The following is a 57,671-nucleotide window of genomic DNA, read 5'->3' as shown; positions in this document are numbered from 1 at the left end:
AAGTGGTGAATGGCGAGAAGCAAGTGGTCTCCGTCTTCCGCTTGGAACAAGCCTGCTTTTAACAAGCCGCCTTCCTGCAAGTCGATGCTGCTTTGCAAACGCTCCGCTTCTCTCTCTATACGGTCTTCGTAATCTGCAGCTTGGCCCTCAATCTGGATGACCTCCAATTGAGCGGAAGCAGCTTCAAGACCTCTGTTGTATTGAATGACGTCTTCCTGTCCCTCACGGTAGACCATACGGAGCGCGTCATGATGCTCGATCAGCGCCTGCAATGTTTTCTCCACCCGTTCAGGATCAAAGCCCTTTTTGGCGTGAAGCATCACAGATTGGTTCCAGTGGTGCTTGTTCGTGAAGTTCTTTTCAAAGAACCAGCGCTGGATCGGCGTCAGGATGACTTCGCCCTCCACCGGGCCTTGGTCTGCCTGTTTGCCTTCGGCACGCTCTACATATTGGGTAAGCTCTTCGATCGTCGGATGCTGGAAGAGATCTTTCATTTCCAGCCTCCAGCCGTGCTGATTCAAGCGGCTCGCCATTTGAATTCCTTTGATGGAATCTCCGCCAAGCGAGAAGAAATTGTCGGTGACACCGACTTCAGACATTCCAAGCACGTCCTGCCAGATGCCGGCAAGCAGCTCTTCCATGTCGGTCGTCGGCGCTTTGTATTCTCCGCTTCCCGCTTCGATGTCCGGGTCAGGCAAGGCTTTGCGGTCCACTTTGCCGTTTGCCGTAACCGGAAGCTCGTTCAGCGTCACCCAGAACGCCGGGATCATGTAATCCGGCAGGGTTTCCTTTAGTGCTGATTTTAGTGCTTCTATGTCAGCTGTTTCCGGTGTGACATACGCCGCGATTGCTGTATTGCCGCCTTTATCCTTGACAGCTGTCACCGCCGCATCCTGCACCTCAGAAAGCTGGGCGAGCTGGACTTCAATTTCTGAAAGCTCGATCCGGTAGCCGCGGACCTTGACCTGCTGGTCGATCCGGCCGATGTATTCGATGCCGCCGCCCGTCCATTTCACCAAATCGCCGGTGCGGTACATGCGCTCACCCGGCACAAACGGATCAGCGACAAACCGCTTCGCGGTTTCGTCTTCTCGATTCAGATAGCCGCGTGCCAGTCCGCGCCCCGCCACGCAAAGCTCTCCGGCTACGCCTTCCGGCTGCACCTGATTGCCCTCGCCGAGAATGTATACTCTCGTATTGGCAATGGCCCTTCCGATGGAAAGCGAGCCTTCCTCCGGATGGATTTCTGCGCTTGTGGCAACGACCGTATTCTCTGTCGGCCCGTAGTTGTTGACGAGTGTGTACGGCTTTTTCACTGCGCGCTTCAGCTTGTCTCCTCCAGTAAGCAATACGCGAAGTGATGTGTTCTCAAGCTCCATGAACTGTTCCGCAAGCTGTGTCGGCAGGAACGTGATCGTTATGCCGTTCGTTTCAAAATAATCGTTCAGGCGGACGATATCGAGGCGGATCGCTTCATCAATGACGTGAAGCTCGGCACCGATCGTCCAGGTCGGGAACATCTCCCAAATGGAAGCGTCGAACCCAAAGCCCGCGTACTTCGCACTGCGGTCCTCCGCTGTCATGCTGAACGCGTCATGGTGCCAGAAGCACAGGTTCACAAGCGCATGGTGCTCGACCATGACACCCTTCGGCTGTCCGGTCGTTCCAGACGTGTAAATCATGTACGCCAAGTTCTCCGCGGTTACAGCGGTTTCTGGATTTCCCTCGTCGTTTTCATCAAGCGGCAGGCTTAGAATCGTGCGGCTTCCGTCGAGAAGAATGACATCTCCCGTAAAGCTGTCCGGCACTGAAATGCCTTCCTGTTTCAAGAGAAGCTTCGCGCCGCTGTCCTGTAAAATATACTCAATCCGCTGATCCGGGTAGTCAGGATCAATCGGCACAAACGCCGCTCCGGCTTTCAAGACGCCGAGCACCGCGGCGGACATTTCAAGCGACGGCTTCGTGAGAATGCCGACGCGGTCATCCGGACTGATGCCGCAGTCCATCAGAATCCGCGCGAGACGATTCGCCTTCGCATTCAGCTCGCCGTACGTCCAAGACTGGCCGTTGTATGTGACAGCCGGGCGGTCTTTGTGGCGCTGGACAGTCTCTTCGAATAGCTGATGAACCGTTTTGTCTGTCGGCACAGGCAGCGCTTTACCCTTCCATGCCTCAAGAAGCGCTTGCTTTTCTGTCTCGGTGACCAGTGACAGGCTGGAAAGCGGCTGGTTCGGGTTCCCAGTAACTGCATCTAAAAGCTCCATCCAATATTGCTTCCATCGTTCAATCGTTTCCTGCTTAAACAGAGCTGTATTGTATTCGAGTACGAATGTAAGCCCTCCGTCGGTTTCGTCAGCCGTCAGCGTGAGGTCAAACTTGGCTGTTTTCCGTTCAAACGGATGCGGCTCAAGCTGAATCCCTTTCATTGTTAAATCCTTTATATTCGCATTTTGCATTGAAAAAACTGCATCGAATAACGGATTTCTGCTTGTGTCACGCTGAACCTGAACATTTCCGATCAAATCCTCAAGCGGGTAATCCTGCGCATCAAAAGCGCTGAGTGCCGTTTCTTTCACTTCGTTAAGATAGTCAGCAAACGTCTTTTCACCCTTCGGATACGTGCGCAACGCTAATGTATTGACGAACATTCCGATGACGCGGCTGACGTCCGCTTGAGATCGTCCGGCCACAGGTGAACCGACGATGATATCGTCTTGCCCGCTCAGTTTTGATAAAAACGCACTGTATGAAGCCAGAAGCACCATGTAAAGCGTGGAATCCATTTCTTTTGCAAGCCTGCGCAGAGCATCAGCTTTGCCTGCTTCTAATGAAAATGCAATGCGGTCTCCCTCAAATGTTTGAACGGCAGGCCGACTGTAATCAGTCGGAAGCGTCAGCACCGGCAGCTCTCCGTCCAGCTCCTTCAGCCAATGCTCTTCTTGCTTCTTGTAAAGCTCAGACTGAATGAACTGCTTCTGCCACACGGCATAATCCTTATATTGAATACGGAGCGGCTCAAGGTTTTCTCCGTCGTACAGCTTTGAAAGCTCCTCAATCAGCACACCGACAGATGCACCGTCAGAAATAATATGATGCATATCGAACAGCAGCACATGCTCAGTGTCTGAATGCTTGATAAGCCCTATTCTGAACAGTGGAAGTTGGTCGATTTTGAAAGGCTTAATAAACTCAGAAACGATCCGCTCTGTCTCTTCTTCCGGGGCTTCGAAATAGGCTATCTCACACTCAGCCTTTTCCCAGATCCGCTGCACCGTTTCTCCATCTTTTATTTCAAACGTGGTTCTCAAGGCTTCATGACGCTGCATTAACTGCTGCATGACGCTGTTAAGCCTTTCAACATCAAGCTCACCTGTCAGGCGCAGAACCGCCGGCATGTTATAGCTCGTTTGCGCATCCTCAAGCTGCTGAAGCACGTACATCCGTTTTTGCGGTGAAGAAACAGGATACGTATCTTGTTTCTCTGCCGGGCTGATACTTGCGGCTGTCCCTTTTTCAGCAGAGGCAATCACCTGTGCCAAGCCCTCAACCGTCGGTGACTGGAAGAGATCCTTGAGTGACAGCTCAACGCCCAGTTCCTGATGAACCAAGGCAAGCATCTTCATGCCTGCTAATGAATGTCCGCCAATGTCAAAGAAGTGGTCATAAGCGCCGACTTGTTCAGCCTGAAGCACATGTGCCCAAATGTCCGTGACTTTTTGTTCCGTTCCATTGCGTGGCGCAACATATGAAACACCTCTTGAAACGTTGGCATCAGGAATCGGCAGCGCTCTCCGGTCAATTTTTCCGTTCCCTGTCAGCGGCAGCTCGTCCATTTGGATAAACACCGCAGGAACCATATATGCCGGCAAGTCCTTCGCAGCATGCTCTCTCATCTCTTGTGATGAGATGTCTCCTTCTCCGACATAGTAAGCACACAACAGTTTATCTCCCGCTCCTTGATCAACGGCAAGCACAACACTTTCCTGAACACGATCATGGGTTTGCAGCTGATGTTCGATTTCTCCAAGCTCGATGCGCTGTCCGCGAATCTTCACCTGATGGTCGATTCGCCCGATAAATTCGATGTCGCCATTCGGCAGCCATCTCGCAAGGTCTCCCGTTTTATACATGCGTTCGCCGGATGTAAACGGATGGGGAACAAATTTCTCCTCAGTCAGTTCTGGACGGTTGTAATAGCCTTTCACGAGTCCTTCGCCGCTGACGCAAAGCTCTCCGGCAATCCCGGCAGGCTGCACGTGTCCCGTACGGTCAAGAATGTATACTTCCGTATTGCTAACCGGTTTTCCAATCGGAACAGACAGCGTGTGCTCCTCCAATTCATCAACCGGATGATACGTCGCGAAAACCGTGCTTTCAGACGGTCCATACATGTGAAGAAGCTTGCCCTTTCCAACCGTTTGCAAAGCTTTTCTGACATGCTCAACCGAAGCCCGTTCCCCGCCAAACATAATCTTGCGAAGCGTTGACAAGCATGCCGGATTCAAGTCCACAAGCAAGTGGAACAAAGCGGTTGTAATCATGAGAATGCTGATATTCTCCCGTTCAATGACGCGGGACAGACGAGCCATGTCCAAAACGGTTTCCTTCGGTATCAGCACCAGCTTGGCTCCGTTTAACAAAGAGCCGAACATATCGAACATAAACGCGTCAAACACGTAATTGGAAAGACCGAGAATCGTATCCTGTTCTGTAATGCTGAGATAATTCGTTTCCTTCACCGTGCGGAGAATATTGGCATGTGTCACGATATTCCCCTTAGGTGTTCCAGTCGTTCCAGAGGTATACGTCAGGTTGGCCATTGCTTCAGAATCAAGAGGCAGTGCGAGATTGCGCGCATCGGCATGATAGCTCTCTTCCTCATCGGCTAGCACGATAACGCCCTTAAATTCCGCTTCTTCCGCTAAAGCCTTTAATTTTCTCTGAGTGAGAAGCACCTTTGCTCCGCTGTCACGGAAGAAATGCTGCATCCGCTGCATCGGATGTTCCGGATCAATCGGAACATAAGCCGAACCTGATTTTAATACTGCCAAGATCGACACAATCATATCCATTGACCGCTCACATAAGACAGCCGCTGTCCTGCCTTCGCCAGCTCCAAGAGAAAGAATGCCGCGGGCTAAACGATTGGCCCGTTCATTCAGCTCACGATAAGTGAGTGATTCGCCTTCATATTGAAGCGCAGTGTGGTCTGGCGTATTCGCCGCTTGCTCCTCAAACAGCTGAACAATTGTTTTATCTTTCGGATAAGGTGTTCTGCCCGGGTTAAACTGCTGAATTTGCGAAGCGGCCTCCTCTTCAGAAAGAAGCTTATACTCAGAAATCGGCTTCTCTGGATCAGCCGCAGCATCTTCAAGCAAACGCGCAAAATGCGTAAGCAGCCTGTTTGCCGTGCTTTGTTTAAACAGCTTTGTGCTGTAATCCAAATCAAGCTCAATGCCTTCATCGGTTTCTCTCGCCTGCACGGTCAAATCAAATTTGGCAATCTTGAAATTGGTCTCATGAACAGACAAGGACAGATCGCCGACAGCCGGAATACCTGCTGTCGCGTTTTGAAGGCTGAACATCGTGTCAAACAGCGGATGCCTGCTAACATCACGCGGGATGTTCAAACCTTCAACAAGCCACTCAAACGGATAGTCCTGATGAGAAAAGGCATTCAGCACCCGTTTGCGGACACGCGAGATCAATTGGGTAAACGTCTCCTCCTGCTTCACCTCACTGCGAATCGCAAGCGTATTGACAAACATCCCGATAATGCCCTCTGTATCGGAGTGATTTCTGCCCGCTGACGGTGTCCCGACAATGATGTCATCCTGCCCCGTATACTTTGACAAAAGCGTATAGTAAGCGGACAGCATCACCATATATAAAGTGGCGCCGTTTTGTTCAGCCAAACGATTGAGGCGATCCTTTACCCCCGCATCCAGCTTGATTGACACCCGATCCCCTTCAAAGCTTTGAACAGGCGGTCTTGGGTAATCGGACAGAAGCTGAAGCACCGGGAGCTCGCCTGCAAAGACTTCCTTCCAATAAGCCTGGTCCTTCTTGTACCCTTCAGCAGCCTGTCTGCTTTGCCATACAGCGTAGTCCTTATACTGGAGACGAAGCTCAGGAAGCTGTTCGCCTTTATAAATGCGTGCTAACTCCTCCAGCATAATGCCAATGGATACACCGTCAGAAATCAAATGGTGCATATCAAACAGCAGCATATGACGGTTCTCTTCAAGCCCCAGCAAACCGATTCTGAACAGCGGAGCTTTCGCCAAATCAAATGTCCGAACGAATGAAGCCATAATTGCCTCATCTGAGCGGCCGCCTCTTTCAATCATTTCGATGTTGAAATCAACGCTATCGTGAATTTTCTGTCTCGGCGTGCTGTTTTCAAGAACAAATGATGTTCTCAATGACTCGTGGCGTCGGATTAACCCCTGAAATGCGCGCTCCAGCTTTTGAATATCTAAAGGCCCTTCCAGAATTGCTGCTGCCGGCATGTTGTAGCCGACTCCCGCATCCTCGAACTGGCTGACGATATATGTTCGCTGCTGTGCCAGGGAAAGCGGGTAATGCTCCTGTTTTTCAGCAGGTTCAATCACCGAAAATGCCCGGCTTTCTCTGTGATCAGCCTCCTCTGCAAGAGCCGCAATCGTCGGATGCTCAAACAAATATTGAAGCGGAATCTCGACGCCTGTTTGCTTATGAATCTTTGTTAAAAGGGTCATGGCTTTCAATGAATGCCCGCCCGTTTCAAAGAAATTGTCAAAGATCCCCGCCTTCTCAACATTCAGTACGTCCTGCCAAATGGCTGCGATTGCTTTTTCAGTCTCATTTCGCGGCGCTGTATAGGCAGTGCCGCTGACAGCCTTCACCTCTAGTGCAAACAGCTTACGGCGGTCGACTTTGCCGCTTGGCGTAAGCGGAATTTCTGTCACTTCTGTAAAGTAAGCCGGCACCATATAGTCAGGAAGCTGTCTGGCCGCATGCTCCCTCAAGCCGGCTGGCGCAAATTCGCTTCCAGACTTTTGCACAACATATGCGCAAACCTCAAGATTTCCCTGTTCGTCAGGGCGTGCCAAAACAACGGCTTTTGCAACGTCTGGCGCCTGCTGAATCACGGCTTCAATTTCCCCAAGCTCAATCCGGTATCCGCGGACTTTGACCTGGTCATCCTCTCTGCCTAAATATTCGATTGTTCCATCTGGAAGCCAGCGCACCACATCCCCGGTCCGGTACATGCGATCGCCCGGCACGAATGGATCTTGTAAAAACTTCTCTTCCGTTAATTCAGGCAAATGCAAATAGCCTCGGCCCACACCGTCTCCCGCGATATAAAGCTCACCCGCCACGCCTTCAGGCTGCAGCCGGCCTTTTTGATCCAAAATATATAAGCGGTTATTCCCCAGCGCTTTCCCGATCGGCACATACGCTGATTGAACTGCATTCTCAGGGATAACCGGATGAACAGACGCGTCAACGCACGTTTCAGTCGGCCCGTACACATTAGTCAAACGCGGCGCTGTGCCGGCTTCTTTAAACAGCTTCAGCAGCTTGTCCGCAACAACAGATGACAGGCCTTCTCCTCCGATCAGCATGTGCTTCAGTTTTAGGCCTTCAAAATCGCCCGCTGCTGCCAGCATTTGCAAATGAGCCGGTGTTCCATCCGTCGCCTCAATGCTGTTTCTCCGATAATATGCAGTAAGGGCGGTCCCGTTCGTCACTGTTTTCTTCGGTACGATATAAAGGGTTTGTCCCAAAAGAAGCGACGCGAAGATCTGCTTCACTGACGCATCAAAGTGGAACGGCGCAAGCAATGCCATCCGCAGGGTTTGGCTGCCGCTTTGGTAAATCGTCTGCTGCAGAGATTCAACCAAATGATGAACCTGGCGATGCTCGATCATAACGCCTTTCGGACGTCCGGTTGTTCCCGATGTGTAAATAATGTAGGCAAGATTCCGCGCGTTTACATCAGCCTCCGTCATATCGTCTGCACCTTCCGCAATTGCCTGATCTAAGTCAATCAGCTCAGCATCGGCTTCAGGCGCTGCAACCTTCGATTCAGTCAGGATGAAGTCCGCCCCGCAGTCCTCCAAAATATATTGAATCCGCTCTGCAGGAAAACCCGGATCAATCGGCACATAGGCTCCGCCGGCTTTTAAAATTCCCATGATAGCTGTAATCATCCGTTCAGAACGTTCAATCAAAACCGCGACAGGACTGTCCGGGCCAACCCCTTTCTGTTTCAGCACATTGGCGATGCGTGCGGATTGTTCATGTAACGTTCGATAGGACAATGTACGATCTTCGAATACAACCGCTGGATGATCTGAAAGCTGCTCAGCCTTTTCTTGGAACAGTTCCGGGATCGTCATGTCCTTACGGTAGCTCACAGATTTACCGCCGGCCCTCGCAAGCAGCTTCTCTTTCTCCGCATCAGAAATCATCGTTAATTCATCAATGGTATGCTCTGGATGCGTTAACGCGTTCTCCAGCATGGTAATCATGCGCTCACAAATCATGTTGATTTCTTCACGAGAAAATAAATCAGTGCGGTAATCAAAATCTATGGTGAGTTTCCCAGTATCCCATCGATCCTTTACATGAATTGAGACATCATTTAATCCGCTGCCGCTGAAAATCGGCTCAGTCAAAAAGGCAAGATCCTCTTCTTTCTGCCACTGCATCACTTGATATTCAAGAGAAACAGTAAACAGCTTGGTCAGAGAGCTCTTTGTTTCACGCAAATCGTTGATCAGGAGATTATACGGGTACTTTTGGTGGCGGAGTGTCTTCATGAGATCCTTCATCCGGTCTTTGACAAATTCTAAAAACGCCTGCCCGCCGTCAATGTTTGTCCGAAGCGGAACCGTAGAAACAAACATGCCAAGCATCTGCTTCTCTTTCGCATTTGTCCGGTTGCCCATAAAGGTTCCCGTCACAACATCATTCTGGCCGCTGACCCTGTACAAGTAGGCGGCGAGCAACGATTGAAATACCGAAAGAACACTGACTTTATTCGCCTCACAAAACGACAGAATCTGCTGATGAAGCGCTTCAGGCACATCTTTAGAGAACCTCTCAGCATCTAAACTTCCTCCTGCGGAAGCATTCCGTTTCAGGGAAACAAGTTCAGGCACCGATTCAAATTGCTTGTTCCAAAACGCCTTGTCCTTTTCAAACCGCTTCGATTGAGCATATTCCTGTTCAGATAAAACATGATCGATAAATGAATGCGAGATTCCTTCTTTTGTCTCTGAGCCGCTGGCTAATTCTAAATAAATGTGCATGATCGCATTCCCGAGAATATTCATGGAGATACCATCAGAAATCACGTGATGAACATTTGCGTAAAACCACACTTCATTTTCCTTTATGGTGAACAAGGAAAAACGGAACAAATCACAATCGTACAGCGGCAAAGGTTTTTTCGTTTCCTCCCGGCTCAATTGTGAAATAGACTCTATCGCATTCGGATCTCCAGTAGTGTCAGTATGTTTTATATCAACAGGCCGATACTCGCTAATATATTGAACAGGCTCTCCGTTTTCATCTAACCGCAACCGAAGGCGCATGGCGTCATTTCTGCGAATAAACTCTTGAATCGCCTGCTCAACAAGCACATAATCAATCGCATCAGCTGAAACCAGCTTGCCAATCCCTGCAAGATTTGAAATGCTCGTGTGAGGATAAAATTTTTCTGTGTACCAAATTCGTTTTTGTGCATCCGTTAAAGGGTAAAAAGTTATTTCCATATTGTCATACCTCCCCTAATCTTTATAAGCAGTGAACATGTGCAACGCATTTTCTCTTTCTTATCCATATCAGCTTTTAATTCTTATGAACTAACAGCCGAAATAGCCCAAAGTACTACACTTAAAAAGCAGTGCTTCCAATCAAAAAACAGATGGCCGCTATTAAAGCAGGCTGCCGTCAGTCAGCATTGCGGCGTTTAACATAAGCGGATAAAGACCGCAAGACCCCACCCTAATAAGAAACCAATTTTGGCTATTTATTCATTGTTTTCAATATTTTTTATCTTTCTACCGTTCACTTTAAATGAAAAAAATGTTTTTATCACCGAAAAATGGGTGAAAAGTTTCATGCGGGATGCCGAAAGATTCCAGTTTATTTACAGGGATATTTTTGCGGGATGCCGCAATCATTTCCACTAAACATTATTTACAGAAAAATAAAAATTTTTAAACCAAACTGCTGCGTTCAATCTTTTTTTATTGCTGAATGCAATTTACAATCTTTACATGACTATGTGTACCGCGCAAAAACCGAAAAACAGGCAAAAAAAGACACCCTTGCGAAGAGCGTCTTACAACGATTCTTTCATGACATTTTTGTCGATATCAATCAATTCCATATAGCCTTTCCCCCACTCATACATGGCTTCAAGAATAGGCATGAGGCTTTCTCCGTGCGGGGTCAGAGAATATTCAACCTTCGGCGGGACAACCGGATACACTTCCCTGTGAACAATCATATCCTGCTCAAGCTCTCTCAGCTGATTCACGAGGATCTTCTGCGTAATATCAGGAATCAATGTTTTTAATTCATTGAACCGTTTTGTGCCTTCTTTTCCTAAATGCCATAAAATGAGCATTTTCCATTTACCGCCAATCACTGCAAGCGTTAATTCCTTCTCACAATTAAACCTTTTGTCGTCCATCCGGCTCAATAGAATCCCCCCTTAGTAACCTTTTTGTATGTTAGATACGTATCATCACTTACTTACTTTTTTGCAGACTCTTTTTTCATTATACTCACTCATAAAATCAAGCGAAAGAAATCTGATTGCCTCTCCTCACAGTATCCTCCAAGTAACTTGTTGACTTCAAAGTGCCTACTTCTCAACAAAAGAGGGAACCTATAGAATGAACAATAATTCGAAAAAGGGAGTGGATCAACAATGGAATTACAGCTTGCATTAGACCTCGTCAACATTCCAGAAGCCATTGAGCTTGTCAAAGAGGTAGAACAATACATCGACGTAGTTGAAATCGGAACACCGGTCGTCATTAATGAAGGCCTAAGAGCCGTTAAAGAAATAAAAGAAGCATTTCCTCAATTGAAGGTTCTTGCAGACCTGAAAATCATGGATGCCGGAGGCTACGAAATTATGAAAGCGTCGGAAGCAGGCGCTGACATCATCACCGTTTTAGGAGCTACAGACGACGCAACGATTAAAGGCGCAGTAGAAGAAGCCAAAAAACAAAAGAAGAAAATCTTAGTGGACATGATTAACGTGAAAGATATCGAGTCCCGTGCGCAAGAAATTGACGCACTCGGTGTTGACTACATCTGCGTCCACACTGGCTATGATCTTCAAGCAGAGGGCAAGAACTCTTTCGAAGAATTAACGACAATCAAAAACACCGTAAAAAACGCAAAAACCGCAATCGCGGGCGGCATCAAACTTGATACACTACCAGAAGTGATCCAGCAAAAGCCTGACCTTGTCATTGTCGGAGGCGGAATTACAAGCGCAGCTGATAAGGCGGAAACAGCTTCAAAAATGAAGCAGCTGATTGTCCAAGGATAACTCCGATGAAAACGACTGAATACGTAGCGGAAATTCTCAATGAGTTACACCGTTCAGCAGCTTATATTTCTAATGAAGAGGCTGACCAGCTTGCCGATCACATTCTTTCATCCCACCAAATTTTCACTGCGGGTGCGGGGCGGTCTGGCCTGATGGCAAAATCCTTCGCGATGAGATTGATGCACATGGGCTTCAACGCCCATATAGTAGGTGAGATTCTCACTCCGCCGCTCGGCGAAGGAGATCTAGTTATTATCGGCTCAGGATCAGGCGAGACAAAGAGCTTGATTGATACCGCAGCAAAAGCAAAAAGCTTACACGGAATTGTTGCCGCTTTAACCATCAATCCGGAATCAAGCATCGGAAAACAAGCGGACCTCATCATCAGAATGCCTGGTTCTCCTAAAGACCAGTCAAACGGAAGCTATAAAACCATTCAGCCAATGGGATCATTATTTGAACAAACTTTGCTGCTCTTCTATGATGCAGTGATTTTAAAACTCATGGAGAAAAAAGGTCTCGATTCTGAAACTATGTTCACTCACCACGCAAACCTTGAATAGCATCACACAACCGGCCTGAAGATCAGGCCGGTTTTATTTTTTCTAAAATAAAACTTTAAACCCAAAAACCCGATAAGTAATATGACCTGCAAATCGTAAAGGGAGGAATTATGTTGATAAAACGATTTAAGATGAAGCTAGGAACTAAAATTCTTTGCCTCGTTTTCGTGGTGATTCTTTTGTTTTCGGCATCAGTTGGCACTGTGATGCTTAAGGAAATTACAGAAAGCTTGAAACAAATGGCAACTGAAAAAGCGAAAGGTGATCTCGCTTTAAGCAGCACTTATATTGATGATGTCATGTCAGGCGACTGGCAGGTGAAAAACAATAAGCTCTATAAAGGGCAAACACAAATCAATGGAAATGAAGATATTGTTGATCTGCTTGGTGAAAAGACAGGTGATACCATTACCATTTTCCAAGGCGATACTCGTGTTGCAACCAATGTCATGAAGAATGGCGAAAGAGCCGTCGGCACCCAGGCTTCTTCTGAAGTTATTGCCGCAGTTTTAAAGAAAGGAAAGCGTTTTTACGGACAAGCAGATGTAGCAGGTTCTTCTTATCAGACTGCATACATGCCGTTAAAAGATCAAAATGGGAACATCATCGGCATGCTGTATACCGGGGCTAATCAAAGTATTTTAGCATCACTTACACAATCACTTTTCACTCAATTCGCTATCGTTCTTGTTATCGTCATTATGGTATCTGTCATCCTTGTCTTGGTTTTCACCAGAAAAATCAACAAGCGGCTGAACGCTTTAAAAAGTGCCTTTGAAAGTGCCGGAAACGGAGATATGACAATAGAGGTGTCAGACAAAACCGGTGACGAGCTATCAGAACTAAGCGTCTATTATAATAAGATGAGAATGAAGCTGAACGATACCATACAAACCGTACAACAATCAGCCCTTCAGCTTGCGTCAGCCTCTCAGCAGCTCTCAGCCGGAGCAGAGGAAACAAATCAAGCTTCAGAAAAAATCACAGAAGCTGTACAGCAGATTGCAAATGGAGCCCAAGATCAGATCACCCGAATTGAAAATAGTGAAAGCTCATTAAAACAAGCTTCAGCAGACATCCGGGATATTTCTGCAAATACTGCCGCTATCGCTGACAAAGGGCAGCTCGCTCAATCAAAAGCAGACATTGGACAAAAGGAAATTGCAAATGTACAGGCGCAAATGGATGCGATTCACCAGTCAATTCAGAAAAGCGGAGAAATCATACACCAGTTAGGCGGCCGCTCTAAACAAATTGAGCAAATTTTATCGGTCATCACCCAAATTGCCGATCAGACAAACCTGCTTGCGCTGAATGCAGCGATTGAAGCTGCCAGAGCCGGTGAACAAGGAAAAGGCTTTGCTGTTGTTGCTGATGAAGTACGGAAATTAGCGGAAGAGTCTCAACAGTCTGCGGGGCAGATTTCAAAACTGATCATAGAAATACAAAAGGATATGAACCGGTCTGCAAGATCTGTTGAGTATGTGAAAACAGAAGCTGCAGAAGGAGTCACCATGATCCAGCGCACCAGAGATGCATTTAAGGAAATTGCAGCTGCAACAGGTGAAATCAGCGCCGAGATTAGTGATTTATCAGCATCTGTAACAAACATTTCAGCCAGTGCACATCATATAAATGATTCCTTTGCAGCCAATACGGCCGACATTAAAGAATCTACTAAAAATACCCGGCAAGCGGCTGCATTAACAGAGGAGCAATTTGCTGCAATGGAGGAGATTACCGCAGCTTCTGAAACACTTTCTCAATTAGCTGAGGAGCTTACCGGTATCATAAGCCAATTTAAAATGATTAATCAAGCCGAAAACGGCTGATGACTTACTATCATTATTGTAAATTGGCAATCGTATTTTGCTGAAAACAAATATTTCGATCTGCTAAAATTACGATTTCTGCAATAAACTGAGCGTAAAACATAAAATTTAAACCTTTACACCAAATGCTTTCTGGATTACTCTTGTGTCAGTTTTAAAAGCGGGAGGTGAACATCACGACGGACATCATAAAAACGATACTTCTCGTCATCGTCATCATAGCAGCTGCAGCTGTCGGTCTGATAAAAGGAGACTTTTTTTCAACTGATCAAAAAACGTCTCAAACGAAAGAATATGATGAAACAATCGCCTTCCCATCTGACCGGTATCCCGAAACTGCCAAGCATATTAAGGATGCGATAAATGAGGGACACTCAGAGGTGTGCACTATTGACAGAGACGGAGCTGAGGAACGCCGCGAGCAATCATTAAAGGACGTACCTTCCAAAAAGGGGTATGACAGAGATGAATGGCCAATGGCCATGTGCAAAGAAGGCGGTGAGGGAGCTTCTGTAGAATACATTTCTCCCGCTGACAACCGCGGAGCAGGCTCTTGGGTCGGGCATCAGCTTACCGATTACCCAGACGGCACAAAGGTTTTATTCACAATTCAGTAAACAGTACATAGAGGAGGAACAGCACATTGATCAAATCATGGAAGCCGCAAGAACTTTCGATTTCATATCATCAATTTACTGTATTTCAAAAGGATTCTACACCTCCTGTAATGGATTGGACTGACGAAGCGATTGAAAAAGGATATGCTGCGGCAGACGGAGCCATTTCCTTTGAGGCACAGCGAAATACAAAGGCCTTTATTCTTTTGCGCCTGAACAGTTCAGAAACAGTAAGCTCCTACGAAAAAAAAGTGACTGTTCCTTTTCATGTCACAGAAAGCGGAATTCATATTGAAAGCATCATGTCTAAAAGACTGTCCTTTGATCTGCCTAAAGGAGACTATCAATTGACATGCTGGACTGTGCCGGCTGAAATGTCAGATTTGCACGCCGACACTTATATTATTGATGCTGTTTCTGTGTAATGAAAAACCCCTGAGAGAATAACTCTCAGGGACTCTTTATAAACTTTCTCCGTTTGTCTTGATGACATCTTGATACCAATAAAAGCTTTTTTTCTTCAAGCGTTTTAAATCGGATGTGCTTTCTTCATCACGATTGACATATACAAATCCGTATCTTTTTTGGTAGCCGTTCAGCCAACTTAACAGATCAGTAAACGACCAGCTGCAATAGCCGATTAAATCGACACCGTCACTGATGGCTTGTCTGCATTGCTCAAGATGCGAACGCAAATAATCAATTCGATAATCATCCTGTACAGTGCCGTCCTCAACTTTATCAAATTCACCCAAACCGTTCTCTGTTATAAACACTGGAAGCTGATAGCGGCTTGTAATTCGGCGAAGACCGATACGCAGCCCAATTGGGTCAATTGTCCAATCCCAGTTGCTCGTTGTCAGATGCGGATTTTTTTTCGTTTTGAACACTCCGGGTATCCCCGTCTCCTGATTGGTTCCCTTTTGGCCTGTCGTATTCATTTTCCCTTCTGACACACCATCAAGCGGATTTCGTTCATAGGTGATCGTCTGATAATAATTGACACCTACAAAATCAGGCTTCCCTTTGGCGAGCAGGTCCATATCTCCTGCTTCAATTGTCGGCGCCCATCCCTGTTTTTCCAAGTAGCGGAATGGAATTTGCGGGTAGGTTCCCCAGCAATACATGTCAAGCCACCAATTGTTCGTAAATTCTTCGGCGTTTTCAAATGCCAGTATATCCTCTGGATGGCTTGATAAAGGGTAAGCCGGAGAATAAGCAAAGCTAGGACCTATTTTGCCTTCAGGCACATATTCTCTAAATGATTCGATGGCTTTTGCATTAGCCAGAAACGCAATATGGTTTGCTTCGTAAAATCGTTTTCTGTCTTTCACTCCAGGCGGATGCATGGCTGTAATAAATCCGTGATTAAAATTGTAGTTCTGTTCGTTTAACGTAACCCAATATTTCACCCTGTCTCCAAAACGTTTATAAAGAGTAATACAGTAGTGATTAAAATCCTCTATGATGTTTCTGGATTCAAACCCGCCGTAATCGTCCATAAGCGCTTGAGGCAAATCCCAGTGATATAAAGTCAGAACCGGCTCGATGTTATGACAAAGCAATTCATCAATCAGACTATCGTAAAACGCTAGACCTGCTTCATTGATCTCTCCTTTTCCTTTTGGAAAAATCCGTGGCCAGCTGACGGAAAATCGATACGCTTTTAACCCCATCTCAGCCATCAGAGCGACATCTTCTTTAAATCGGTGATAATGGTCAACCGCAATGTCGCCATTGGTTCCTTTAAACGTTTTGCCCGGTATTTTCGTAAACACATCCCAAACAGAAGGGCCTTTGCCATCTTCATTCCAAGCGCCTTCAATCTGGTACGCTGCAGAAGCAGAGCCCCACAAAAAATGTTTCGGAAAAGATTCTGGATGCTGGTGGATCATAGTGTTTATCACTCCTGAATTATTTGATAAACCTATCATAGGCTATGAAACGCGTTTCAGATCAACTCGATGTTAGTCGCGGAACAGCTCAGCTAATATTTTTTCTCTTTGTCCAAGAAAATATCGTGTTAATTGAACATGCTCTGTATTCTCATATTCAATATGATGTATTCTTCCACCATCAAAGCTTAAAATATTAGCCATTGGGATAGCCCAGTAGGATTGGGGAGTGAGTCGCAATGATCATCTGTACATTTCCGCCCTTCACCAAATCATGTATAACTCTCAAAAAAAGCTAATTGTCTAGCTGGAGAAAGTGCTGCTTCTGGCTCATCTAAAAGGTAAATCGCTTTCTCTTTAAAATGATGACGGAATAGAGACATAAAGGACTCTCCATGTGATTGATTGTGTAGCGGCCTCCCTCCATAGGAACGGTATAGCTGAGGAGCATCTAGTTCCATCTCATCCAGATGAAGAGAAAGATGATAAAACGATTCAGCCCTTAAGAAGAAGCCATTTGTTACCTTTGGAAGCCAAGATAAACGTATGTAATCTCCTAAATGGGAATCTGACTCCCGTAATTCATAGACATTATTTCGGCTTCCGCCCGCTGTATTGAATTCACACTTATCTGCTATCGCTTCAAGCAAAGTAGATTTTCCAGATCCATTTTCCCCCACAAAAAAAGTCACTTGGCTAGTAAATAAGATGTCATTTAATTGACTTATAGCCGGGATAGTAAAAGGAAATCTGTCAAAGTCCAAAATCTTATCTCGAAGAAGAGTAACCTTTTTTAAAAACATAGCATCTCCTTTCTATACTCAGTTAAATAATATATTGAGAAAGATCTTCTGCATCCATAAAAACATAGCCCATCCTAGTATTCCAACACATAATGCAAACCAAAACGGCACATGAATTTTCAGCAAAAAAGCCAAAATAGCTAGTAAACAAACTGTAGCTGGGATTCCTGTAAGCACACCAGATGCAAATTGACTTAATTGAGCTGTTTTTTCACCTTGTATTTGCATCCAAAAAAGGCTTAATAAGCTGACCAAGGGCAAAGCAGCAATGATGCCGCCATAGGTCGGATGTCTTTTTGATATTTCAGTAACAAAACCGATAATCAACGCAGAGATGATTACTTTACTTAAAACTGCCATTGTTTAGCTTCCCTACTTAAAAGTTCAAATGCCTGTTCAAGTAATTCCTTTTCTGATGTGCTCATTCGTTCAATTATTTCTTTTAATTTCTCTTTATCTAGCTGTGTATGCTGTTCAAGAACAGATCTTCCTTCTTGTGTTAAGAAAACTAAAACTTTTCGTTCATCCTGTTGGCTTCGCCGTTTAGCTATAAATCCCTTTTGAATCAAACGTTTAGTATGCTCTGACGCTGTATTGTGAGAGACAGACAAGTATTCAGCCAAAGCTCCTATTGTTGCCTCACCTTGCTTTTCAATATGCTGCATAATCCGTATTGCCTGGTGAGAAATATTATCTTTATGTTGATAATGTAATAAATAATAAATATCTGTCCACTGCTGATTAAGTTTAGAGATTAAATCCATTTCCATCATTATACACCCCGTTTATATCTTATTATAAGATATAATCAACAAAAGCGATATATTTTTCCATAAAATTCATTCAGTAACTTTTAACAATAAAAAAGCACCCAATTCCAATTGGATGCTTACCATTTTAATGTCTTTTTTCAAATTTATGCGGATGAGGATGGTGCTTTGGAACAAAGCCGTTTTGTTTCATCATTTCAAAGTGTTTGTCCAAGTGATTTTTGATGTGTTCTCCTCTTTCTTTAGGCAGGATACCGTATTGTACATACTTTGAGATCACGTCTTTGCGCTTTTTAAGAATCTCTGCTTCCAGTTGTTCAATCTCTTTCTTTTGCTGATCTGTCAGTGTAACATTTGCGGGAGGCTGCTGCTGTTTTTCAGCGGCCTCAGCTGTACCGGTCAGAAAAATGACAGCCGCTGCAATGAACATTGTGATGATGTTGATGGTTATTCGTTTCATCCAGTTTATTCCTCCAATCCTATTTTTCATATGTTTTGCTGCCTTGTATTTTTTATGCATAAAAATAAAAAGAGCGAACCATTATTCGCTCTTTCTAATCTCTTCGTCAGCATTAAGTTCCTCTTCACCTGGTGTCGCATAAGTGACATATGTTCCCGCGATTAAATCATGCAGGGTCCGTTTGTCTTCTCGTACGGCAATCAGAATCAGGCTGGCGATCAAGCCGAGTCCGAAGGTTATACAGTAAACCAGGCCGGCTACAATAACCCGTAAAAACATTGTTAACAGACTGACCTGTGATCCGTCTTTTTTTACGATTCTGATTCCGCAGATCCTTTTTCCGATAAGATAACCGCGCCAAAACACCGGCAGCAAAATAGAGTACAGCAGTACAATCCGGCTGGTTTGTAAATATTCATTTGACTCCCCATTATGGTTTAAATGTTTCCATTTTCTTTCTCATCGAATATATCATGTGCCTTAGGGGCATCAGCAAGACTTAAATTTATTCTGAAGATCGGTTTCATGCTTCTTGACCATTTCTTACGGTATTGGCATAGATGAATGACGGATCTGCTGCACCTTCACTTCACAAACTCCTATCCATGCACGTCTGGCATTCATCCTTGGACAACTCCTTTTTTCATCACCTCTTCCCTTCATAGACGCTTTTAAACACCCATCCATGCCTTTTGTATACACAATTCGAACTTTTTGAAAACGCGATCAACATATTGCAACCCCTTATGTTCAATGCTATCTTTTTAGTTGATTAACAGATTGGGGGAACTATAGGTGAAATCATTCATGCATTCCAAAGCCGTTATATTCAGTTTCACAATGGCTTTCTTTCTTATATTGGCAGCCTGTTCCGGCAAAAATGAAGCCGATTCCAAGGATACAGGCTGGGAGCAAATCAAGGACAAAGGGAAAATCGTAGTCGCTACATCAGGTACGCTCTATCCCACTTCTTATCACGATACCGACTCTGGCTCCGATAAGCTGACAGGCTACGAGGTTGAAGTCGTTCGTGAAGCGGCAAAACGCCTGGGATTGAAGGTTGAGTTCAAGGAGATGGGCATTGACGGGATGCTGACAGCGGTGAACAGCGGACAGGTTGACGCAGCCGCGAATGACATCGATGTGACGAAGGACCGCGAGAAGAAGTTCGCATTTTCTACTCCATATAAATATTCATACGGCACGGCAATCGTCCGTAAAGACGATTTATCCGGGATTAAAACGCTTAAGGATTTAAAAGGGAAGAAAGCGGCTGGCGCGGCTACAACCGTCTACATGGAGGTCGCGAGAAAATACGGCGCCAAAGAAGTGATTTATGATAATGCGACGAATGAGCAATATTTAAAAGATGTTGCCAACGGACGCACTGACGTCATTTTAAACGACTATTACCTGCAGACACTTGCGCTCGCGGCATTCCCGGATCTCAACATTACAATTCATCCTGACATCAAGTACATGCCGAACAAACAGGCCCTTGTCATGAAAAAAAGCAATGCGGCACTTCAGAAAAAGATGAACGAAGCATTGAAAGAGATGGGCAAGGATGGTTCTTTGACTAAACTGTCGAAACAATTCTTCAATAAAGCAGATGTATCAAAAAAAATTGATGCCGACGTTCAGGACGTTGATTTGTAATCGGACGCCATGATCAATAGCATTCAATGGGAATATATTTTCAACACAAAGCTGGCTATTGAATCGTTCCCTTATGTCATAAAAGGCATTGGGTATACACTGCTCATCTCTTTTGTAAGCATGTTTGCGGGAACTGTGATCGGCCTGTTCATATCACTCGCCAGAATGTCTAAGCTTGCTTTGTTAAGATGGCCGGCGAAGCTCTATATCTCATTTATGCGGGGCGTTCCGATTTTGGTGATTTTGTTTATCCTTTATTTCGGGTTTCCTTATATCGGCATTGAATTTTCCGCTGTCACGGCTGCTTTAATCGGCTTTAGCCTAAACAGCGCCGCCTACATTGCGGAAATTAACCGTTCAGCCATTTCATCCGTCGAAAAAGGACAGTGGGAAGCCGCATCCTCGCTGGGTCTTTCCTATTGGCAGACGATGAGGGGCATCATTTTGCCGCAATCGATACGTATTGCGCTGCCTCCGCTTGCCAATGTATTGCTCGACTTAATCAAGGCGTCCTCTCTCGCTGCGATGATTACAGTGCCGGAATTGCTCCAGCATGCGAAAATCATCGGGGGCAGAGAGTTTGATTATATGACCATGTATATTCTGACCGCTCTCATTTATTGGGCCATCTGCTCCATTGCCGCGGTCTTTCAGAATATCCTTGAGAAAAAATACGCTCATTATGTTTAAACAAACGTTTCATTAAAAAAAGCCGCTCCCCAGGGGACGGCTTTTTTTCTATTGATTCAGCTTCCATTTAAACGGGTCCTCAAACAGCGACCAGTCGGAATCAAATTCATATTCAGTCAGCAGGCATTGATCAAGCTCTTTCGTAATCGTTTCTTCATCCAGGTCAGTTCCGATAAAAACTAGCTGCGTTAGGCGATCGCCGAACTCCGGGTCCCACTCCTCCAGGATTTCCGGCTCCTGCTGTTTGACTTGCTCCTGCTCAAGCTTCGGCAGCGCCGCCACCCAATAAGATACAGGCTCAATCGTAACCGACGGACCTGCTTGCGACATCAGCAAAGCAAGGTTGTTATGAGATGCGCACCAGACGATTCCTTTGGCACGTACCACGTTCTTTGGCATTTGATCCAACCAACGGTAAAATCGTGTAGAATGAAACGGCAAACGTCTCTTATATACAAATGAAGAGATACCGTATTCTTCTGTTTCCGGGATGTGTTCCGCATGGCCTGCCGTCAGCTCTTGAATCCAGCCGGCCGATCCGCTCGCTTCCTCGAAGTTAAATAACCCTGTATGCAAAATCTCCTGCGGTTTTACATTTCCTTTGACGGAACGAATGAACCTGGCTCTTGGCTGCAGTTTACGAAGAACGTTTTCAAGCTGTTCGAGCTCTTGCTCGCTGACCAAATCACATTTATTTAAGATCAGTACATCGCAAAACTCAATTTGATCGATCAAGAGGTCGGCGATTTCTCTTTCATCCTCTTCCCCCAATGCTTCTTTGCGGTCCAGAAGGCTTTCACCTGACTGATAATCATGCCAAAAACGGTTGGCATCAACCACTGTCACCATCGTATCCAGCTGACAAAATTTTGTAAGATCGATTCCCATCTCTTCATCGATATAAGAGAAAGTCTGGGCCACCGGGATCGGTTCGCTGATTCCTGTTGATTCGATGACGATATAATCAAACCGTCCGTCTTTTGCCAGCTTCTCAACTTCAATTAATAAGTCTTCGCGAAGCGTGCAGCAAATGCAGCCGTTTGACATTTCCACAAGCTTTTCATCTGTTCTGGAAAGGCCCCCTTCCTGCTTGACCAAGCCCGCGTCAATGTTCACCTCGCTCATATCGTTTACGATAACCGCTATTTTCAAGCCTTCGCGATTTTGCAGAATGCTGTTCAGCAATGTTGTTTTTCCCGCACCTAGATAACCGCTCAGTACGGTAACCGGAATTTTTTTCATAACAGTGCCTCCATTAAAATAGAATGATTACGATTTAAATTGAATACTTCGCCGTATGTACAATGGTGTAGAGCAGCTTTTCGCGCTCATTTCTCGCTGCCGCCCGATTTCTAAATCAGTAAAGGCTCCAACCGCGTTTAATCCTTTTCCCCATCGCAAATCCTTGCCGACATTCGGAAAACCGCAGCTTGCATAAAGCAATTGCTCCACTTGCGTTGCTGAACCGATGGAAAGCGCAAACATCTCATCAGAAAGTAGCTTGGGTTTCGTTTCAAGTTTTCAAGAGACGCTTCATGGGGATCAATGACAGCAAGATCCTTAGCCTTTCCGCTTTTCACAGATACAGCCAATGATAAGCCATTTACCACAAAACGTAATTATTACGATTTAAATTGTATGGTCTTTTTTCCTTTTTGTCAACGGTTTTCAATTCAGCTGATCACCACTTTTGTATGTTCAGGGATATTTTCATATACCCATTTCGCATCTGGAATGGTCAGCCTGATACATCCGTGAGATGCTTTCGTTCCTAGTTTTTCTGCTTCCGTTTTGATGACTTTTTGATCCTTAGTCATTGGCACACTATGAAATAAAAATTCACCGTGATTTTTCCATGATACCCAGTATTCTGCGCCTTCCTGGTATCCTTCGGAGAAAAACCATTCTCCCCGTTCAGGCTCTACATAAAAGGTGCCCTTTGGCGTAGCATCATCTTTTGTTTGATCAAGACCAGAAGAGATCATCATTGTATAGATGGTGTTGCTTCCTTCCTTGATGTAAGCCTTCTGCTCCTTCACATTCACATCAATCCAGACATGCTTCTGTTTAATATCCGGGTATTCTCCGCCCGAAGGCTTTGTCCAATCAATGCTTGTTTTTTCTGGTTTTCGGGCGGCCGTCATGTGCTCGTCCGTTTTCTTCGTATTTAAACTTGCGTGTTCTTCCGTATGATAAGAACACGCTGACAGCAGGCTGGCCGGCACAAGAACTGCAATAATGAATAATGAGCGTTTCATATTTTATCCACTTCCTTCGAAAAACACAGCTTCGCATAGGCATCGTGGAGATGGATCGATTCTTCATTGCGGCATTCAATCTCAAAGGCCGACACCCATTCAAGCTCAAACAAATCAGCAGCAATCAGCCGGACGAGATCCTCAACAAATCTCGGGTTTTCATAGGCCGTTTCTGTCACGGCTTTTTCATCAGGCCGCTTCAATACCGGGTGCAGTCTCGCAGAAGCATTTGATTCTGCGGCGTGAAGCAAATCAGCTTTAACATCACTTGGCAGCGATGCGGCCGGGTGAACATCCGCCCAAATGCTGACCGTTCCCCTCTGATTATGGGCACTGTATTCGCTGATTTCCTTGGAGCAAGGGCACAGAGTCGTTACTTTTGCTGAGATGCCGGCACGCTGTTTAAACGGCTGATCTTTGCGATAGGTGACAGACATGAATATATCAGCATGCATCAAACCCGCTTTCTCAAGCTTCGGGCTTTTCCGTTCGAAAAACCACGGAAACCTCACTTCAACTGTGGCAGATGATGTGTCCATGTTTTCTGCAAGCTCTTTCGTAAATTGCTGAAGAGAGGAAAATGAGAGAACCCAGCCGTTTTGATGATAGACTTGCAGCAGCTCTGTTAACCGGCTCATGTTAATCCCCTTCTGATTTCTCGGCAAATTACAAGTCATTGTAAAGTTCGCAGCCGTTGTTTGCTCGGCAGGCATCATGGCAGAAGTGATTGTGACTGGATGGGACACATTAGCTACACCTACATGCTGAATGTCAAAAAAATAATCCTTCCTGATATTTTGCAGGTCCTTCATTTTCTCTTTTTCCACTGGTTTCTCGCCTTTGATCGGACTGACCGATCCAAAGTATTGAAGACGCTCCGTTTTTTTCGGGAGCAGCGTATGTTGATTCATTCAGAAAACTCCTCTCACTAACAAATCGTAATAATTACTATTTATTTTGATCGGTTCACTGTTGAAAATCAAGAGAAAATAAAAAAGACACGCACAAACGCGTGTCCGTCAAAATCCTAAACATCCGCCGGGCTGCTTTCCGCGCTCCAGCTTTTCCGCCAGTAATAGCCTGCGGCAAGCACAAGTGCAAACGCCAGCAGCGCGATACAGGAAAACGTGATAAAACCGATAGCATATGTGCCTGTCATCTGTTTGAGAGATCCTAAGATGTTCGGCAGGAAAAACCCTCCGATTCCTCCGGCCGCACCGACGATTCCCGTCACCATGCCGATTTCTTTGCGGAAACGCTGCGGCACGAGCTGGAATACTGCGCCGTTTCCCATTCCGAGCCCCATCATTCCGACAAACAATAGAACAATAACCATTGAAAGAGATGGCAGGCTGCTGACTCCGGCCATACACAGTGCCACGATGACAAACAATACAGAAAGAACTTTCGTGCCGCCGACACGATCCGAAATCAAGCCCCCGACAGGCCGGAAAAAGCTCCCCGCCGCCACACATAATGTAACGAAGTCGCCCGCGTGAATTTTTGACAGCTGGTATTGATCAACAAAGAAAATAGATAAAAAGCTTGAGAGCCCGACAAATCCGCCAAATGTGACGCTGTACAGCAGGCAGAAAAACCATGTTTCCTTTTGCCCGAACACATGCAGATAGCTTTTGAGCGGCTGCGGAGCCGGCTGTGCAGGAGAATCCTTTGCCATGGATACAAAAAGAATAAAGACGATCAATAATGGAATTAGCGCAATTCCCATGACAATGTGCCAGCCGAACTGCTCTGCCAGACGAGGGCCAAACAGGGTTGCAAACAACGTGCCGCTGTTCCCCGCTCCGGCAATCCCCATCGCAAGTCCCTGCAAATGAGGCGGATACCAGCGGCTGGCCATAGGCAGCGCTACAGCAAAGCTTGCCCCCGCCACGCCAAGCAGAATCCCGATGGCATACAGCTCAGTCAGGGAACGGCCGCCGAATGTCCCCCAAAGCAGCGGAATCATCGTCATCAGCATCCCGATCACTGCCGTTTTTTTCGGTCCGATTCTGTCCGTTAAAATACCAAGAATGATACGAAACACAGATCCAGATAAAATCGGCACAGCTACGACAAGCCCTTTCTCAAAAGGAGACAGGCCAAAATCCTGAGAAATATAAACACCCAGCGCCCCAAGCATAACCCATATCATAAAACTGACATCAAAGTATAAAAAGGAACAGAGCAAAGTGAGTGGATGACCGCTAGTTTTCAGTTCCGACAGCTTCATAAGATTCCCCTTTCTAGACCCTCATTATTTTACATTTTCTGAATCAAGGATATAGGACCATTATTTTCTGGAAAAGACATGTGTAAGTTTTTGTGACACGTTTAATGCGTTAACAATGCATTGTGACATAATTTTTAATAGGAGAAAACTTACGAGCTTCGCCAAAGGAGGTCTGATACATGAAGAAACAAAGATTGGTGTTAGCGGGAAACGGCATGGCCGGAATCCGCTGTATTGAAGAAGTATTAAAGCTGAATCGCCACATGTTTGAGATTGTCATTTTCGGAAGCGAGCCGCATCCCAATTACAATCGCATTCTCTTATCCTCTGTATTGCAGGGTGAAGCGTCACTCGATGATATTACACTGAACAGCAAGGATTGGTACGACAAGCACGGGATCACGCTTTACACAGGCGAAACGGTTATTCAGATTGATACAGATCAGCAGCAGGTCATCACAGATCGGAAACGCACTCTGTCGTATGACAAATTAATAGTGGCAACAGGCTCCTCCCCTCATATTCTCCCTATCCCCGGGGCAGACAAAAAAGGTGTCTATGGATTTCGGACAATAGAAGACTGCCAAGCACTGATGAAGATGGCCCAGCACTTTCAAAAGGCTGCGGTAATCGGAGCCGGCTTATTAGGACTGGAAGCTGCAGTCGGTTTACAGCATCTCGGTATGAATGTCAGCGTCATTCACCACTCCGCCGGCATTATGCAAAAACAGCTCGATCAAACAGCGGCGCGGCTGCTGCAAACAGAGCTGGAACAAAAAGGCCTAACCTTTCTTTTGGAGAAAGACACCGTCTCCATTTCCGGCGCCACGAAGGCAGACCGAATCCATTTTAAAGATGGCTCTTCATTAAAAGCAGACTTGATTGTGATGGCGGCCGGCGTCAAACCGAATATTGAATTGGCTGTATCCGCTGGAATCAAAGTGAACCGCGGGATCATCGTGAATGACTTCATGCAGACAAGCGAACCGAATATCTACGCCGTTGGTGAATGCGCTGAGCATAACGGAACGGTGTACGGATTGGTGGCTCCGCTTTATGAGCAGGGAAAAGCGCTCGCCAGTCATATTTGCGGCGTTCCATGTGAGGAATATCAAGGCTCAGCACCATCTGCGGCGTTAAAAATAGCTGGAATCGATGTGTGGTCAGCAGGAAAGATCCAAGAGGATGAACGCACGACGAGCATCAAAATCTACGACGAACAAGCAGGCGTTTATAAAAAAGCGCTTTTTGTAGATGACAAACTGGCCGGCGTTATTTTATTCGGAGACACCCGTGACAAGCAGCGGCTTCTCGACAGCCTGCTTAAACAACGAGACATCTCCATTGTCAAAAAGCAGATCATCGAACCGGAGACAAGCGGCCCTTTATTTGAATCCATGCCTTCCAGTGAAACGATTTGCCAATGCAACACAGTGACGAAAGGCGCGATTGAAGACGCGGTGCACACGAATAGCTTAACAACTGTTGAGGAAGTCAAGCACTGCACCAAAGCCACTGGGTCCTGCGGAGGATGCAAACCGCTCGTTGAAGACCTTTTGAGATACATGACCAACAGCGAATATACGAAGCCCGCCAGCACACCTTCGTTTTGCAGCTGTACTGATTTTACAGAAGACGACATCATCGCTGAGCTTCAGCGCAGGCCATTCACTAATCCGGCAGAAGTGATGAACCAGCTTGACTGGAAAACAAAAAACGGATGCAGTACTTGTGTTCCTGCGATTCAATACTATCTGGAAATGCTGTACCCTGGGTTTGTCCAGCCTGAGCCAGCCACTGAAGAGACATGCATCCTGATTCCGCAAATGTACGGCGGGCGGACAAACGCGGAGCAGCTAAGAACCATCGCCAACATCATTGAGGCATACAGCATTCCCGACGTATCCATCACTCACGGCCAAAGGCTGAAGCTTTCCGGGATCAAGCCTGCGGATCTCCCGAACATGAAAAAAGACCTGAAGATGCCCGTTTACACTAATGAACACCGACACGCGCTGCAAAGCATCAAAGCATGTACATGCGGGCAAAATCGATCGATTCAGCAGCTGGCAGCCCAAATCGAAAGACAACTTGAGATGCTTCCCTTACCCGCTCCCATTTCTATCAGCTTATCATGTGAAACAGACTGCACCGAGGCCGCCCTGCAAGATGTCGGCGCAATTCGGACACAAGCTGGCTGGGACATTCACATCGGCGGCGTCCGGGGAACTCATGCCCGTTCAGGAGCTTTGTTTTGCGTGACTGAGAACGAAGACAGCACTGCCGGCATGATCAAAGGACTGATCCAGTATTATCGGGAAACGGCTCATTACTTAGAAGGTGTTCATCAGTGGATAGACCGTCTCGGGATCGTTCATATCAGAGAAGTGCTATTCGAAGAAGACCTAAGGGCACAGCTGCTGGAAAGCCTCCAAACAGATCTGTCACTGATTCAAAACCCGACTGTAGAGACGGGCGCATATAAGAAAGGATGAGGCATTTTGACTGAACGACTGCTTAGATATTTCCGTGATAAACAGCAAGACGTCCAATCAGAAAAAACATATGACACTCAATGCCCGTTTTGCAGCATGCAGTGCAAAATGCAGCTCGTGGAACAAACCATCGTCACGCGCAAAAAGTACACTGCGATCGGGATTGATAATCCTACGACACAGGGTCGGCTATGCATGAAGGGCATGAATGCCCACCAGCATGCCTTGAACTCCTCTCGCATCACCCGCCCTCTGCTGAAGAAAAACGGCGAGTTTATCCCTGTTTCCTGGGAAGAAGCATTGAATTACATTAAAGACCAAGTGACAATGATCCAAGCAGAACACGGCCATGACGCCATGGCGGTATACGGAAGCGCCTCGATTACAAATGAAGAGGCGTATTTGTTAGGGAAATTCGCACGGGTGGGCTTACAGACAAAATACATCGACTATAACGGGAGGCTTTGTATGTCCGCCGCAGCAACCGCAGCCAACCAAACATTCGGCGCAGACAGAGGCTTAACGAATCCCTTATCAGACATTCCCCACACCCGTGTGATCATTCTGGCCGGCACCAATATCGCGGAGTGCCAGCCTACGATTATGCCATATTTTGAAAAAGCGAAAGAAAACGGAGCTTACATCATTGCCATTGATCCGCGTGAAACAGCGACAACAAAAATCGCCGATCTTCATTTGAAAATCAAACCCGGCACAGACGCCGCCCTTGCCAACGGTCTCGTCAAAATCATCATCGACGAACAGCTTATAAACGAGGATTTCATTCAATCACGAACAAATGGATTCGAAGAGCTGAAGCAGCATACTGACTCGTTGGACCTGAATGACATCGCCGAACAGACGAGTGTCCCGCTGGCGGATATAAGAAAAGCGGCTGTAAAGTTTGCCAAGGAAACGTCCGGCATGCTGTTTACAGCCCGCGGGATTGAACAGCAAACCGATGGAACAGCGGCTGTGAAAGGCTTCTTAAACATGGTGCTGATCACAGGAAAAATCGGCAAGCCTTACTCAGGTTACGGGGCGATCACCGGACAAGGCAACGGGCAAGGTGCAAGAGAGCATGGCCAAAAAGCCGATCAGCTTCCGGGCTATCGATCTATTGAAAACGAACAACACCGGGCACATGTTGCGCAAGTGTGGGGAATCCATCAGGATGATCTGCCGCGAAAAGGTGTCTCAGCCTATGAAATGATGGAAAAAATCAATGACGGCGACATCAAGGGATTGTTCCTCATGTGCTCCAATCCTGCTGTCTCCAGTCCAAATGCGAATCTCGTAAAAAAGGCTTTACGTAAACTGACATTCTTTGTTGCAATCGATTTGTTTATTTCTGAGACTGCGAAATACGCAGATGTGATTTTACCCGCCTCCTCTTACTTAGAAGATGAAGGCACCATGACAAATGTAGAAGGACGCGTGACATTAAGAGAAGCAAGCCGGCCATGTCCCGGCGAAGCAAAGCATGATTGGCAGATCATTTGTGATCTCGCATCCGCTCTCGGCAAGGGCCGCTACTTTTCTTATACGTCAGCGGAGGATATTTTTAATGAATTGAGAGAAGCGAGCCGAGGCGGGATTGCCGATTATTCAGGCATCTCATACGGCAGGCTCAGACGTGAAGGCGGCATTCATTGGCCGTGTCCGGAATCTGATCATCCCGGAACTGGGCGCTTGTTTACAGAATCATTTGCTCATCCGGATCAAAAAGCGGCATTAAGTGTGATTCCAAACGAACCACCTGTTCCAAAAGAGAAGCCGACAGCCGATTATCCGCTTTATTTAACGACAGGCAGAGTCATGTCTCACTACTTAACAGGCGTCCAAACAAGAAAAAGCGCCGCCCTTGCCGCGAGACATTTTGAATCGTTTATGGAGATCCATCCGCAAACAGCAGCGACCTACAATATCGAGGACCGTGTACTGGTAAAAATAGAATCGCCGCGGGGAAGCATCACCGTCCGCAGCAAATTATCAGAACAAATCAGAAAAGATACTGTTTTTGTTCCCATCCATTGGGCAGACGCTCAAAATGTGAATGATTTAATCGGAGAAGCCTTAGATCCAGTCTGTAAAATGCCCGGTTTTAAGGTATGCGCCGTCCGAATCAGACCTATTTAAATTTTTCATAAAATTTTTAGAACTTTTCGTATATTTTGTTACATTTTATAACATGTATCTTAAATATTCCTTTTTGCTGTGCTACGCTGGAAAAAACATTGATAAGGAGCGGATCATCTGATGGGAAAAAAACAGCTAGTTCTTGTTGGTAATGGAATGGCCGGGGTAAGGGCCATTGAAGAGATACTGAGTGTTGCTAAAGACGAGTTTCAGATCACAATTTTCGGTGCCGAACCGCATCCCAATTACAACCGAATCCTTTTGTCAAAAGTGCTTCAAGGCGATACAGATATTAAAGATATTACGTTAAACGATTGGGACTGGTACGAAGAAAACAACATTCAATTGTATACAAATGAAACAGTCATCAAAGTGGACACGGAAAACAAAACAGTCATCACAGATGCAGACAGAATCCAGCCTTACGATGAATTGATCCTGGCGACAGGCTCGGTCCCTTTTATCCTTCCGATTCCGGGCGCAGACAAAAAAGGCGTCACAGCTTTCCGGGACATAAAAGATACAGACACAATGCTCGCCGCGTCAAAACAATATAAAAAAGCTGCCGTCATCGGCGGAGGACTTCTTGGTTTGGAAGCAGCTCGCGGACTGCTGAATCTTGGCATGGATGTGTCCGTCATCCACCTTGCCCCATTCCTGATGGAGCGCCAGCTTGATGCAACGGCAGGACGCCTGCTGCAAAACGAGTTAGAAAAACAAGGTATGACCTTTTTACTTGAAAAGCAAACAGAAGAAATTGTCGGTGACGACCGTGTCGAAGGCCTCCGATTCAAGGATGGCACAAGCATTGAAGCTGATTTAGTCGTCATGGCTGTCGGCATCCGCCCAAATACAACGCTCGGGGCCGAGAGCGGCATTCCGGTTAACCGCGGCATCATCGTCAACGATTATATGCAGACTGAAATCCCGCACATTTACGCGGTCGGCGAATGTGCCGAGCACCGAGGAATCGCCTACGGGCTTGTGGCGCCGCTGTATGAACAGGCAAAAGTGCTGGCAAAGCATATGTGCGGCATCGAAACAAAACCGTATGAGGGCTCCGTTCTCTCCACACAGTTAAAGGTATCAGGCGTCGAGGTCTTCTCTGCCGGTGACTTTAACGAATCAGAGGAGAAAAAAGCGATTAAAGTCTTCGATGAGCAGGACGGCATCTATAAAAAAATCGTCCTGAGAGGCAATCAAATTGTCGGTGCTGTTTTATTCGGCGACAGCAGCGAAGGCAATCGCCTGTTTTCTATGATTCAAAAAGAAGCCGATATCTCTGAAACCTCTAAAATATCAATCTTACAGCCCCTCAGCCAGGAAGCAGGCACAAGCATAACCGCAGCGATGAGCGACGATGAAATCATCTGCGGCTGTAACGGCGTGTCAAAAGGTGCGATTATTCAAGCCATACAGGAAAAGGGCTGCTCGTCAACGGACGAAATCAAAGCATGCACCGGCGCATCCCGCTCATGCGGAGGCTGTAAGCCACTCGTAGAAGAAATCCTCCAGCATACGCTCGGATCAGACTTTGATGCGTCAGCGCAAAAAGAAGCCATTTGCGGCTGTACCACATTGTCGAGAGATGAAGTCGTAGAAGAAATCAAAGCCAAAGGGCTGTCACATACAAGAGAAGTCATGAATGTGCTCGGCTGGAAAACGCCAGAAGGCTGTTCCAAATGCCGCCCGGCTCTGAACTACTACTTAGGCATGATCAATCCAACCAAATACGAGGATGACCGGACATCCCGCTTTGTTAATGAACGAATGCACGCCAATATTCAAAAAGACGGAACATACTCAGTCGTTCCTCGGATGTACGGCGGCGTGACCAACTCCACAGATTTGCGCAAGATCGCCGATGTCGTTGACAAATATGAGATCCCGCTCGTGAAAATGACAGGCGGCCAGCGAATTGATCTTATCGGCGTGAAAAAAGAAGACCTTCCGAAGGTATGGGAAGATCTTGATATGCCATCGGGCTACGCGTACGGAAAAACGCTCCGCACAGTGAAAACGTGTGTAGGCGAGCAATTCTGCCGCTTCGGCACACAAGACTCCATGGCACTGGGCATTGCGCTTGAGAAAAAATTCGAAGGGCTGAACACGCCTCACAAAGTCAAAATGGCCGTGTCTGCCTGCCCGCGAAACTGTGCGGAATCCGGCATTAAGGACCTTGGCGTTGTCGGCATCGACGGAGGCTGGGAGCTTTATGTCGGCGGAAACGGCGGAACCCATTTGCGTGCCGGCGATTTGCTGATGAAGGTGAAAACAAATGAAGAAGTCTTAGAATACGCAGGCGCTTACCTGCAATATTACAGGGAAACCGCAAACTATCTGGAGCGTACGTCCGCATGGCTTGAGCGCGTCGGTTTATCCCATGTCCAATCCGTGTTAAACGATCCGGAAAAGCGGCAGGAGCTGAACGGCCGAATGAATGAAACACTCTCTGTCCACAAGGATCCGTGGAAAGACTTTTTAGAGGATAAACAAACCTCTAAAGAATTATTTGAAAATGTCGTGACCACATCATAATGACAAAAACAATCATTGAGGAGGAATGGACATGGTAAACAAAGACGTAACAAAAGTATGTATCGGAAAAATTGAAGAATTGCCTGAACAATTAGGCAAAACAGTGTATATTGAAGATAAGGAGCTCGCGGTTTTCAAGCTTTCAGACGGAAGCATCCGCGCCATCGAAAACCGCTGTCCGCATAAGGGCGGCGTCCTGGCAGAAGGCATCGTCAGCGGTGAATATGTTTTCTGCCCGATGCATGACTGGAAAATTTCCTTAGAAGACGGAATCGTCCAAGAACCTGACCACGGATGTGTCAAAACATATGAAACGCTGATCGAAGGAGAACATGTTTATCTCGTATATTGATCAAAAGACCGGATCACTTTTCTAGTGGTCCTTCATTTTTTACAGTGACGGAAGGATGACATGATCATGAAGAACGGAATCGTATATTTCGTGGGAGCCGGACCCGGCGACCCAGGCCTGCTCACCATCAAAGGAAAACAGGCGCTCGAGGAAGCAGATGTGATTTTATATGACCGGCTCGCCAACCCGAAGCTGCTCGAATTTGCATCACCGGACTGCCAGTTTATTTATTGCGGAAAACTGCCAAACCGCCATTTTATGAAACAAAAAGAAATTAACGCCCTGCTGGTTGAAAAAGCATTAAATGGGTTAACCGTCGTTCGCTTGAAGGGCGGAGATCCGAGCGTATTCGGCAGAGTCGGCGAGGAAGCAGATGCTCTTCATGAGCACGGCATTCGCTATGAAATGGTGCCGGGAATCACCTCTGGAATTGCAGCGCCGCTATATGCGGGCATCCCCGTCACGCATCGGGATTTTGCATCGTCTTTTGCCATGATTACAGCGCATGATAAATCATTAAAAGGCACGCCGAACCTTGACTGGGAAGGGCTGGCCCGAAGCGTTCAAACCCTTGTTTTTTACATGGGTGTCAAGAACTTGTCTTATATTTGCCAGCAGCTTATTTCATACGGGAAATCGCCTTCTGTCCCTGTCATTGTCATCCAACGGGGAACGTGGGGCCGCCAGCGGAGTGTGAAAGGAACACTTGAGAACATTCAGCAAAAAGTGCAGGAACACCAGATTACAAACCCTGCGATTATCGTCATCGGAGACATCGTCAACTTTCAAACACACAGCTGGTTTGAAAGCAAACCGCTCATCGGACGGCATTTGATGGTTGTGACTCATGGCGAAGATGAAGACCCGCTTGCAGACAAGCTGCGCGATTCCGGCGCCGATCTCATCGAGTGGCCGAAATGGCGGACCGAAAACATGCCTGTCAATGAAGAAATTCTTCGAAAGATTGGCACCTTTGAAGACGTTTTTTTCACATCGCGCCGGGCGGTTTGTGAATTTTTCAGAGCACTGGCTTCTCAGAAAATCGACATCCGCCAGCTGACAGCCAAACTGAGTGCAGCATCTGAGCAAGCAAAGACAGAGCTTGAGAAACGGGGCTTTCTTGTCACCGCCATTCAGCCTGATTCAGAGAAACGTCTTGTTGTCGGGAGCCGCCATGCAGTGGAAAACATGCAAAAGCATGAATCCTGTTCGTTTTATATCACTCATGAAAACGTCATAGATGACCGGTTCACCCACATGATTCAGCGTACCATCAGTGAATCCCCGCTGCACATGGTCATTTGCCCAAACAAGCTGTCCGTTCAGCAATTGATCAATGGTGGCGAACAAATTGGCATTTTGCCGGAACCGTCAGCAAGCCGCCCTCCTATCGTCTGCATAGGCGATGACTCAGCTGCCGGCATTTATGGATTCACAGCCGTACAAGAACAGGATGAATTGCTAGCTTTCATCCACAATCAACATGCAGAGAAAAAACTCCTTCACACCTGATGGCAAGCAGCCCTTTTCCTCAAGGGCTGTTTTATTTATGCACCAATTTTTTATGATGGGTGGAATACATCGCCATATTCTCGGCCTTAGGGTCCAGATAAGCCTTGGCACTGTTGACCGCTGTCGGGCCTTCCGTAAATCCGCCGGCAATCAATCTCAGCTTGCTTTCATAAAAAGCCGCGTCGCCCGCCACAAACACGCCCGGAAGATTCGTTCGCATATGTCTGTCAGCTTTCACCCTTCCTTCTTCAATCTCCAGCCCCCACTCCATCATCGGCCCGAGATCAATTTTGAACCCATGATTAATGATCAGCTCATCAATTTCTATGTCTTTCCTCTGGCCAGACTCAGTATGACAAACGGTCACGCTTTTGATGCCCTCTTCATCTCCGTTCAACTGCTCCAGCCGATAAGGCGTAAGCACCCGCACCGATGATTGCTTCATTTTCGTCACGCTGCTTTCCATTCCGCCGAATTCCTCACGCCGATGAACGACAGTCACAGACGCCGCAATCGGTTCAAGCTCATTAGCCCAATCGACCGCAGTATCTCCGCCGCCTGATATCACCACGCGTTTCCCTTTAAACGCATCGAGCTTCTCCACTCCATAATGAAGATTTTTGCCCGCATATCGGGCCGCATCCTCGCTGTCAAACTCATTGACCTCAAGTGTACCCATGCCGCAAGCCAAAATCACAGTTCTTGTATAGTGCTTTTCCCCTTCAGAACCCGTCAGTACAATGGTGCCGTCATTCAGGCGTTCAAACCCGGTCACACGCTGATTCAATACGATATCAGGATCAAATGTTGCCGCCTGCTCCTTCAGCTGCTCGATCAGCTGCTTTCCCGCAATCCCCGGTATGCCGCCGATATCGCGAATGATTTTCTCAGGAAAGAATAAAGACACCTTCCCTCCGAGCTTCGGCAAAAATTCGATTACCTTTGTTTTCAGCTCCCGCATCCCGCAGTAAAAAGCAGTAAACAGCCCAATCGGCCCCCCGCCTATAATCGTAACGTCATATACCTCTTGATTCTCAGCCATCCGTCCTGCCTCCCGTTCACATCTATATCAAAGTTTTAATTGAGAATGAATATCAATACAAAGTATATCATATTTCACGAGCCTGTGTTTATTCATTTCTTCACCTTGTGGTCAATTGCTGAAAACCCTATAATAGGAAAAAACCAATTGGGTGAAACAGATGAAAAGACGAGTCGAAACGATCACCTTCGAAGGACATACACTAGAATATTCAGTGGCTGGAAAGGGTGCCCCCATCCTTGTCATGCATGGCGGGCATTCAAATTGTTACGAGGAATTCGGATACACAGCGTTGATTGAGCAAGGGTATTCCATCATTACGCCTTCAAGGCCCGGCTATGGACGAACGTCAAAAGAAATTGGAAAAAGTCTTGCCAACGCCTGCCGTTTCTATGTGAAATTATTAGATCATTTACAAATCGACAGTGTCCATGTGATCGCCATCTCAGCAGGAGGGCCGAGCGGCATATGCTTTGCCTCACATTATCCGGAAAGAGTAAATACATTGACCCTGCAATCCGCGGTCACCAAAGAGTGGCTCACCCCAAAAGACACTGAATATAAATTGGGGAGAATTCTCTTCCGCCCGCCGGTGGAAAAGTGGATATGGAAGCTGATTTCTTCTTTGAATAACGCTTTCCCGCGTTTGATGTTTCGATCTATGAGCCCCCAATTCAGCACGCTTCCGTTTCAGCGAATCAAGTCCTTGATGAATGAAAAAGACATAGAAGCATTTCGGAAAATGAACAGCCGGCAGCGCTCGGGTGAAGGATTTCTGATTGACTTGTCACAAACCGCCGCTGTCTCTTTAAAAGACCTGCAAGCCATCATATGTCCCGTGCTGATTATGCAAAGTGTTTATGATGGATTGGTTGGCTTGTCACATGCACATCATGCAAAAGAGCACATTCGTGGCGCTGCTCTCTGTTTGCTTCACTCATGGGGGCACCTGATTTGGCTCGGAAAAGAAGCTGCAGAAACAGACAGTATCCTACTCGGCTTTTTGGAATCCTAACCAAAGTGAAACGATCCTTTCCCCTCCTCCGTCAAACAAGCAGTGCCTTTTTTTCTGGTATCATAAGAAAGGCAGCTTAACATGAGCGGAGGTTTTATTGTGACAGCACAATCATCTTTTCTTCAGCTGAATTCTATTTTTATCAGCATTTTAATAGAAGCCATTCCGTTTATTCTGATTGGCGTCATACTTTCCGGAATCATTCAAATGTTTGTTTCTGAAGAAATGATTGCAAGAATCATGCCGAAAAACCGTTTTCTCGCCGTTTTATTCGGTGCGCTGGCCGGCGTTTTATTTCCCGCCTGCGAATGCGGCATCATCCCGATTACGAGGCGGCTTCTGTTAAAGGGAGTTCCTCTGCATGCGGGCGTTGCTTTCATGCTGACCGCGCCTATCATTAATCCTATCGTTTTATTTTCTACTTATATTGCGTTCGGGAATAGATGGAGCGTTGTCTTTTACAGAGGCGGACTGGCTCTCGCCGTTTCGCTGATCATCGGGGTCATTTTATCCTATCAATTTAAGGATAACCAGCTTTTAAAGCCTGATGAACCCGGGCACCATCATCATCACGGCACCTTGCTCCAAAAACTGGGCGGGACCTTGCGGCATGCCATTGATGAATTTTTCTCCGTGGGGAAATATTTAATCATCGGCGCCTTTATCGCAGCCGCTATGCAGACGTATGTCAAAACATCCACTCTGCTTGCGATCGGGCAGAATGATGTATCCTCTTCCCTCGTGATGATGGGTCTGGCGTTTGTCCTGTCGCTTTGTTCAGAAGTTGATGCGTTCATCGCGTCTTCCTTCAGCAGCACATTTTCATTAGGATCGTTAATCGCCTTTCTCGTCTTTGGCGCAATGGTGGATATTAAGAATCTATTGATGATGCTTGCGGCCTTCAAAAAACGATTTGTTTTCCTGCTGATTGCATACATTGTCGTGATTGTTTTAGCGGGATCACTACTGGTAAAGGGGTGATTGGATGTTTCGTCTATTGGTGCTGATGGGATTTACGTTTTTCTTTTATCATCTGCATGCCTCAGGAAATCTAACAAAATATATTAATATGAAATATGCCTATCTTTCCTTTATTGCGATCTTCCTGCTGGCCATTCTGACCGCCGTCCAAGCATATCTATTTATCAAGTCGCCTGAAAAAAGCGGGCATCACCATGACCATGATTGCGGGTGCGGCCATGATCACGAGCATGACCATGACCATGAACAAAACAAGCCATTTTATCAGCGTTATTTGATTTATGTTGTTTTTCTTTTTCCTTTGGTGTCAGGCATCTTCTTCCCGATTGCAACGCTTGACTCATCCATAGTCAAAACAAAAGGGTTCTCGTTTAAGGCGATGGAGAGCGGAGATCACTACTCCCAAACACAGTATTTGCGGCCTGATGCCAGCCTTTATTACGCGCAAGACAGCTATGACAAACAAATGAAAGAGCTGTTTAATAAGTATTCCAGCAAAAAAGAGATTTCTCTGACCGATGACGATTTCCTAAAAGGAATGGAAACCATCTATAACTATCCGGGTGAATTTCTCGGACGGACGATAGAATTTCATGGATTTGCTTACAAAGGAAACGCAATTAACAAAAATCAGCTGTTCGTATTAAGGTTTGGCATCATTCACTGTATCGCTGATTCCGGCGTGTACGGGATGCTTGTGGAATTTCCGAAGGACATGGACATCAAGGATGATGAATGGATTCACATTAAGGGCACTCTGGCCTCAGAATATTACCAGCCATTCAAGTCAACTCTCCCTGTCGTCAAAGTAACTGACTGGAATACCATTAAAAAACCTGATGATCCGTATGTTTACAGAGGATTTTAAGTGAAGACGAAACCAGTACAAGTACTGGTTTCTTTTTTATTTCTTTTTCATCAGCATCAAATCGAGATAGAGCTGGCACCGCGTTCTGAAATCGCTTAAATCGATCGACGTCATCTCAGTAATCTGTTTGATGCGGTAATTCAATGTATTTTGGTGAATAAACAGCTGTTCCGCCGCTGGTTTTGTTTTGCAGTTGTTGAGGAGATAGATTTCCAAGGTTTTGAGCAGCTCAGTGCTGCTTTCTTCGTCTTTTGCTTTTAATAAAGCTAAATCTTTATTCTCGTATTCTAAAAATTCATTTTTCTGTTCGATGCTTTCTAAATAGCGGTAAATGCCGAGTTTGGCATATTCATATGGAATGTTTTCCTGATTGCCGGTGATTTCTGCGGCTTTGATGACTTCAAGTGCTTCTGTGTAGCTCTTGCCAAGTTTTAATAGGTGATTATATTCGTTTCCGATACCGATATAAATAGGGGTAGGTATTTTTTGAAAGTGAAAATGTGTTAACAGCTTGTTAATAAACTCAGAAGCTGCTGAGGAGACGGAGCTTTTTTGGGAAAAACTCGCTACGACGATGACAATGTTTGATTCGATCGTTAAGACATGACTGACCTTATCCCGTAAATTCAGGTACGACCTGATATTTTCCTTTAAATCCTCAACCGCTTCCCCATCCCCATTTGCGGCGTGCAGGATAACAACTGAAAACATGGAAGGCAGCACAGTGTTGATCCTTTCAGCTTCCCGTCTGAGTTCCTTCTCAGAGGTAAATTGCTGATAGATCGCCCGTTTGATGAGATCCTCTGCTTTTTCTTCCTTTTCCTGTTTCAATTTATTCGTTTTATAAATGATTTTCCCGACATGGAAGGAGGTCTCGTACAAAAAGTCGAGCTCTTCATCCGTCAGATTTTGGTCCAGCTCCTGAATCCAGATGTAGCCCATGACTTCCCCTTTGTGCTTTGCACTCACGACCACCCTCTGGTTCAACCCAATGCTTTCAATTTTATTGACGCGAAAAGGCTCAGGCTCTGTTTTCAATTTTTCAATAATTCCGTCCTTCAGAAACCTCTCAAAAATCTGGACCGGACACTTTTTCGAAAAAATAGTCTGCTGGTTGGCAGAATCAAAATGGTTAATATAGTAAGAATTATAGGCTAACAAAAAGAAATCCGCGCTTTCCAGTATCACTGGCTTTTGCAGCTCATAGCTAATAAAATCAATCAGCTTATCAACATCTGAAAATGAAAAAACTCTCTCTAAAAGCTCTTCCATACCTTTTTCTCCTATACTTTTTTTACTTTAATCATATCCATACGGGGTCTTTTTGTATAGAAAAAAATACGTTTGTTTCCAAAAGAAAAAAATGGCCGCTTAAAAGGAGAAAAGAGGAAAAAGGGACAGCCCCTTCCTCCTCCTTTCGATCTTTATTGTGACATTGTATCTTGGTAGTCGTTGAACTGGTCTGTGACAGCTTGTGACGGAGCCTGCGTCAATATGCTGACAAAAAAGACGGATAATAGACTCGCAGCAAAACCAGGTATCATTTCATACAGAAAGTCCGAAAGACCGGCATTCGCCCAAATGATTACAGTCGCTGCTCCCACAATCATGCCGGCGAGTGCCCCCCATTTGGTCATTCGTTTCCAAAACAGACTGAGCAGTACAACCGGCCCGAATGATGCACCGAAGCCCGCCCACGCGTAGCTGACCAATCCAAGGATGGTGTTATTTTTCTCCCAAGCCAGAACCAACGCGACAATTGAAACAGCCAGAACAGCCAGTCGGCCTAAAAACACCAGTTCTTTATCTGAAGCTGAGCGTCTGAACATCGACTTATACAAATCTTCTACCAGAGAGCTTGATGTCACAAGCAGCTGGGAAGAAATTGTACTCATAATCGCGGCCAAAATCGCTGAAATCAGAAAACCCGTGATAATCGGATGGAACAAGATATTCCCTAATTGAATAAAAATCGTCTCTGGGTCCTTCAGTGTCATGCCGCGCTGATGGTAATAAGCGATTCCGCCCAAACCGGTCAGCACTGCGCCTACTGCAGACAAAATCATCCAGCCCATCCCAATTCTGCGCGCTCTTTTGATCTCTTTGACAGACGTTATCGCCATAAAACGCACAATAATATGCGGCTGGCCAAAGTATCCCAGCCCCCAGGCAAACAAAGAAATAATGCCAAGGACGCTCGTTCCTTTGAAAATATTAAACATATCAGGATCTACAGAGCGGATTTCAGCAACTGTATCACCTGCTCCTCCCGTGTGGAAAAACGTAACGATCGGCACAAGAATGAGTGCGGCAAACATAATAATCCCCTGAACAAAATCTGTCCAGCTGACTGCCAAAAAGCCGCCAAACAGGGTATATGCCACAACAACACCCGTCACAATCCACAGGCCGGTGTGATAATCCATCCCCAAGATGCTGTTGAATAAGACGCCGCCGGACACCATTCCGGACGATACATAAAACGTGAAAAAGACTAAAATGACAATTCCCGAAAACAGTCTGAGAAGCTTTGTTTGATCTCCGAAGCGATTTTCCAGGAATCCGGGAATTGTAATAGAATTCCCCGCTTTTTCAGTATAGGTTCTCAGCCGTGGTGCGACGTAAAGCCAGTTCGCCCACGCTCCAAGGCAAAGTCCGATGACGATCCAAGCGCCGCTCAGACCAGTAGAAAACATGGCGCCCGGAAGCCCCATTAGCAGCCAGCCGCTCATATCGGCAGCGCCGGCACTGAGAGCGGTTACTGCCGGACCCAAAGAGCGTCCTCCCAGCATATAATCCGTCAGATTCGACGTACGCTTGTAAGCAAAGTAGCCGATTAGCAGCATTCCCGCCATATAAATACAAATCGAAATAATCAGCTGTGTGTTTTCTATGGCACTTCCTCCTCTTTTTTATAGTATATGGATGAAATGGACACCCCCGCAGGGAGGATGCCCATTTAGTCCCGCTTAGAACATTTCACTGATTGTTTTTGCTTGCATATGCAGAGCCAAGTAATCCGGCCCGCCTGCTTTTGAATCCGTTCCCGACATTTTGAAGCCGCCAAACGGATGGTAGCCGACGATAGCACCTGTACAGTTGCGGTTGAAGTATAGGTTTCCGACATGGAATTCCTGTTTCGCACGCTCGATGTGCTTGCGGTTGTTTGTGATAACCGCGCCTGTCAAACCATATTCAGTATTGTTTGCCACTTCTAAAGCTTCATCAAAGTCTGACACTTTACAAAATGCAACGACAGGTCCGAAAATTTCTTCCTGCATGAGTCTTGCTTTCGGATCAAGGTCAGCGAAGATCGTCGGTTTGATGAAGTATCCTTTCGAATCATCACCAGTACCGCCGCTTACTAAACGCCCTTCCTGTTTTCCGATCTCAATATAGCTCATAATTTTATCATAAGAACCTTGGTCAATGACAGGTCCCATATAAACATCTGCACTGTCAGGTTTAGCTGTTACTTTTGATTCCGTAATTTCAATGACACGCTCTAATACTTGATCATACACTTTTTCATGAACTACTGCACGTGAACCTGCAGAGCATTTTTGTCCCGCAAAGCCGAATGCTGAAGTAAAGATCGATTGAGCCGCTAATTCAATGTCCGCATCCTCATCAACAACAACCGTATCTTTACCGCCCATTTCAGCGATGACACGCTTTAAATGCTGCTGGCCCGGCTGAACCTTCGCCGCGCGTTCGAAAATTCTCGTACCAACTTCTCTTGATCCCGTAAATGTGATAAGGCTTGTTTTCGGATGGTCAACAAGATAGTCGCCTACTTCCGCTCCGCTTCCCGGAACAAAGTTGACTACGCCTTTTGGCAATCCGGACTCTTCAAGCACCTCAACAAATTTTGCTGCAATAACAGGTGTAGCACTCGCAGGTTTCAGAACCACTGTGTTTCCAGTAACGATCGGCGCCACTGTTGTGCCTGCCATGATCGCAAACAAGAAGTTCCAAGGCGGGATAACGACTGTCACTCCAGTCGGCGTGTATACATATTGGTTTTTCTCGCCTTCACGGCTGTTGACCGGTTTGCCTTTTGCCAGTTCGATCATTTGGCGTGCATAATACTCCATGAAGTCAATCGCTTCAGCCGTATCGGCATCCGCCTCGTTCCAAGGCTTTCCTGCTTCTTTCACAAGCAAAGCTGAGAATTCATGTTTTCTTCTGCGGACTTTGGCAGCAGCGCGGAACAGGACAGCCGCTCTCTCTTCAGGAGACGTATATCTCCACTCTTCAAATGCTTTTGCAGCCGCTTGAATCGCTTGCTCAGCGTGCTCTTGAGACGCTTTTGACACTCGGCCGACGACTTCTTCTTTATCAGCTGGGTTGATTGAAACGATTTTCGCTTCCGTTTCCACTCTCTCGCCGTTAATGACAAGCGGATAGTCTTTTCCTAAATATTCGCTTACTGTCGCAAGCGCTTTTTTAAACGCTTCCACGTTGTTTTGATCTTGGAAATTTGTGAATGGCTCGTGTTTGTAAGGTGTTGTCATGATAATCTCTCCTTTTTTACTTCTTTGTCATTCCTTTGAAAGCAAATGCAATGTTTGACGGACGTTCTGCAAGGCGTCTCATAAAGTAGCCGTACCAATCCTCGCCGTATGGCAGGTAGACTCTCATGTTATAACCTTCTTTTACGAGGCTGAGCTGGGTTTGCGACCGCATGCCGTACAGCATCTGAAATTCAAACTTGTCATTGGCAATGCCATGTTCCTTGGCAAGCTGCTTTGTAAAGTCGATCATTTTGTCGTCATGTGTGGCAATCGCTGTATAGTGACCGTTTAAGAGCTGCTTTCGGATGATTTTTTTGTAATTTTCATCGACATCGCTTTTCTCCGGGAAAGCTACTTTTTCTGATTCTTTATAAGCTCCTTTTACAAGGCGAAGGAACGGGTTTAAAGAATCCAAATCGTCAATGTCTTTTTCCGTCCGGTACAGATAGGCTTGCAGCACTGTGCTCACATGCTCGTATTTCTTTCTGAAATCTTTGAAAATATCAAGCGTTTTCTGGCATCTGACTTCGTCCTCCATGTCAATGGTGACCATGATTTTATGTTTCTCGGCCGTCTGAAGGATTTTTGTCATATTTTCATACACCAAATCCATATCTATATCCAAACCTAAAGACGTCATTTTTAAAGAAACGTGTGAGTTCAGCTCCTGATCCGCGATGGTCGCAATGGTTTGAATGCACTCTTCCGTACGCTCCCGTGCGACCTCGGCGCTGTTCACAAACTCGCCTAAATGATCGACAGTAACTGACAAGCCTTGGCTGTTAAGCTGTCGAATGGTCGGGATTGAACTGTTAAAGTCATTCCCGCCGATAATTTTACCCGCTGCTACCCGACTTCCCCAGTTCCTCGCCATTTTATTGAGAAAGCCGCTTTTGGATAAAAATAAGAAAAAATCTCTTGTGATCACTTCCAACCTCAACACCCCGCAATCTAAGAAGTATTTGTATGAGTTTATTGTAAATGGACAAAACCGACGTTCACAATATTCTCAAAATACAAAGATTCTGATTATTTTTGTGGGTTTGCCACAATCAGATAGTTAGAAAGTCGGGGGGGATTCTGTCGAATAAAGGAGAAAAGGAAGCGACAAAAAACATCAGCTTCCTCCATCCTTCCACACTTCTTCAACCGTATTCAAAAGCAAACGGTTCAATTCAGGTGTCATATCTTTTTTCTCTGCCTTCAGTTCTTTTGCCTCTTCCATGATTCTTTCGATTTCCGTTTCAATGAATTGGTGAATAACATTGATTCTTGCTTCGAGGTCAAGCTCTTCCCCTCTTCTTTTCCGTTCAAGCAAAGTTTCCATTTCAGCCTTCAGCTCGGGTTCAGCAACAAGTTCATTCATCAAAACAGTAAAGTCCATTGGCGGTATGGTTCCGTGCTTTTCAATCCATTGGCAGGCCAAAATAGGCCGAAGAACGTAGAAGTACTTTTTAATTTTGACCTCTTGTCCTTGTAGATAATCCTTGACGTTCCTTCTCGCCATATTGATATAGTGATACACGCTTGCTTCAGGCTTAAATGCCTCCGTGCGCAGTTTTCTTAACTGCTCTGCGGTCGTAAATGCTTCGTAATACACAATGTCTGAGGACAGCCATTCGAGGAGCGGAGGGTTTGACTTTTTGAAAAGCCGAAGCGTTTTTCTCAGCTCCCAGCCGCTGATATCCAACAAATCGTGAATCGGTTCCTCAATGACATCACGCTCCTGCTCAATTGAAAAATACCACTCCTTTTTCGGCACATAAATAAAGCGGACGTCGTAATCACTATCCTGCGACGGAAATCCCCATGCGCGGCTTCCTGACTCGACGGCATACACGATTTTGACTCCATATGACTGCTCGATCCGTTTTAATTCATCAATGATTCTTTGTTTCATATCTATTCGTCTCCAGTCTGTTCTCATTCCGGCAGTTTGCAGAAAAAAACCGCCTGATGATATGCGGCGGCTTTTCACATTTATCAGCCTTTAAGATGCTGCTTAAAGAAAGCAAGTTTTTCCGTTTGAAAAGCAGGGATATACTCATGTCCGAAGTAGCGGTACACCTTCAGCTCTTTCTCTGTTTCCAAATGATTGTAGGCGGCAAACACGGTGGACGGCGGCGTGACCTTGTCAATCAGGCCGATTGACATCAGGACAGGCACCTTCACTCGGTCAGCGAGATTCATAATATCGAAATATGAAAGTGTCTTCATCGCCTGCACTTCTGTTTCCGGGCTGCCATTTCTTCTGAAGAAGGAATTGATTTCAAGGTACGGCTGTTCAAGCGCCACATCAATGGCCCGTTCGAAGTTGCTTAAATAAGGATAATCGGCAACCGCGGCTTTTGGAATGTCTGACAGCGCTGCTGCGGCAATGGTTAAACCTCCGCCTTGGCTTCCTCCTGTCACACCGATCCTTGTTTCGTCAACCTCGTCGAAGCTGCTGATGACCTCAAGCGCGCGGACGGCGTCCAAATAAACACCGCGGTAATAGTATGTATCTTTATCAAGAATTCCTTTCGTCATCCAGCCCAAAGCGTGACCGTGCGGTGAAATACTCGTATCCTCGCTGCTCTGCTGGCCGCGGACAAGCATGCCGAATGTGGCGTAGCCATGGAGTGCCCAGTTTACCATTTCATGAATCTCACCATCATAGCTTGCATTGTAGCCATGATATTTCACGATCGCCGGATGCGGGCCTTGCTTGTCAGGCACCGCGTACCATCCGGTAATGCGGGCGTTTCCGAAGCTTTTATATGTGAGACGGTACACTTTTACTCCGTCAGCAGGATAGTCAACCGGCTGTAGATCAGGTTCTGCTTGGACTTTTGCAAGTTCCTCCAAAGACAATTTCCAAAACTCAGAAAAATCTTTCGGTGCTGTTTTTTCAGGCTTATATGTTTGCAATTGGTCGAGCGGCAGATCGAATAGTTGCATTTCCGATTATTCCCCTTTGTTTTATAAGATTTAGTTTGTATTCCTATACTACCACGTTTCGTCTTTGTTTTCTAAATATTTTCATCTTTGTTTCTCAGACAGCCTTCATCAAACGTTTGTTTAAGACTTTCCCGGCTTAGTTCCATAAAGGCCTGGGCGGTCAGACTGACATAGCGGTTCTTTAAAAAGACGAAGACGAGGGTTCGTGATGGCGCGGATTGAATCGATAAATAGATCACACCCGGATCTTTATCCCTTCTGACCATATTCGGTGCCATTGTCACACCTAATCCGTTAGCCACAAGAGATTGGGCGGTTTCAATATGGCTCGTCTTAAAGGCAGCATTCGGCTTAAAGCCGCTTTCCGCACAGAGATCGAGAACTGTCCTGCGAAAGCCGAAGCCTTCTTTTAACAGAATAAAGGGCACGTTCCTTACCATGTCAATCGGCACACACGGCTGGCGTCCCTCATCTTCTTCCAGCACTTTCTCAATCAGCGCGACCAATTCCGGCGGCATCCACCTTTGTTTTTCCTTCGGCACCGCGAGAACAACCGGTTCCGTGAGCAAGGGTGTAATGGAGAGCCGTTCATCCTCGATCGGCAAGGATAAAACAGAAAGGTCAACTTCTCCCTTTGCCGTCATCTCCTCTAATGAAACCGGATCTTTTTCAACAAGCTGAACCTCCACATGAGGATAGCGCGCCAAAAACTGCTTCAGCAGCGGAGGAAAGAGATATCTCCCTGTTACAGCAGGAATCCCGATGGATAATTTATGACCGATTCCCTGAGATCGCTCCTGCATTTCCCGAAGCAAATCATCTCTGGAACGAATGATGTCCTCGGCTTTTTCAATGAAACGCCTGCCGTGGGGTGTCAGTGTAACAGAGCCATGAGATCTGTGAAAAAGGGTAAGCCCCAGCTCAGCCTCAAGCTTTTTGATTTGCTGGCTGAGAGACGGCTGTGCGATATGAAGATGTTCCGCCGCCTTTGTAAAGCTTTGGCGCCGGGCAATTTCCGCTGCATATTCCATCACTTTAATATCCATTTCAGCCTCCATAGGTTGAACCTATCATTTTCATCATTTTTATATCTTGGACGAATCATAACAGAAATTGCTAACATAATCCATATCATCATTTACGAAAAGAAGGAGCTGGTTCAAATGACAAATGAAACACCGTTTTCTAAAAACGCCGAGATGTATCGGGATGAAAAGGTATTTGCCGAGGGGGAAGATTTGGGGTTGATGATCAAAACAGCGGAATGCCGGGCAGAGCATCGAGTGCTGGATATAGGAGCGGGCGCCGGCCATACGGCGCTGGCATTTTCTCCTTATGTACAGGAGTGCATCGGTGTTGATGCAACGAAAGAGATGGTTGAGGTTGCGTCCTCCTTCGCGCAAGAAAAAGGAGTTGAAAACGTACGCTTTCAGCAAGGAACGGCAGAGTCACTCCCCTTCCCCGACGATTCATTTGACATCATCACCTGCCGATACGCAGCCCACCATTTTTCTGATGTCCGCAAAGCTGTCAGAGAGGTTGCACGCGTACTAAAACAGGACGGACGTTTTCTCTTAGTTGATCATTACGCGCCTGAAGATCCCGTTCTTGATGAGTTTGTCAATCATTTGAACCGGCTTCGAGACCCTTCCCATGTTCGTGAAAGCTCATTATCAGAATGGCAGGCGATGTTCAGCGCCAATCAACTGGCCTATCAAGACATCCAAAAGTGGAACTTGCCGATTCAATACGATAGCTGGATCAAACGAGGCGGAACCCCCGCTGACCGAGAAAAACAAATCATTACCCACTTGAATCACGCATCAGACGAAGCACGCGACACGTTCTGTATTACATTGAACCAAAACGGACAGCCCATCTCCTTTTGTTTAAAAGCGATTTTGATACAAGGGATAAAACGATAAAAAAAGCCGTGCGCTGCGCACGGCTTTTTACATCGGCTGATAAAGATCCCAGCCAATTTTTAATGTCTCAACAATGTAATCGGCAACCTCTTCCGGGGAAAGGTTGTCTGTTGCCACTTTTGAATTGTGCTTGTCATAAATGACTTTTCTTTCGTTAAACAGCTGTTCCATTTCATCCATTGAACGGTTATGCAGTACAGGGCGGCTTTCGATCAATAAATCCGCGCGCTGCTTCCAGTTCTCCCATGACAGGTCCAGATGAAGCACGAGACAGTTTTCCAGACAGCAATTTCTGATTTCTTCTTGTTTAAAAGAGCCCCCGCCCAGAGATACGATTTTGAATCGTTTATGATGGCAGATGTCTAAAATATATTCCTTCTCCGTTTTCCGGAAAAAGTCTTCTCCCTTTTTCTCAAATATCTCAGGAATTGTCATATTGAAATCCTTTTCGATCTCTTGGTCAATATCAATAAAATCTCTATATAATTTTTTAGCGACCAATTGGCCGATTGTTGTTTTTCCTACACCCATGAATCCGATCAGGACGATATTTCTTTCTCTTACTGGGATGGCTCGTTTAGCGTTCATCTTCGGCGAAATCCTCCTAAGGAATGAAATTTTATATTCATTATATGCTTATTTAGCGAATATTTATATAGATACCGGCTTTACCAGTCAAGCTTATAGTGCGCTTTGTTGTTTAGCCATTTTTGCCTGAATGACATTCATTGTACAACATTTCTGTAGGTATTTTAATACTTCGACGCAAAAAAGCATTAAAACCTTCTGCCTTTATTGTTTTTCCAGCTGACTCTTCGATGGAAGGGTCTTTTTCTGTATGATAAATAGGAAGGGAGAAATGGCGATGATCATTTGGATAAACGGGGCATTCGGTTCCGGAAAAACACAAACAGCCTTCGAACTGCACAGAAGGCTGAACCCATCTTACGTGTATGATCCCGAGAAAATGGGTTTTGCGCTGCGCTCCATGGTGCCGCAGGAGATCGCAAAGGACGATTTTCAAAGCTATCCTTTATGGCGGGCGTTCAATTACAGTTTGCTAGCTTCTCTGACAGATACATACCGCGGCATCATTATTGTGCCTATGACGATTGTACATCCTGAATACTTCAATGAGATCATCGGCAGGCTCAGACAGGAAGGCAGGATCGTTCACCACTTTACACTAATGGCTTCAAAGGAAACCTTGTTAAAAAGGCTGCGCACCAGAGCAGAAGGAAAAAACTCATGGGCCGCCAAACAAATCGACCGCTGTGTTGAAGGATTATCATCACCCATTTTTGAGGACCACATTCAAACAGACAACCTGTCGATTCAGGATGTGGCAGAGAACATTGCCGCGAGAGCCGAACTCCCATTAGATCCTGATACGAGAGGCAGCCTCCGAAGGTTCACCGACAGATTAATGGTAAAGCTGAATCATATCCGCATCAAATAAAGCTCCTGTACACGACAAAAGCCCGCTCCGAGAGCGGGCTTTCTTCAACTTATTTCCACCAGTCATCAAACATAGACGCCGGAACCTGGCGTTTATGTTCAGTCATGCTGTAGCGTTTTTCCAGCGCTTCTGATACTTTCGCTGATACTTCTTTTCCTTCGAGATAATCGTCAATCTCGTCGTAGGAAATGCCAAGCTCTGTTTCATCCGACTGCTGCGGTTTTTCGTCGAGCAGATCGGCAGTCGGCTCTTTTAAGTATAAGCGTTCCGGTGCACCCAGCTCTTTCAGCAGGGTTCTTCCCTGGCGCTTCGTCAAGCCTGTCAGCGGCAGGAGGTCTGCTCCGCCGTCACCGTACTTCGTAAAGAAACCAGTCACTGCTTCAGCAGCATGGTCTGTTCCTAACACAAGAAGACCTTCCTGGCCGCCGATCGCGTATTGCGCGATCATTCTTGTTCTTGCTTTTACGTTTCCTTTATTAAAGTCCGTCAGCTGATCGCCTGTTTCCTGCTGATACTGTTCAGAAAAAGCGCTGACTGTCGATTTAATATCAAACTTCCATGATTTATCCGGCTTAATAAACTTCAAAGCAAGCTGGGCATCGTCTTCATCCTGCTGTGTGCCATGCGGAAGACGGACAGCGATAAATTGAGCGTCTCCGCCCTCCTCGCGAATGCTCTCCACCGCAAGCTGAGCGAGCCTTCCCGCAAGTGTTGAATCCTGGCCGCCGCTGATTCCCAATACAAAGCCTTTAGCACCGGTTTTCTTTACATATTGTTTTAAAAAATTGACTCGGTCCTCAATTTCTTGCTTTGGATCAATTGAGGGCTTCACATGTAACTCACGCATAATCTTTTCCTGCATGCTCATCCCAATCATTCCTCCTGTACATTTTCCCTTGTTACTGATCATTTCCCCAAATCAATGAAAATGAATCATAACTGTTATGTATCCCTATTTAATATAGCACAGGTCTTCATTCACAGTGAACAAGAGAGATCAGCTGACTTCAACCCGTATGGATGTCACACTGTCGCCATTGCATTTCCCTTTTTCAATCGGGCAGGAAGAAAACGCGACAATTAAATCCATCTCCGCCCTGAGCCTTACATAATCTCCGGCATTCGAAAGCGGCGTTTCCACAGACAGATTCCCTTTCTCATCAAGGACAGTATTCATAAAAATCGCAAATGGGTAATGCATGTGAGGCTTCGGTACGCCAAACTGCTCAAGCGCACGGTTCATATTGTCATAGCACGTATCCTGAAACTCATCCTTTTGCTTCCCATATAAGAGCCTGTTCATATCAGGACGGCAGGCGGGCAGCAGCAGATCATGCTTGCCGACCGTATCTTCAATCAGGGTTAACATCGGCTTATACAGGTTGGAGTAGAGATGGTCGTTGACCTTCACATGAATGGAGTGATTGGCGTCTATCGTCGCTCCCTGATCAAGGTGTTCATAAAAATCCTTGGCATGGTATGCGACAAAATCAGCCACCTGCTGCCCTTCTACATCAACCACCTTTAAAATCTGCCCCTTTTTCAGCTTCAGCCCAAGCCCTTTTTTCGGCTCCACAATATATTGCTGTGTCATTGGTTTGCTCCTTTTTTCATTAGTATGAGCGTCCGCTTCCTTCTCCATGTAAAAAGAGGCAAAAATCCGATGTATATAAGCTTCGGACAGATCACAATCTAACCTTAGATAAAAGGGGTTGAATAAATAATGAGCCAAACAAAAAAAGACCAGCCAAAAGGGAATCTGGCTTGGTGGCAGCTGTCACTGATCGGAGTCGGCTGCACGATTGGAACAGGCTTCTTTCTCGGTTCCAGCATCGCAATTGTAAAAAGCGGTTTTTCCGTTCTCCTTTCATTTCTGATCGCAGGGATCGGTACGTATTTTGTCTTTGAACAGCTCGCCAAGCTATCGGCGAAGCAGCCGGAAAAGGGCTCGTTTTGTGCGTATGCCCGAAAAGCATTCGGCAAATGGGCAGGCTTCAGCAACGGCTGGGTGTACTGGACATCAGAAATGCTGATTACCGGAAGCCAGCTGACAGCCATTTCGCTCTTTACGAAGCATTGGTTTCCTCAAGTGCCGCTATGGGTGTTTGCCTCAATCTACGCAGTACTTGGGCTCCTTATTATTTTCACCGGCCTGTCCGTCTTTGAAAAAACAGAAAACGTGCTGGCAGTGATTAAAACAGCTGCTATTTTTATGTTTATTGTCATTGCCATCCTGGCTTTATGCGGTATCCTGTCCGGCGGAAATCATGGCATACATGTTCCAAATAAGACGAGTGAGTTTTTCCCATACGGCGCCATGGGGCTGTGGACAGGTTTAATCTACGCGTTTTACGCTTTTGGCGGAATTGAGGTCATGGGGCTGATGGCGGTTCACTTAAAAAAACCTGAGGAAGCGTCTAAATCAGGGAAACTGATGCTGGCGACGCTGGCGATTATTTATATCATTTCAATCGGGCTTGCTCTGCTTTTGGTTCCGTTACACGCGTTTACTGAACAGGACAGTCCGTTCATTACATCATTAAAAGGATATAACCTTGAGATCATCCTTGATATATTTAACGGGATTTTCATCATCGCCGGGTTCTCGACCCTTGTCGCTTCGCTTTTTGCCGTTACGACATTGCTTTGTACGATGGCTGATGACGGCGACGCGCCGAAATGCTTTACTCTCAAGGAAGGCAAAAAAATATGCTGGCCGGCACTTGGGCTGACGTTTGCGGGGCTTGTTCTCTCCATTATTCTGTCGTTAGTGCTGCCTAAAAACATTTATGAGCATATGACAACAGCTGCGGGGCTTATGCTTTTATACACTTGGCTGTTTATCCTGTTCTCCAGCAAAAAGCTGACTGATCCCGAGGGCATGGGAAAAACGCAAATTTATTTAGCGATGGTTCTGATTGCTGCGGCTGTGTCCGGTACATTGTTTGAAAAATCAAGCCGGCCCGGTTTTTTCGTCAGCATAGGTTTTCTCGTGATCATCGCCATCGTTACCATGATCTATCAAAAAAAGCAGGGTCATAAAGATCGCCCTGCCAGTCCTTGATTTATTTCATTTTGTTGAACATGTTCTTTAAATAAGAAAACGGGCACTTCGATACCTGTTTTTCGTCATCACGGAGGAAATACTGCTTCCATTCACGATTATCCTTTCCTCCGTACCAGCCTAATTGCGGGTGAATCGGAGCCTGATCATAGGCCTCTAAACGAGATCGGATCAGCCTGCTCATGTTACGGCCAAATGCAGTTGATCCATTTAGGTCATCAAACACCCACCTTGGCTGAAACGTGACCATAAAAAAAGGAAAGCTCCGGCTTCTTCTTGCCTCGTGCCCCGGTGTAGCGCACAGAATGAAATACGGCTCGCCGTCAAAACAAAACTCCCATTTATAATGCTCAGGATCGGCCGGAATGTCTTCCGGCCATTCTTTTTCGTCTTGATGACTCAGTCTATTTAAAAAGCGCCAAAACAGCTCTTCATACGCTTCAATCGAATAATGCTCCGCCAAATCTTCCGGTGTATCAAACAACACAACGAGGGATGCATATTTTCCCGTGTCCCGCGATATCTTGCCGTACTCCGCAAGCAACGGAGCCAGGTCCTCCGCTGTACAGTTTTCCCGCGGATCTCCGGCAAAAGCAATCCGAAGCTGATCAGTCAGAAACGCCTGGCGTCCGGGAATGCACGGAAACGTATCCGCGTCGTCCCCCAGAGTTTCTGCCAGCAGCTCAAAAGCGATTCTTTGCCATTCAGGAAGCTCTTCCTGAATACGTTCCAGAAAACTTTTGGTGTAAATCCCATTCACCATTGATCCACCTCCAGTATCATCTGGATACTATATTAAAACTGGAAGCGGCAGGTGACTGTCCTTCATGAATCAGCCCAATAACTGTTGGATGCCCTGATAACCAAAGTAAAAGCCAAACACAAGGAGGGATACACCGGCGATTCCGGTCAATCCTCTCAATAGCTTTTCATGAAGCAGGTTTCTGAACGTACTGGCTGTGATAGCCATGCAGAAATCCCAGATTAAAATGCCGATCATGATGCCGGAGCTATAGATTAGAAGCTGATTCATATTGTAGGCCTCTGCTGTTTTCGCAAGAATGCTTCCGTAAATTCCAAGCCAAAAAAGGATGCTCAATGGGTTTGACAATGAAATGAGAAAACCCGATGCGAATGTTTTCCTGTATGACGGTTTCCCCCGCGAGCTTCGCACATCCATCGGTTCTCTGACGTTTTTCAGCGTTTCAATTCCGGTATAGGTCAGGACAAAAAAGCCGAAGAGCCACAAAAACGTTTTCACAAATGGAGCGGTCAAGAACTGCGACAACCCGAAATAGATAAAAAGCATGTACAGCCCATCCGCTGTCATGGCGCCTAAACCGAAAATCCATGCATGCCAAAAACCGTTTTTAATTCCTTTGTCTATTTGCGCCGCATTCACTGGCCCCACAGGCGCAGACAAGGACAGTCCCAGCACAATATAGCTCAAAAAAATGTTCACCGGCCCGTACTCCCTTCTCTTATGTAACTTGTACAATTTATTCGGGAACGGGCCAAGCTATGCACAAATTCACTTACTGTTTCAGACGTTCAAGCTCTTCCTCCATAATATCGGCGGCTTTGCCTACAAAACTGAAAATGAGTTCCAGCTCCTCTTCCGTATATTCGCGGCACAAATCCATCGTTGACTCAGACAGAGGACGGAACAAATCCTTTATATGTTTTTTCGAAGCAGTCAAAGGGACGATTACGACTCTCCTGCGATCGTTCGGGTCCTTTTCACGAGCCACATACCCCGCTTTTTCCAGCCGGTCAACAAGCGCCGTGACGGAACCCGTGCTGAGGCCGGTTTTTTTCCCCAACTCTCCGGCCGTCATCGGCCCTGCTTCATTTAAAATGTCAGCTGATTTCAAATCGGTGGGAAACAGACCGAGAGCTTGAGCGGCTGCCTGATGAAACAGAACCGTTCTTGTGCCCAGTTTTCGAAAAAGCTGAACAGCAGTCTTTTCCAACTCACTTCTGGAATTTCTTGTTGACAACTGACAGTCCTCCCTATAAAATCGAGTTTATCTTGATAATCGAGATATTCAACAATCAAACTATTATCATGATATCAGAACTTACATAGAAAAGTAAGAGGAGGTAGAACAAATGGACACAACAACAGCAAAACAGGCTTCCACCAAATTTGTGGTCCTCGGTCTCCTGCTGGGCATCTTGATGTCTGCAATGGACAATACGATTGTTGCCACCGCGATGGGCAATATCGTAGCCGATCTTGGAAGCTTCGATAAATTTGCCTGGGTGACGGCATCCTATATGGTGGCGGTTATGGCTGGCATGCCGATTTACGGCAAGCTTTCCGATATGTACGGCCGAAAACGTTTTTTCCTGTTTGGACTTATTTTTTTCTTAATCGGTTCTGCTTTATGCGGGATTGCCCAGACGATGAATCAGCTGATCATCTTCCGGGCCATTCAAGGGATCGGAGGCGGCGCGCTCCTGCCGATTGCCTTTACCATTATCTTCGATTTGTTTCCGCCGGAAAAACGTGGAAAAATGTCCGGCATGTTCGGTGCTGTATTTGGATTATCCAGTGTTCTTGGTCCGCTCTTAGGCGCGATCATTACAGATTCGATCAGCTGGCACTGGGTGTTTTACATCAATGTGCCGATCGGCGCATTGTCATTGTTTTTCATTATTCGCTACTACAAAGAATCTCTGGAGCACAGAAAGCAGAAAATAGACTGGGGCGGCGCGATTACCTTAGTCGTATCCATTGTATGCCTGATGTTCGCCCTTGAGCTTGGCGGCAAAACATACGATTGGAATTCCATTCAGATCATCGGGCTGTTTATTGTATTCGCCGTTTTCTTCATTGCCTTTTTTATTGTGGAGAGAAAAGCAGAAGAGCCGATTATTTCTTTCTGGATGTTTAAGAACCGCTTGTTTGCCACAGCACAGATTCTCGCTTTCCTGTATGGCGGAACATTTATTATTTTAGCGGTATTTATTCCGATTTTCGTTCAGGCGGTCTACGGCAGCTCGGCGACAAGCGCGGGCTTCATTCTGACGCCGATGATGATTGGATCAGTCATCGGAAGCATGATCGGCGGGATCTTCCAAACGAAGGCAAGCTTCCGCAATTTGATGCTGATATCTGTTATAGCTTTCTTTATCGGCATGCTGCTTCTTTCCAATATGACGCCTGACACAGCACGGGTATGGCTGACAGTCTTTATGATGATTTCAGGCTTTGGTGTAGGCTTTAACTTCTCCCTGCTGCCGGCGGCATCGATGAATGATCTTGAACCTCGCTTTCGGGGAACGGCAAACTCTACAAATTCATTTTTGCGATCATTTGGCATGACCTTAGGCGTCACCATTTTCGGAACGGTGCAAACAAACGTATTCACGAACAAGCTGAGCGACGCCTTCAGCGGTATGAAAGGCTCAGCGGGATCAGATGCTGCGCAAAATATTGGCGACCCGCAGGAGATATTCCAAGCGGGAACACGTTCCCAGATTCCTGATGCGATCCTGAATCGCATTATTGACGCGATGTCATCAAGTATTACGTATGTGTTTTTGCTCGCTTTGATTCCAATTGTCCTCGCGGCGGTTACCATTTTATTTATGGGGAAAGCCAGAGTGAAAACAACAGCCGAAATGACAAAGAAAGCAAATTAACATAAAAAAGCAGTACATGCTGGGCATGTACTGCTTTTTTATATTACACTCCTAATCTTGCAAGAATAAACGTCCATATACAAATGATCAATAACAGAATCAGGCTGTACGCCACTGTCCTTTTAAACAGTTTAGATTCCTTGCCTGTTTGGCCGACCGCTGCGGCAGCGATGGCGATAGATTGAGGAGAAACAAGTTTCGCCATGACACCGCCCGCCGTATTTGCGGCTAACAGCAAATCTGAACCCGCACCGATCTGCGCTCCCGTGACAACCTGCAAATGGCCGAACAAAGCATTATTGCTGACAACAGAACCGGTGATGAACACGCCAATCCAGCCGAGAACAGGACTGACAAACGGGAACAGGTCTCCTGTTTTCGCCAATGCTAACCCAATTGAAGAGCTGAGCCCTGCGAAGTTGGCCAGATTGGCAAACCCCATCACGAAGCAGATCGTGATAATCGGCACCCACAGCTCTTTTCCCGTCTCCTTCAAGGAAGCAAAGGCATCCCGATAAGAGAAATTTTTGCTGAACAGCCCTGTCACGATGACCGCCGCTAAAATCGCTGTTCCAGTCGCTGACAGCAGATCAACTTTAAAAACTGCATCTAACGGCATGGCAGATGGCGCAATCGGCGGCATTTTCATAATTTGCTGATGCAGAAAAGGCATTTTGAACAGGAGCGTTGATTGATATAACAGCCCGCCTTCTTGGAAAAGCGCTTTGAAGGCAGGAAGGCTCCAAATGGTGATCGCCGCAGTTAAAATGTAGAAAGGAGACCACGCTTTCGCAATGTCAGCGGCACGGTATGCCTTTTTCTCACCAGCATCGCCGGCCCCTTCCTCGCGGTAAATCTCTTTCGGCTGCCATTTGCGGAGGAAGAGGGCAAGCCCGCCCATGCTGAATAAGGCCGCCAAAATGTTTGCTAATTCCGGCCCGAGCACCGCCATTGTCAGTGTCTGAACCGCTGTATACCCACCGCTCACAACCAGAAGAGCGGGCCATGTCTGTTTGATTCCTTTCATTCGGTCTAATAAGAATACAAGCAGGAATGGTATTAAAAATGAGATCATCGGCAGTGTCCACATTAATGTCCGAGACAGCTCAAGAGCAGACAAATCACCAATCTGCGCCCCTGTGATGACAGGAATCCCGATCGCCCCAAAGGCTCCGGAGGCGGCGTTTGCAATCAAGCAGAGCGCTGCCGCTTTTAACGGTTTAAAACCAAGTTCGACGAGCAGCGCCGCGCTAATCGCAATCGGAACACCAAAACCGGCCGCGCCTTCTAAAAACGCGTTAAAACAAAAACCAATTAATAATAGCTGTAATCGTTGGTCAGGCGAAATGCCGGCAATGCTGGACCGAATAATGGTAAATTTCCCGGTTTTCACTGCGATTTTATACAGCCACACCGCCATCAGGACGATGTAGCCAATGGGCCACAGCCCGCTCCCGATTCCTAACAAAACAGAAGAAATCGCTTTTTCAACCGGCATATGAAATGCCCAAACGGAGACGAAGAAACTGACGGCTAGGGTAAGAAATGCCGCAAGAATGCCTTTCATTTTCAAAACAGTTAAAGCCAAAAGAAAAAAGAGAATCGGAGTGAGCGCCACAAGTGCGCTCACATACTCGTTTCCAAACGGATCATACAACTGCTCCCACATTGACAATCAGCCCTTTACTCTAAAGTTGCGGTTAGTTGACTTTTTGTTCTGCAAAATGAGGTTTTAAAATGTTTTTAAGGACGCCGGCGCTGTGAAGGAACTGTTCTTTTTCTTTCTCATTTAAGTTCAGCTCAGTGATACCTGCGATCCCTCCGCGG

General features: G+C 46.2%; 46 protein-coding genes and 3 pseudogenes (2 of these 49 only partly in view). 19 read left to right on the top strand and 30 right to left on the bottom strand.

All coding sequences use genetic code 11. The annotated features are described in order from the left end of the window. Nucleotides 1–9,767, bottom strand: the 5' portion of a protein-coding gene (srfAA, locus tag MHI44_RS13585) for a surfactin non-ribosomal peptide synthetase SrfAA (RefSeq protein WP_339202141.1). 997 nt of this gene lie to the left of the window's left edge; only the first 9,767 of its 10,764 coding nucleotides appear in the window; the start codon lies at nt 9,765–9,767; its stop codon lies off the left edge, out of view. A gap of 572 nt (nt 9,768–10,339) precedes the next feature. After that, nucleotides 10,340–10,702 carry a transcriptional activator HxlR gene (gene hxlR / locus MHI44_RS13580; RefSeq protein WP_003246265.1) on the bottom strand — a complete coding sequence of 121 codons (363 nt, stop codon included), beginning with the start codon at nt 10,700–10,702 and terminating at the stop codon, nt 10,340–10,342. A 231-nt stretch (nt 10,703–10,933) separates the two neighbouring features. On the opposite strand from hxlR, the gene hxlA reads away from it, so the two are divergent. From hxlA to nin, 5 genes are all read left to right on the top strand, one after another. Continuing rightward, nucleotides 10,934–11,566: a 3-hexulose-6-phosphate synthase gene (gene hxlA / locus MHI44_RS13575; protein ID WP_032724921.1), complete on the top strand. Its 633-nt coding sequence runs from the start codon at nt 10,934–10,936 to the stop codon at nt 11,564–11,566. A gap of 5 nt (nt 11,567–11,571) precedes the next feature. Then, a complete protein-coding gene (hxlB, locus tag MHI44_RS13570; protein WP_144483821.1) occupies nt 11,572–12,129 on the top strand; it encodes a 6-phospho-3-hexuloisomerase in 558 nt (185 codons plus the stop codon). 110 nt (nt 12,130–12,239) lie between these two features. Continuing rightward, nucleotides 12,240–13,961, top strand: a complete 1,722-nt coding sequence (tlpC, locus tag MHI44_RS13565; protein ID WP_339202139.1) for a methyl-accepting chemotaxis protein TlpC — start codon at nt 12,240–12,242, stop codon at nt 13,959–13,961. A gap of 167 nt (nt 13,962–14,128) precedes the next feature. Then, a complete protein-coding gene (gene nucA, locus MHI44_RS13560; protein WP_003234608.1) occupies nt 14,129–14,578 on the top strand; it encodes a DNA-entry nuclease in 450 nt (149 codons plus the stop codon). A 26-nt stretch (nt 14,579–14,604) separates the two neighbouring features. Further along, nucleotides 14,605–15,003, top strand: a complete 399-nt coding sequence (nin, locus tag MHI44_RS13555) for a DNA-entry nuclease inhibitor (protein WP_042977214.1) — start codon at nt 14,605–14,607, stop codon at nt 15,001–15,003. A 36-nt stretch (nt 15,004–15,039) separates the two neighbouring features. Here nin and bglC read toward each other — a convergent pair whose 3' ends face one another. The 7 genes and pseudogenes from bglC to MHI44_RS13520 all read right to left on the bottom strand — a co-directional run bounded on the left by bglC (nt 15,040) and on the right by MHI44_RS13520 (nt 19,140). Further along, nucleotides 15,040–16,473, bottom strand: coding sequence for a 6-phospho-beta-glucosidase (bglC, locus tag MHI44_RS13550; protein ID WP_097080589.1), 1,434 nt, complete (start codon nt 16,471–16,473; stop codon nt 15,040–15,042). Between the two features lie 72 nt (nt 16,474–16,545). Beyond that, a pseudogene (locus tag MHI44_RS13545) lies at nt 16,546–17,276 on the bottom strand (AAA family ATPase). Between the two features lie 18 nt (nt 17,277–17,294). Next, nucleotides 17,295–17,636, bottom strand: a complete 342-nt coding sequence (locus MHI44_RS13540; RefSeq protein ID WP_032724911.1) for a DUF3147 family protein — start codon at nt 17,634–17,636, stop codon at nt 17,295–17,297. Then, a complete protein-coding gene (locus MHI44_RS13535) occupies nt 17,624–18,046 on the bottom strand; it encodes a MarR family transcriptional regulator (RefSeq protein WP_174616579.1) in 423 nt (140 codons plus the stop codon). Before MHI44_RS13535 ends, MHI44_RS13540 begins: the two co-directional genes overlap by 13 nt. 127 nt (nt 18,047–18,173) lie before the next feature. After that, on the bottom strand, nt 18,174–18,506 hold the full coding sequence (locus MHI44_RS13530; RefSeq protein WP_256683196.1) for a YckD family protein: 333 nt from the start codon (nt 18,504–18,506) through the stop codon (nt 18,174–18,176). Nucleotides 18,507–18,587: 81 nt separating this feature from the next. Continuing rightward, nucleotides 18,588–18,902, bottom strand: a pseudogene (locus MHI44_RS13525) (RDD family protein); the annotation flags it as partial. A gap of 41 nt (nt 18,903–18,943) precedes the next feature. Next, nucleotides 18,944–19,140 (bottom strand): annotated as a pseudogene (locus tag MHI44_RS13520) (hypothetical protein). 161 nt (nt 19,141–19,301) lie between these two features. Here MHI44_RS13520 and MHI44_RS13515 point away from each other — a divergent pair. Together MHI44_RS13515 and MHI44_RS13510 are read left to right on the top strand one after the other, a co-directional pair. Further along, the gene (locus MHI44_RS13515) at nt 19,302–20,165 is read left to right on the top strand and encodes a transporter substrate-binding domain-containing protein (protein ID WP_080481234.1); all 864 of its coding nucleotides are present in this window, start codon (nt 19,302–19,304) and stop codon (nt 20,163–20,165) included. A 9-nt stretch (nt 20,166–20,174) separates the two neighbouring features. After that, nucleotides 20,175–20,855, top strand: coding sequence for an amino acid ABC transporter permease (locus MHI44_RS13510; protein WP_003234624.1), 681 nt, complete (start codon nt 20,175–20,177; stop codon nt 20,853–20,855). 48 nt (nt 20,856–20,903) lie between these two features. On the opposite strand, the gene zinU is transcribed toward MHI44_RS13510, so the two are convergent. The 5 genes from zinU to MHI44_RS13485 form a co-directional block, all read right to left on the bottom strand. Beyond that, nucleotides 20,904–22,097, bottom strand: coding sequence for a zinc metallochaperone ZinU (gene zinU, locus MHI44_RS13505; protein ID WP_021481831.1), 1,194 nt, complete (start codon nt 22,095–22,097; stop codon nt 20,904–20,906). A 27-nt stretch (nt 22,098–22,124) separates the two neighbouring features. Next, on the bottom strand, nt 22,125–22,340 hold the full coding sequence (locus MHI44_RS13500; RefSeq protein ID WP_339202135.1) for a hypothetical protein: 216 nt from the start codon (nt 22,338–22,340) through the stop codon (nt 22,125–22,127). Between the two features lie 188 nt (nt 22,341–22,528). Beyond that, entirely contained in the window at nt 22,529–23,113 is a 585-nt protein-coding gene (locus MHI44_RS13495) for a L,D-transpeptidase (RefSeq protein ID WP_032730538.1), read from the bottom strand. Continuing rightward, a complete protein-coding gene (gene folE2 / locus MHI44_RS13490; protein ID WP_339202132.1) occupies nt 23,110–24,024 on the bottom strand; it encodes a GTP cyclohydrolase FolE2 in 915 nt (304 codons plus the stop codon). The genes MHI44_RS13495 and folE2 overlap by 4 nt, the downstream gene beginning before the upstream one ends. A gap of 116 nt (nt 24,025–24,140) precedes the next feature. Continuing rightward, nucleotides 24,141–25,346 carry a nitrate/nitrite transporter gene (locus MHI44_RS13485; RefSeq protein ID WP_032677544.1) on the bottom strand — a complete coding sequence of 402 codons (1,206 nt, stop codon included), beginning with the start codon at nt 25,344–25,346 and terminating at the stop codon, nt 24,141–24,143. A 179-nt stretch (nt 25,347–25,525) separates the two neighbouring features. Between MHI44_RS13485 and nasB the strand changes: the two genes are divergently transcribed. The 5 genes from nasB (at nt 25,526) to cobA (ending at nt 34,382) form a co-directional block, all read left to right on the top strand. After that, complete coding sequence (nasB, locus tag MHI44_RS13480) at nt 25,526–27,841, top strand: assimilatory nitrate reductase electron transfer subunit NasB (RefSeq protein WP_339202129.1); 2,316 nt, start codon at nt 25,526–25,528, stop codon at nt 27,839–27,841. A gap of 6 nt (nt 27,842–27,847) precedes the next feature. Then, complete coding sequence (gene nasC / locus MHI44_RS13475; protein WP_339202127.1) at nt 27,848–29,980, top strand: assimilatory nitrate reductase catalytic subunit; 2,133 nt, start codon at nt 27,848–27,850, stop codon at nt 29,978–29,980. 120 nt (nt 29,981–30,100) lie between these two features. Continuing rightward, the gene (gene nasD / locus MHI44_RS13470; protein ID WP_003234637.1) at nt 30,101–32,518 is read left to right on the top strand and encodes an NADPH-nitrite reductase; all 2,418 of its coding nucleotides are present in this window, start codon (nt 30,101–30,103) and stop codon (nt 32,516–32,518) included. Nucleotides 32,519–32,549: 31 nt separating this feature from the next. Further along, nucleotides 32,550–32,870 carry a nitrite reductase small subunit NirD gene (gene nirD, locus MHI44_RS13465; RefSeq protein WP_014475751.1) on the top strand — a complete coding sequence of 107 codons (321 nt, stop codon included), beginning with the start codon at nt 32,550–32,552 and terminating at the stop codon, nt 32,868–32,870. Between the two features lie 60 nt (nt 32,871–32,930). Further along, nucleotides 32,931–34,382 carry a uroporphyrinogen-III C-methyltransferase gene (gene cobA / locus MHI44_RS13460; protein ID WP_339202124.1) on the top strand — a complete coding sequence of 484 codons (1,452 nt, stop codon included), beginning with the start codon at nt 32,931–32,933 and terminating at the stop codon, nt 34,380–34,382. 31 nt (nt 34,383–34,413) lie between these two features. Here cobA and ffoR read toward each other — a convergent pair whose 3' ends face one another. Next, nucleotides 34,414–35,424 (bottom strand): ferredoxin--NADP(+) reductase, encoded by a 1,011-nt coding sequence (ffoR, locus tag MHI44_RS13455; protein ID WP_144527514.1) that lies wholly within the window; start codon nt 35,422–35,424, stop codon nt 34,414–34,416. Nucleotides 35,425–35,584: 160 nt separating this feature from the next. Here ffoR and MHI44_RS13450 point away from each other — a divergent pair, with 160 nt between their 5' ends. From MHI44_RS13450 to MHI44_RS13440, 3 genes are all read left to right on the top strand, one after another. Then, nucleotides 35,585–36,439 carry an alpha/beta hydrolase gene (locus MHI44_RS13450; RefSeq protein WP_076458386.1) on the top strand — a complete coding sequence of 285 codons (855 nt, stop codon included), beginning with the start codon at nt 35,585–35,587 and terminating at the stop codon, nt 36,437–36,439. Nucleotides 36,440–36,538: 99 nt separating this feature from the next. Next, the gene (locus MHI44_RS13445; RefSeq protein WP_339203555.1) at nt 36,539–37,420 is read left to right on the top strand and encodes a permease; all 882 of its coding nucleotides are present in this window, start codon (nt 36,539–36,541) and stop codon (nt 37,418–37,420) included. Between the two features lie 4 nt (nt 37,421–37,424). Further along, nucleotides 37,425–38,288, top strand: a complete 864-nt coding sequence (locus tag MHI44_RS13440) for a TIGR03943 family protein (protein ID WP_339202123.1) — start codon at nt 37,425–37,427, stop codon at nt 38,286–38,288. 36 nt (nt 38,289–38,324) lie between these two features. Here the strand turns inward: MHI44_RS13440 and putR are convergent, their stop codons facing one another. From putR to MHI44_RS13405, 7 genes are all read right to left on the bottom strand, one after another. After that, a complete protein-coding gene (gene putR, locus MHI44_RS13435) occupies nt 38,325–39,560 on the bottom strand; it encodes a proline utilization transcriptional regulator PutR (RefSeq protein ID WP_003234651.1) in 1,236 nt (411 codons plus the stop codon). 152 nt (nt 39,561–39,712) lie between these two features. Further along, a complete protein-coding gene (gene putP, locus MHI44_RS13430; RefSeq protein WP_010886399.1) occupies nt 39,713–41,134 on the bottom strand; it encodes a sodium/proline symporter PutP in 1,422 nt (473 codons plus the stop codon). A 123-nt stretch (nt 41,135–41,257) separates the two neighbouring features. After that, on the bottom strand, nt 41,258–42,805 hold the full coding sequence (gene pruA, locus MHI44_RS13425) for an L-glutamate gamma-semialdehyde dehydrogenase (protein WP_003234655.1): 1,548 nt from the start codon (nt 42,803–42,805) through the stop codon (nt 41,258–41,260). Between the two features lie 16 nt (nt 42,806–42,821). After that, nucleotides 42,822–43,733 carry a proline dehydrogenase PutB gene (putB, locus tag MHI44_RS13420; RefSeq protein WP_003246421.1) on the bottom strand — a complete coding sequence of 304 codons (912 nt, stop codon included), beginning with the start codon at nt 43,731–43,733 and terminating at the stop codon, nt 42,822–42,824. 189 nt (nt 43,734–43,922) lie between these two features. Further along, nucleotides 43,923–44,705, bottom strand: a complete 783-nt coding sequence (locus tag MHI44_RS13415) for a nucleotidyltransferase domain-containing protein (RefSeq protein ID WP_129092922.1) — start codon at nt 44,703–44,705, stop codon at nt 43,923–43,925. A gap of 83 nt (nt 44,706–44,788) precedes the next feature. Then, nucleotides 44,789–45,745, bottom strand: a complete 957-nt coding sequence (gene cah, locus MHI44_RS13410; RefSeq protein WP_049140234.1) for a cephalosporin C deacetylase — start codon at nt 45,743–45,745, stop codon at nt 44,789–44,791. Between the two features lie 71 nt (nt 45,746–45,816). Beyond that, nucleotides 45,817–46,791, bottom strand: a complete 975-nt coding sequence (locus MHI44_RS13405) for a LysR family transcriptional regulator (protein WP_339202120.1) — start codon at nt 46,789–46,791, stop codon at nt 45,817–45,819. Between the two features lie 117 nt (nt 46,792–46,908). Between MHI44_RS13405 and MHI44_RS13400 the strand changes: the two genes are divergently transcribed. Next, complete coding sequence (locus tag MHI44_RS13400; RefSeq protein ID WP_003246488.1) at nt 46,909–47,670, top strand: class I SAM-dependent methyltransferase; 762 nt, start codon at nt 46,909–46,911, stop codon at nt 47,668–47,670. Nucleotides 47,671–47,697: 27 nt separating this feature from the next. Here the strand turns inward: MHI44_RS13400 and MHI44_RS13395 are convergent, their stop codons facing one another. After that, nucleotides 47,698–48,258: a shikimate kinase gene (locus tag MHI44_RS13395; RefSeq protein WP_019712415.1), complete on the bottom strand. Its 561-nt coding sequence runs from the start codon at nt 48,256–48,258 to the stop codon at nt 47,698–47,700. Between the two features lie 277 nt (nt 48,259–48,535). Between MHI44_RS13395 and tmrB the strand changes: the two genes are divergently transcribed. Continuing rightward, nucleotides 48,536–49,129, top strand: a complete 594-nt coding sequence (gene tmrB / locus MHI44_RS13390; RefSeq protein ID WP_076458520.1) for a tunicamycin resistance ATP-binding TmrB — start codon at nt 48,536–48,538, stop codon at nt 49,127–49,129. Between the two features lie 49 nt (nt 49,130–49,178). Here the strand turns inward: tmrB and nadE are convergent, their stop codons facing one another. After that, entirely contained in the window at nt 49,179–49,997 is an 819-nt protein-coding gene (gene nadE / locus MHI44_RS13385) for an ammonia-dependent NAD(+) synthetase (protein WP_019712417.1), read from the bottom strand. Nucleotides 49,998–50,126: 129 nt separating this feature from the next. Then, nucleotides 50,127–50,723 (bottom strand): DUF1989 domain-containing protein, encoded by a 597-nt coding sequence (locus MHI44_RS13380; RefSeq protein WP_003246345.1) that lies wholly within the window; start codon nt 50,721–50,723, stop codon nt 50,127–50,129. 129 nt (nt 50,724–50,852) lie between these two features. Between MHI44_RS13380 and MHI44_RS13375 the strand changes: the two genes are divergently transcribed. Next, nucleotides 50,853–52,193, top strand: coding sequence for an amino acid permease (locus MHI44_RS13375; protein ID WP_024572720.1), 1,341 nt, complete (start codon nt 50,853–50,855; stop codon nt 52,191–52,193). Between the two features lies 1 nt (nt 52,194). Here MHI44_RS13375 and MHI44_RS13370 read toward each other — a convergent pair whose 3' ends face one another. The 3 genes from MHI44_RS13370 to MHI44_RS13360 form a co-directional block, all read right to left on the bottom strand. Next, nucleotides 52,195–52,956: a YqcI/YcgG family protein gene (locus tag MHI44_RS13370; protein ID WP_339202116.1), complete on the bottom strand. Its 762-nt coding sequence runs from the start codon at nt 52,954–52,956 to the stop codon at nt 52,195–52,197. Between the two features lie 69 nt (nt 52,957–53,025). Continuing rightward, on the bottom strand, nt 53,026–53,655 hold the full coding sequence (locus tag MHI44_RS13365; protein WP_015252870.1) for a LysE family translocator: 630 nt from the start codon (nt 53,653–53,655) through the stop codon (nt 53,026–53,028). 73 nt (nt 53,656–53,728) lie between these two features. Continuing rightward, nucleotides 53,729–54,193 carry a MarR family transcriptional regulator gene (locus tag MHI44_RS13360; RefSeq protein WP_003246360.1) on the bottom strand — a complete coding sequence of 155 codons (465 nt, stop codon included), beginning with the start codon at nt 54,191–54,193 and terminating at the stop codon, nt 53,729–53,731. A gap of 112 nt (nt 54,194–54,305) precedes the next feature. Here MHI44_RS13360 and bmr3 point away from each other — a divergent pair, with 112 nt between their 5' ends. Further along, entirely contained in the window at nt 54,306–55,844 is a 1,539-nt protein-coding gene (gene bmr3 / locus MHI44_RS13355; protein WP_069322350.1) for a multidrug efflux MFS transporter Bmr3, read from the top strand. Between the two features lie 43 nt (nt 55,845–55,887). Here the strand turns inward: bmr3 and MHI44_RS13350 are convergent, their stop codons facing one another. Further along, a complete protein-coding gene (locus tag MHI44_RS13350; protein ID WP_339202113.1) occupies nt 55,888–57,513 on the bottom strand; it encodes an L-lactate permease in 1,626 nt (541 codons plus the stop codon). A 31-nt stretch (nt 57,514–57,544) separates the two neighbouring features. Continuing rightward, nucleotides 57,545–57,671 carry the 3' portion of an L-lactate dehydrogenase gene (locus tag MHI44_RS13345; RefSeq protein ID WP_217020489.1) on the bottom strand. 839 nt of this gene lie beyond the right edge of the window, so the window shows 127 of its 966 coding nt (coding positions 840–966); the start codon falls outside the window, past its right edge; it ends in the stop codon at nt 57,545–57,547.

The organism is Bacillus sp. FSL K6-1366, from assembly GCF_037976695.1.
GTDB classification, from domain to species: domain Bacteria; phylum Bacillota; class Bacilli; order Bacillales; family Bacillaceae; genus Bacillus; species Bacillus subtilis.
Note: the sequence above shows the minus strand (reverse complement) of the source record. Positions and strands in the feature narration are given on the sequence as shown.

What these genes read in the sequence shown, in the direction of transcription:
- hxlA (WP_032724921.1), top strand. Translation starts at nt 10,934, where the DNA reads ATGGAATTACAGCTTGCATTAGACCTCGTCAACATTCCAGAAGCCATT.
- hxlB (WP_144483821.1), top strand. Translation starts at nt 11,572, where the DNA reads ATGAAAACGACTGAATACGTAGCGGAAATTCTCAATGAGTTACACCGT.
- tlpC (WP_339202139.1), top strand. Translation starts at nt 12,240, where the DNA reads ATGTTGATAAAACGATTTAAGATGAAGCTAGGAACTAAAATTCTTTGC.
- bglC (WP_097080589.1), bottom strand. Translation starts at nt 16,473, where the DNA reads ATGATCCACCAGCATCCAGAATCTTTTCCGAAACATTTTTTGTGGGGC.
- MHI44_RS13540 (WP_032724911.1), bottom strand. Translation starts at nt 17,636, where the DNA reads ATGGCAGTTTTAAGTAAAGTAATCATCTCTGCGTTGATTATCGGTTTT.
- MHI44_RS13535 (WP_174616579.1), bottom strand. Translation starts at nt 18,046, where the DNA reads ATGGAAATGGATTTAATCTCTAAACTTAATCAGCAGTGGACAGATATT.
- MHI44_RS13530 (WP_256683196.1), bottom strand. Translation starts at nt 18,506, where the DNA reads ATGAAACGAATAACCATCAACATCATCACAATGTTCATTGCAGCGGCT.
- MHI44_RS13510 (WP_003234624.1), top strand. Translation starts at nt 20,175, where the DNA reads ATGATCAATAGCATTCAATGGGAATATATTTTCAACACAAAGCTGGCT.
- zinU (WP_021481831.1), bottom strand. Translation starts at nt 22,097, where the DNA reads ATGAAAAAAATTCCGGTTACCGTACTGAGCGGTTATCTAGGTGCGGGA.
- MHI44_RS13500 (WP_339202135.1), bottom strand. Translation starts at nt 22,340, where the DNA reads ATGTTTGCGCTTTCCATCGGTTCAGCAACGCAAGTGGAGCAATTGCTT.
- MHI44_RS13495 (WP_032730538.1), bottom strand. Translation starts at nt 23,113, where the DNA reads ATGAAACGCTCATTATTCATTATTGCAGTTCTTGTGCCGGCCAGCCTG.
- folE2 (WP_339202132.1), bottom strand. Translation starts at nt 24,024, where the DNA reads ATGAATCAACATACGCTGCTCCCGAAAAAAACGGAGCGTCTTCAATAC.
- MHI44_RS13485 (WP_032677544.1), bottom strand. Translation starts at nt 25,346, where the DNA reads ATGAAGCTGTCGGAACTGAAAACTAGCGGTCATCCACTCACTTTGCTC.
- nasB (WP_339202129.1), top strand. Translation starts at nt 25,526, where the DNA reads ATGAAGAAACAAAGATTGGTGTTAGCGGGAAACGGCATGGCCGGAATC.
- nasD (WP_003234637.1), top strand. Translation starts at nt 30,101, where the DNA reads ATGGGAAAAAAACAGCTAGTTCTTGTTGGTAATGGAATGGCCGGGGTA.
- nirD (WP_014475751.1), top strand. Translation starts at nt 32,550, where the DNA reads ATGGTAAACAAAGACGTAACAAAAGTATGTATCGGAAAAATTGAAGAA.
- cobA (WP_339202124.1), top strand. Translation starts at nt 32,931, where the DNA reads ATGATCATGAAGAACGGAATCGTATATTTCGTGGGAGCCGGACCCGGC.
- ffoR (WP_144527514.1), bottom strand. Translation starts at nt 35,424, where the DNA reads ATGGCTGAGAATCAAGAGGTATATGACGTTACGATTATAGGCGGGGGG.
- MHI44_RS13450 (WP_076458386.1), top strand. Translation starts at nt 35,585, where the DNA reads ATGAAAAGACGAGTCGAAACGATCACCTTCGAAGGACATACACTAGAA.
- MHI44_RS13440 (WP_339202123.1), top strand. Translation starts at nt 37,425, where the DNA reads ATGTTTCGTCTATTGGTGCTGATGGGATTTACGTTTTTCTTTTATCAT.
- putR (WP_003234651.1), bottom strand. Translation starts at nt 39,560, where the DNA reads ATGGAAGAGCTTTTAGAGAGAGTTTTTTCATTTTCAGATGTTGATAAG.
- putP (WP_010886399.1), bottom strand. Translation starts at nt 41,134, where the DNA reads ATGCTGCTAATCGGCTACTTTGCTTACAAGCGTACGTCGAATCTGACG.
- pruA (WP_003234655.1), bottom strand. Translation starts at nt 42,805, where the DNA reads ATGACAACACCTTACAAACACGAGCCATTCACAAATTTCCAAGATCAA.
- MHI44_RS13415 (WP_129092922.1), bottom strand. Translation starts at nt 44,705, where the DNA reads ATGAAACAAAGAATCATTGATGAATTAAAACGGATCGAGCAGTCATAT.
- cah (WP_049140234.1), bottom strand. Translation starts at nt 45,745, where the DNA reads ATGCAACTATTCGATCTGCCGCTCGACCAATTGCAAACATATAAGCCT.
- MHI44_RS13405 (WP_339202120.1), bottom strand. Translation starts at nt 46,791, where the DNA reads ATGGATATTAAAGTGATGGAATATGCAGCGGAAATTGCCCGGCGCCAA.
- MHI44_RS13400 (WP_003246488.1), top strand. Translation starts at nt 46,909, where the DNA reads ATGACAAATGAAACACCGTTTTCTAAAAACGCCGAGATGTATCGGGAT.
- MHI44_RS13395 (WP_019712415.1), bottom strand. Translation starts at nt 48,258, where the DNA reads ATGAACGCTAAACGAGCCATCCCAGTAAGAGAAAGAAATATCGTCCTG.
- tmrB (WP_076458520.1), top strand. Translation starts at nt 48,536, where the DNA reads ATGATCATTTGGATAAACGGGGCATTCGGTTCCGGAAAAACACAAACA.
- nadE (WP_019712417.1), bottom strand. Translation starts at nt 49,997, where the DNA reads ATGAGCATGCAGGAAAAGATTATGCGTGAGTTACATGTGAAGCCCTCA.
- MHI44_RS13380 (WP_003246345.1), bottom strand. Translation starts at nt 50,723, where the DNA reads ATGACACAGCAATATATTGTGGAGCCGAAAAAAGGGCTTGGGCTGAAG.
- MHI44_RS13375 (WP_024572720.1), top strand. Translation starts at nt 50,853, where the DNA reads ATGAGCCAAACAAAAAAAGACCAGCCAAAAGGGAATCTGGCTTGGTGG.
- MHI44_RS13370 (WP_339202116.1), bottom strand. Translation starts at nt 52,956, where the DNA reads ATGGTGAATGGGATTTACACCAAAAGTTTTCTGGAACGTATTCAGGAA.
- bmr3 (WP_069322350.1), top strand. Translation starts at nt 54,306, where the DNA reads ATGGACACAACAACAGCAAAACAGGCTTCCACCAAATTTGTGGTCCTC.
- MHI44_RS13350 (WP_339202113.1), bottom strand. Translation starts at nt 57,513, where the DNA reads ATGTGGGAGCAGTTGTATGATCCGTTTGGAAACGAGTATGTGAGCGCA.